This is a genomic window from Laspinema palackyanum D2c (assembly GCF_025370875.1).
GTDB classification, from domain to species: domain Bacteria; phylum Cyanobacteriota; class Cyanobacteriia; order Cyanobacteriales; family Laspinemataceae; genus Laspinema; species Laspinema palackyanum.
Genome location: NZ_JAMXFD010000020.1, coordinates 1 through 48,749, shown reverse-complemented (window position 1 = coordinate 48,749; position 48,749 = coordinate 1). Strand labels below are relative to the sequence as shown.

Annotated in this window: 43 protein-coding genes and 1 other RNA gene; 18 read left to right on the top strand and 26 right to left on the bottom strand. The window is 48.1% G+C overall.

Annotated features, from left to right (window positions below; all coding sequences use genetic code 11):
• Positions 1 to 444 precede the first annotated feature (444 nt).
• Both NG795_RS20160 and NG795_RS20155 read left to right on the top strand, forming a co-directional pair.
• Positions 445 to 1,419 carry an RpnC/YadD family protein gene (locus NG795_RS20160; protein WP_367290439.1) on the top strand — a complete coding sequence of 325 codons (975 nt, stop codon included), beginning with the start codon at positions 445 to 447 and terminating at the stop codon, positions 1,417 to 1,419.
• A 182-nt stretch (positions 1,420 to 1,601) separates the two neighbouring features.
• The gene (locus NG795_RS20155; protein ID WP_367290438.1) at positions 1,602 to 2,069 is read left to right on the top strand and encodes a hypothetical protein; all 468 of its coding nucleotides are present in this window, start codon (positions 1,602 to 1,604) and stop codon (positions 2,067 to 2,069) included.
• A 118-nt stretch (positions 2,070 to 2,187) separates the two neighbouring features.
• On the opposite strand, the gene NG795_RS20150 is transcribed toward NG795_RS20155, so the two are convergent.
• The 10 genes from NG795_RS20150 to uvrB form a co-directional block, all read right to left on the bottom strand.
• A complete protein-coding gene (locus tag NG795_RS20150) occupies positions 2,188 to 3,165 on the bottom strand; it encodes a ferredoxin family protein (protein WP_367290437.1) in 978 nt (325 codons plus the stop codon).
• A gap of 6 nt (positions 3,166 to 3,171) precedes the next feature.
• The gene (locus tag NG795_RS20145; protein WP_367290436.1) at positions 3,172 to 4,002 is read right to left on the bottom strand and encodes an ABC transporter ATP-binding protein; all 831 of its coding nucleotides are present in this window, start codon (positions 4,000 to 4,002) and stop codon (positions 3,172 to 3,174) included.
• A 5-nt stretch (positions 4,003 to 4,007) separates the two neighbouring features.
• Complete coding sequence (locus NG795_RS20140; RefSeq protein ID WP_367290435.1) at positions 4,008 to 5,072, bottom strand: FecCD family ABC transporter permease; 1,065 nt, start codon at positions 5,070 to 5,072, stop codon at positions 4,008 to 4,010.
• Positions 5,072 to 6,100 (bottom strand): FecCD family ABC transporter permease, encoded by a 1,029-nt coding sequence (locus tag NG795_RS20135; protein ID WP_367290434.1) that lies wholly within the window; start codon positions 6,098 to 6,100, stop codon positions 5,072 to 5,074. The genes NG795_RS20140 and NG795_RS20135 overlap by 1 nt, the downstream gene beginning before the upstream one ends.
• Positions 6,097 to 7,095 carry an ABC transporter substrate-binding protein gene (locus NG795_RS20130; RefSeq protein ID WP_367290433.1) on the bottom strand — a complete coding sequence of 333 codons (999 nt, stop codon included), beginning with the start codon at positions 7,093 to 7,095 and terminating at the stop codon, positions 6,097 to 6,099. Before NG795_RS20130 ends, NG795_RS20135 begins: the two co-directional genes overlap by 4 nt.
• 6 nt (positions 7,096 to 7,101) lie before the next feature.
• Positions 7,102 to 9,669, bottom strand: coding sequence for a TonB-dependent receptor domain-containing protein (locus NG795_RS20125; protein WP_367290432.1), 2,568 nt, complete (start codon positions 9,667 to 9,669; stop codon positions 7,102 to 7,104).
• 334 nt (positions 9,670 to 10,003) lie between these two features.
• A complete protein-coding gene (locus NG795_RS20120) occupies positions 10,004 to 11,278 on the bottom strand; it encodes an MFS transporter (protein WP_367290431.1) in 1,275 nt (424 codons plus the stop codon).
• Positions 11,279 to 11,439: 161 nt separating this feature from the next.
• Positions 11,440 to 11,808: a DUF2237 family protein gene (locus NG795_RS20115; protein WP_367290430.1), complete on the bottom strand. Its 369-nt coding sequence runs from the start codon at positions 11,806 to 11,808 to the stop codon at positions 11,440 to 11,442.
• A 94-nt stretch (positions 11,809 to 11,902) separates the two neighbouring features.
• Complete coding sequence (locus tag NG795_RS20110; RefSeq protein ID WP_367290429.1) at positions 11,903 to 12,217, bottom strand: hypothetical protein; 315 nt, start codon at positions 12,215 to 12,217, stop codon at positions 11,903 to 11,905.
• A gap of 9 nt (positions 12,218 to 12,226) precedes the next feature.
• A complete protein-coding gene (gene uvrB / locus NG795_RS20105) occupies positions 12,227 to 14,236 on the bottom strand; it encodes an excinuclease ABC subunit UvrB (protein ID WP_367290428.1) in 2,010 nt (669 codons plus the stop codon).
• Between the two features lie 357 nt (positions 14,237 to 14,593).
• On the opposite strand from uvrB, the gene NG795_RS20100 reads away from it, so the two are divergent.
• The 5 genes from NG795_RS20100 (at position 14,594) to NG795_RS20080 (ending at position 17,366) form a co-directional block, all read left to right on the top strand.
• Entirely contained in the window at positions 14,594 to 14,791 is a 198-nt protein-coding gene (locus tag NG795_RS20100; RefSeq protein ID WP_367290427.1) for a CsbD family protein, read from the top strand.
• A gap of 234 nt (positions 14,792 to 15,025) precedes the next feature.
• Entirely contained in the window at positions 15,026 to 15,208 is a 183-nt protein-coding gene (locus NG795_RS20095) for a CsbD family protein (RefSeq protein ID WP_367290426.1), read from the top strand.
• 266 nt (positions 15,209 to 15,474) lie between these two features.
• Positions 15,475 to 15,921 (top strand): hypothetical protein, encoded by a 447-nt coding sequence (locus tag NG795_RS20090; RefSeq protein WP_367290425.1) that lies wholly within the window; start codon positions 15,475 to 15,477, stop codon positions 15,919 to 15,921.
• Between the two features lie 70 nt (positions 15,922 to 15,991).
• The gene (locus NG795_RS20085) at positions 15,992 to 16,507 is read left to right on the top strand and encodes a hypothetical protein (protein WP_367290424.1); all 516 of its coding nucleotides are present in this window, start codon (positions 15,992 to 15,994) and stop codon (positions 16,505 to 16,507) included.
• A 343-nt stretch (positions 16,508 to 16,850) separates the two neighbouring features.
• Positions 16,851 to 17,366, top strand: coding sequence for a hypothetical protein (locus NG795_RS20080; protein ID WP_367290423.1), 516 nt, complete (start codon positions 16,851 to 16,853; stop codon positions 17,364 to 17,366).
• A gap of 180 nt (positions 17,367 to 17,546) precedes the next feature.
• Here the strand turns inward: NG795_RS20080 and NG795_RS20075 are convergent, their stop codons facing one another.
• Positions 17,547 to 18,464, bottom strand: coding sequence for a WD40 repeat domain-containing protein (locus NG795_RS20075; RefSeq protein WP_367290422.1), 918 nt, complete (start codon positions 18,462 to 18,464; stop codon positions 17,547 to 17,549).
• Between the two features lie 78 nt (positions 18,465 to 18,542).
• Positions 18,543 to 20,990 (bottom strand): urea ABC transporter substrate-binding protein, encoded by a 2,448-nt coding sequence (urtA, locus tag NG795_RS20070; RefSeq protein WP_436836070.1) that lies wholly within the window; start codon positions 20,988 to 20,990, stop codon positions 18,543 to 18,545.
• A 460-nt stretch (positions 20,991 to 21,450) separates the two neighbouring features.
• Here urtA and NG795_RS20065 point away from each other — a divergent pair, with 460 nt between their 5' ends.
• From NG795_RS20065 to NG795_RS20050, 4 genes are all read left to right on the top strand, one after another.
• Positions 21,451 to 22,212, top strand: a complete 762-nt coding sequence (locus tag NG795_RS20065) for a thioredoxin domain-containing protein (protein ID WP_367290420.1) — start codon at positions 21,451 to 21,453, stop codon at positions 22,210 to 22,212.
• Between the two features lie 764 nt (positions 22,213 to 22,976).
• The gene (locus NG795_RS20060; RefSeq protein ID WP_367290419.1) at positions 22,977 to 23,225 is read left to right on the top strand and encodes a hypothetical protein; all 249 of its coding nucleotides are present in this window, start codon (positions 22,977 to 22,979) and stop codon (positions 23,223 to 23,225) included.
• Positions 23,222 to 24,547, top strand: coding sequence for a Sll1247 family protein (locus NG795_RS20055; protein ID WP_367290418.1), 1,326 nt, complete (start codon positions 23,222 to 23,224; stop codon positions 24,545 to 24,547). Before NG795_RS20060 ends, NG795_RS20055 begins: the two co-directional genes overlap by 4 nt.
• Positions 24,548 to 24,608: 61 nt before the next feature.
• Complete coding sequence (locus NG795_RS20050) at positions 24,609 to 26,975, top strand: heavy metal translocating P-type ATPase (protein WP_367290417.1); 2,367 nt, start codon at positions 24,609 to 24,611, stop codon at positions 26,973 to 26,975.
• Between the two features lie 125 nt (positions 26,976 to 27,100).
• On the opposite strand, the gene NG795_RS20045 is transcribed toward NG795_RS20050, so the two are convergent.
• The 3 genes from NG795_RS20045 to NG795_RS20035 form a co-directional block, all read right to left on the bottom strand.
• Complete coding sequence (locus tag NG795_RS20045) at positions 27,101 to 27,448, bottom strand: hypothetical protein (RefSeq protein ID WP_367290416.1); 348 nt, start codon at positions 27,446 to 27,448, stop codon at positions 27,101 to 27,103.
• A gap of 464 nt (positions 27,449 to 27,912) precedes the next feature.
• Positions 27,913 to 28,097: non-coding RNA, 6S RNA (ssrS, locus tag NG795_RS20040), on the bottom strand.
• 52 nt (positions 28,098 to 28,149) lie between these two features.
• Complete coding sequence (locus tag NG795_RS20035; RefSeq protein WP_367290415.1) at positions 28,150 to 29,328, bottom strand: 5-(carboxyamino)imidazole ribonucleotide synthase; 1,179 nt, start codon at positions 29,326 to 29,328, stop codon at positions 28,150 to 28,152.
• Between the two features lie 90 nt (positions 29,329 to 29,418).
• Here NG795_RS20035 and NG795_RS20030 point away from each other — a divergent pair, with 90 nt between their 5' ends.
• From NG795_RS20030 to NG795_RS20020, 3 genes are all read left to right on the top strand, one after another.
• Entirely contained in the window at positions 29,419 to 29,760 is a 342-nt protein-coding gene (locus NG795_RS20030; protein WP_367290414.1) for a 7(1) septoil knot domain-containing protein, read from the top strand.
• A gap of 418 nt (positions 29,761 to 30,178) precedes the next feature.
• Positions 30,179 to 30,721 (top strand): photosystem II reaction center PsbP, encoded by a 543-nt coding sequence (psbP, locus tag NG795_RS20025; protein ID WP_367290413.1) that lies wholly within the window; start codon positions 30,179 to 30,181, stop codon positions 30,719 to 30,721.
• A 113-nt stretch (positions 30,722 to 30,834) separates the two neighbouring features.
• Complete coding sequence (locus tag NG795_RS20020; RefSeq protein WP_367290412.1) at positions 30,835 to 31,497, top strand: nucleoside triphosphate pyrophosphatase; 663 nt, start codon at positions 30,835 to 30,837, stop codon at positions 31,495 to 31,497.
• A gap of 351 nt (positions 31,498 to 31,848) precedes the next feature.
• Here the strand turns inward: NG795_RS20020 and NG795_RS20015 are convergent, their stop codons facing one another.
• From NG795_RS20015 to NG795_RS19975, 9 genes are all read right to left on the bottom strand, one after another.
• A complete protein-coding gene (locus NG795_RS20015) occupies positions 31,849 to 33,078 on the bottom strand; it encodes a DUF4926 domain-containing protein (protein ID WP_367290411.1) in 1,230 nt (409 codons plus the stop codon).
• An 18-nt stretch (positions 33,079 to 33,096) separates the two neighbouring features.
• Entirely contained in the window at positions 33,097 to 33,429 is a 333-nt protein-coding gene (locus tag NG795_RS20010) for a DUF6883 domain-containing protein (RefSeq protein WP_367290410.1), read from the bottom strand.
• Positions 33,430 to 33,654: 225 nt separating this feature from the next.
• Positions 33,655 to 33,792 (bottom strand): helix-turn-helix domain-containing protein, encoded by a 138-nt coding sequence (locus NG795_RS20005; RefSeq protein WP_367290409.1) that lies wholly within the window; start codon positions 33,790 to 33,792, stop codon positions 33,655 to 33,657.
• Positions 33,793 to 33,861: 69 nt separating this feature from the next.
• The gene (locus NG795_RS20000; protein ID WP_367290408.1) at positions 33,862 to 34,437 is read right to left on the bottom strand and encodes a Uma2 family endonuclease; all 576 of its coding nucleotides are present in this window, start codon (positions 34,435 to 34,437) and stop codon (positions 33,862 to 33,864) included.
• 372 nt (positions 34,438 to 34,809) lie between these two features.
• A complete protein-coding gene (locus tag NG795_RS19995; protein WP_367290407.1) occupies positions 34,810 to 35,859 on the bottom strand; it encodes a glycosyltransferase family 2 protein in 1,050 nt (349 codons plus the stop codon).
• Positions 35,860 to 36,264: 405 nt separating this feature from the next.
• Complete coding sequence (locus NG795_RS19990) at positions 36,265 to 37,926, bottom strand: alkaline phosphatase family protein (protein ID WP_367290406.1); 1,662 nt, start codon at positions 37,924 to 37,926, stop codon at positions 36,265 to 36,267.
• 696 nt (positions 37,927 to 38,622) lie between these two features.
• Positions 38,623 to 41,334, bottom strand: a complete 2,712-nt coding sequence (locus tag NG795_RS19985) for a hybrid sensor histidine kinase/response regulator (protein WP_367290405.1) — start codon at positions 41,332 to 41,334, stop codon at positions 38,623 to 38,625.
• Positions 41,331 to 41,879, bottom strand: a complete 549-nt coding sequence (locus tag NG795_RS19980; protein WP_367290404.1) for a chemotaxis protein CheW — start codon at positions 41,877 to 41,879, stop codon at positions 41,331 to 41,333. Before NG795_RS19980 ends, NG795_RS19985 begins: the two co-directional genes overlap by 4 nt.
• Before the next feature lie 92 nt (positions 41,880 to 41,971).
• On the bottom strand, positions 41,972 to 43,150 hold the full coding sequence (locus tag NG795_RS19975) for a response regulator (protein WP_367290403.1): 1,179 nt from the start codon (positions 43,148 to 43,150) through the stop codon (positions 41,972 to 41,974).
• A gap of 1,082 nt (positions 43,151 to 44,232) precedes the next feature.
• Between NG795_RS19975 and gor the strand changes: the two genes are divergently transcribed.
• A complete protein-coding gene (gene gor / locus NG795_RS19970; RefSeq protein WP_367290402.1) occupies positions 44,233 to 45,579 on the top strand; it encodes a glutathione-disulfide reductase in 1,347 nt (448 codons plus the stop codon).
• A 59-nt stretch (positions 45,580 to 45,638) separates the two neighbouring features.
• On the opposite strand, the gene NG795_RS19965 is transcribed toward gor, so the two are convergent.
• On the bottom strand, positions 45,639 to 46,088 hold the full coding sequence (locus NG795_RS19965; protein WP_367290401.1) for a hypothetical protein: 450 nt from the start codon (positions 46,086 to 46,088) through the stop codon (positions 45,639 to 45,641).
• Positions 46,089 to 46,593: 505 nt separating this feature from the next.
• Between NG795_RS19965 and NG795_RS19960 the strand changes: the two genes are divergently transcribed.
• The 3 genes from NG795_RS19960 to NG795_RS19950 all read left to right on the top strand — a co-directional run bounded on the left by NG795_RS19960 (position 46,594) and on the right by NG795_RS19950 (position 48,318).
• Positions 46,594 to 46,833 carry a hypothetical protein gene (locus tag NG795_RS19960; protein WP_436836069.1) on the top strand — a complete coding sequence of 80 codons (240 nt, stop codon included), beginning with the start codon at positions 46,594 to 46,596 and terminating at the stop codon, positions 46,831 to 46,833.
• A gap of 664 nt (positions 46,834 to 47,497) precedes the next feature.
• Complete coding sequence (locus tag NG795_RS19955) at positions 47,498 to 48,007, top strand: photosystem I reaction center protein subunit XI (protein WP_367290400.1); 510 nt, start codon at positions 47,498 to 47,500, stop codon at positions 48,005 to 48,007.
• Between the two features lie 194 nt (positions 48,008 to 48,201).
• Positions 48,202 to 48,318 carry a photosystem I reaction center subunit VIII gene (locus NG795_RS19950; RefSeq protein ID WP_261201763.1) on the top strand — a complete coding sequence of 39 codons (117 nt, stop codon included), beginning with the start codon at positions 48,202 to 48,204 and terminating at the stop codon, positions 48,316 to 48,318.
• A 305-nt stretch (positions 48,319 to 48,623) separates the two neighbouring features.
• Here NG795_RS19950 and NG795_RS19945 read toward each other — a convergent pair.
• On the bottom strand, positions 48,624 to 48,749 hold a 126-nt coding region (locus NG795_RS19945), incomplete at its 5' end, for a hypothetical protein (RefSeq protein ID WP_367290479.1).

Sequence of the window (48,749 nt, the reverse complement as noted above, 5' to 3'; positions counted from 1 at the left end):
AAGAGGGTTTGGAGACCAACCCCCCCCATCGTGAGGGTTTGGAGACCAACCCCCCCCATCGTGAGGGTTTGGAGACCAAACCCCTAGATTAAGAGGGTTTGGAGACCAAACCCCTACATTCCATCACTCTTTTTCGTCATTAATTTACCACCTTGACAGGGCTAGGGTGATAGAGCCTGTCTTGCTCTAGCATTGAAGCTACAGTTGCCAGCATTGACTAGGGATATCGCGCTTGGGAAAGTCTCAGTTTAGGTTTAGAAATTTCTCTCGTGTCATGGCTCTGCCGTGACACGGGCATTTTGCGGCTCTGCCGCCTGTAGCGGGGAGGAGGCAGAGCCTCCAAGAGTGCATTACTTGGCAGAGCCAAGTAACGAGATATACAGGTTTTATATGTTACAATAAACTTAGAAAAATTCCCCAACAGCATCATCAGGAGGAATCAGGGTGAATACCCCCAATGCCAATTATGACCAGCCTTGGAAAGAAGCTATAGAAGACTATCTCGAACCCTTCTTAGCCTTCTTTTTCCCGCAAGTTCATGAAGTAGTAGACTGGAGCCGAGGATACGAATCCCTGGACAAGGAATTGCAACAAATTACTCCCACGGGTAGCAGTGGAGAACGGGAAGGGGATAAACTCTTCAAGGTTTGGCAAAAGAATGGAGAAGAAGCCTATATCTTGATTCATATCGAAGTCCAGAGTCAAGAAGAGAGCCAATTTCCTGAACGGATGTACATCTACCATTATCGGTCTTTTGACATCCATAAAAAAGTGATTAGTCTGGCTATTTTAGGATGCGATCGCCCCTCATGGCGGCCCCACTCCTACAGTTATAACTTCGCTGGCTGTTCCGTCACCTTTGAATTTCCCATCGCCAAACTGCTGGACTATGAAAGTCAGTGGGAGACCCTTAAAACCAGTCTCAATCCGTTAGCATTTTTAGTGATGGCCCATTTAAAAACCCAAGCCAGCACGGGAAATGCCGAAGAACGGGAGCAGTATAAATGGGAGGTAGTCCAGAACCTCTATGAACGAGGTTATACTGAAAATGAGGTCATCAAGTTATTTCGATTACTCGACTGGATGATGACCCTACCCGAGAGCCTGCAACAAAGTTTTGATACCAAACTCAAAAACTATCAGGAGGAACGAAAAATGCCGATTCTTAGTAATATCGAACGTCGCGCAATGGAAGCCGGTCGCGAGGAAGGTCGCCAAGAGGGTATCTTAGAAAATGCCCGGAATGCGTTGCTGTTAGTATTGACAACGCGGTTCAATTCTGTGTCACCGGAACTGAGTGTACGATTGAATCAAATTGCTGATATTGTGACTCTAAATCAACTGTTGCAGCAGGCAAGTGTTATTAGTTCCGTTGCGGAATTTGAGGATTTAATTCCATCGAACGAAGCGGGAAAGTAAAGATTTAATAAACTTTTCGGGACAAGGCAATTCCTTGTCCCCAGGAGAAATGGGCTGGAAATGGGTTGCAACCCGTTGGAGTATCATCGGGTCCTGGTGGCAGCAGAAGTTTAAGAGGGCCTTTTTGTAGTCAGGCTGGAAAAAAGATGTTAAAACTAGGATAGAGGTGAGGATTAATCAATATGAAACTGATTAAAGGTTTATCCATTGCTGTGGCGTGTGTGGTTTTGGTTTGTGGTCCGAGTTTAGCGGTTCCCGCTACGAATGCGGATGGGGATTATCTTTTTCCGGGACGGCGTGGGAATCGTCAGTTTAATTGGGAAGTGAGTGATGCGGATCCGAATGGGTTAAATTGTCGCATGGCAGAACAATTTCAAGGGATTTATCTGGATAGTGTAGATGTACCGGATTCGTTACGGACGAATAACCGCCATGAGATTTCCCAGTGGTCGGTTGTGAGTGTTTTTGAACGGGGGGAACGATTGCAGGCGGTGACAGGAAATTTGGCCAATCAAATTGTGTTGCTGGATAAGCGCGGCAAACCTTGGATTCCTGTCTCTATTGAGGATGGGAATTGTTTTGTTCGCGCTAACCGTCGGTTTATTACTCCAATTCCTGAAGATCCGACGACGTTGCGTCCGTTAAGATAAGATTAGGGGAAATCAGGTGCATCTACTATTTTAAATTTAGCTTAACCGGATAGATAGAGGTTTTAAGGAGTTCTATCTATTTTAATCCACTGGGGGTTTCTATCGGAAATTTACCCATTTAGGAGGCGAGGGATAATTCCCGGGTTTCAATAATTTCTATTCCCTGGACTTGATAATTCATTACGGTTTCTTGGTAGTCACCCACACAAGATTCGGGTAAGTTTATTCGAGTTTTTTCATCTCCTATGATGTCGGCTTGATAAATGACAATCTGTTTATCGGTTTTTACTGCCAATTCAACTCGATAGGAAAAGCTTTTGGGATTTTCAGTTAAAATTCGCCCATTCATGGCAAAATTGAATCCTGTCCACCCCCATTTTGTTAACAGTTCTTTTTCTAAGAGTTGCACAGGTTTGGGTAAGATTCCCCAGCCGCGATAGGCTTTGGTTAAGTCTTGAATGGAACCGGACTGCATGAGTATAGCTTGTAACGCTGAGGAGTCAATTTGACCATAATAGCGGCCATCGGGAAAGCCGATCGCCGTGGGTGCAAAGCGATGACCCCCGATATGACTGGTTTGCCAAATCCGGATATCGGTTAAGGAAAACTCTTCAATTATCTTTAAGGCTTGGCGATATAAAGGATTGCCGTATCGCGCACAACATCGGTCGTTTTGTCCGTGGGTACAGATTAAAATGTCTCTCGTTTTGAGGGAATTTGCTTCTCCTTCTTTTGGGGGGGTGTTAAAGCAGGTTTGGGCAAGGGAGGCGACTTCATTGATATCAGAAACGAAGAATTCTTGACCCACATATCCCAGGGAATATCCTGCGGGTTTCCGAAAGGCTAAGACGCGGATAGTATTTTGTGGGTGATAAAGGGGATTGTAAATTAAAAGGATTCTATTTTTAATCGGTTTATTATCATAAATTTCATCTCCAACGGCCCGCAGATTATCGGGAATTCTGGGCGTTTCTAAATCATACGAACTCCAAGGGGGAGGACATTCAACTAACAGATAATTATCATAGTTTAAGGCCGTGCCGCTTAGGGAATTTCCGGCTTGGCGAGTTAATTCTGAACAAGAAAGATGGCTCATAGGAGGCTAGGATTGAGGTGCATCGATAGGCATGGGAGAGTTTCCGATATAGGCATAGGGAAAACATAAGGGAATGCCGGTTTCGGGTTCGAGGGTGACTCGGGCGCGGACTCCGAAGGCTTCCGCTAACAGTTCCGGGGTTAAGACGCGACGGGGGGTATTATCGGCTATAATTCGTCCCCGTTTGAGGACGACCATACGATCGCTATATCGAGCGGCTTGATTCAAGTCATGGAGGACTAAAATAATCGTCATTGCCCGACTGTGATTGAGTTGTCTGACAATTTCTAGGACTTCAAGCTGATGTCCAATATCTAAAAAGCTGGTCGGTTCATCTAATAATAACAGAGGCGTTTCTTGGGCTAAAGATAGAGAAATCCAGGCCCGTTGTCGTTCCCCTCCGGAGAGATTGTCCAAACGCCGATGGGCAAATTCAGTCATGGCGGTGAGGGTGAGTGCCTCGGCGATCGCCTCCCGGTCCTGGCGACGTAACATTTGCAAGGGTCCGACATGAGGAAACCGCCCTTGTTCGACTAATTCGGCTACAGTTAATCCGGGAGGGGCGACGGGATTTTGAGGTAGAATTGCCAGTTGACGGGCGATATCTCGGGTGGAAAGGCGCTTCAGGGGGACGCCGTTCAAATAAACTTGTCCGCTAGTCGGGGACAACAATCGGGCTAAGGTTTTTAAAAGGGTGGATTTTCCCGAACCGTTGGGTCCGACTAATGCCGTTACTTTCCCATGTTCAATCTCAATGGACAGGTTCTTGAGAATCGTCTGGTTACCGTAACCGACTTGTAAATCTTGGGCGGCGAGAATCGGGGGGTTTATTGACATAATGATTATATTGAACCCATTGAGTTTTTTCTTAAAACTAAATATAAAAAGAAGGGTGCGCCTAACAGTGCGGTTACGGCACCGACTGGGAGGGCGGCTTCATGATTGCCAAAGGTGAGAGTGAGAACTTGGGCGAATAAATCTGCTCCTAACAGTAAAAGGGCGGTGATGGCGGTACTCAGGGGAAACAAGCGACGGGCATCGTTTCCGACCCATTGGCGGGCTAAATGCGGGCCAATTAAGCCGATGAAACCGACGGCACCAACGACGGAAACCGCTGTGGCACTGAGCCAAACGGCGATAAAAAATAAGGCCGCTCTAGCTTGGGTGACGGGGACTCCCACTCCTGCGGCAACGTCATCTCCCAGATGGAGGGCATTGGCAACGCGGGCGCAGGCAAGTCCAGCGGGTAAGGCAATCAGGGCGATCGCCCAAATTCCCTGCCAATGAACCCAGGTGCGTCCGTTCAAGGAGCCAATTAGCCAAAATAAAATGGTGCCTAGGGATTCATCATCCCACAATAAAAGTAAGGAATTGAACGACTGCACGATCGCCCCGACAACGGCCCCATTTAAGACCAATTGTAAAGGGTCACTCGGGCGGTTGGGTTGCCGACTTAAGAAATATACAATACTGCTGGTTATACATCCCCCCACCAAGGCGACTGCGGGGAACCAGACGGGCGGAATGAACCCATGTGGTAAGAAGGTGAGGGAGAGGATTAAGAACAACACGGCACCGGAGGTCACTCCGGTGAGGCTGGGTTCGGCTAAGGGGTTGCGGATAATCGCTTGTAAGATGGCCCCGGAGAGTCCAAATAATGACCCGGCCAGAGTGGCGATCGCAGCCCGGGGAACGCGCAATTCCCAGACAATCCGGCTATGAACGGCTGCGATCGGGTGATTCACCAAAGCGGCAACGGCTTCTCTGGCGGACAGGGTGCCACTGCCCACACAAACGTGCAAGACAAAGACGACCCCAAGGGCAAGGATGACGGCAGTCATGCCCTGAGCAAATGTGAGTTGGGCCGATCGCGGGGTTTTAATTCTCTTTCCCGGTAAGACTGTCATTATCCCCTCCTCCGGATCTGTTGTTGTAGCATCACTAATAAAGCGGGTCCACCGAGGAGGGTGGTCCAGACTCCCACGGGCATTTCCATCGGTGCAAAGGCTTCTCGGGCTAACAAATCCGCACCCACGAGCAAGACTGCGCCGATGGGAATGGCTAAGACTAAAACTTGTCTGGCATCGGTTGTGCCTAAGAGATTGCGGGAGAGGTGAGGGGCGAGTAAGGCGATATAGGCGATCGGGCCACAGGTGGCGATCGCCGGTGCGACCAAAACCACGCTCAATACTCCAATTGCGAAGCGGGCGGGTAGCACTTTTAACCCCAGTCCTTCCGCCATTTCGTCCCCCAATTGCAGGATATTCAGGGGACGGGCGCAGATTAGGGCGAGGGGAATGCCGATGATGGCCCAGGGGAGGAGAATCTCGACCTCATCCCAAGTGCGACCGGAAAGGCTACCCAATAAGTATAAAAATAATAAGCTAACGGTACTACTAGACCCTAGACTAATCAAGGCAATGGTGACCGCGTTTAATAAGGCGGTCATGGCTGCACCAATTAAGACCAGCCGCACCGGGTCTGAGGTGCGTTTGGAGGAGAACAAGACGATCGCACCCCCCAATAAGCCGCCGATTAAAGCGAGTAAGGGGTAGGTAGACAGGGCCAGGGGTAGATGTAAGACAACCACTGCGGCCATGACGGATGCTGCGCCCGATTGGACTCCCAACAATTCTGGCCCTGCGAGGACATTGCGGAGGGCGTTCTGGAGGAGGACTCCGGCTAAGGCTAAAAGTGCGCCGGTGAGACTGCCGAGAATTAGGCGCGGCAAGCGTACTTCCCAGAAGACGAGACGGGGAATCGGTTTGCCGTTGGTGCTGAATGCAATCTCCCAGATTTGGGATAAGTTGAGGGCGGGTTTTCCCAGTTGTAGGGAAAGCAGGGCGAGGGCTAAAAGGGCGAGACTGAGTGCGGTGACTGCTATCCAGAATCGCGAAGGGTTCAGGACGGGAGGACTCGGGTAAGGCGCACTCATGGTAAGGGTTCCGGAAAAACGTCAGGATACATGGTCGTCACGATTTCATCGACTAACTGACCCAGCGATCGCGTGCCGCTCGTAAACCCGCCAATTTTGTCTTCATCCAAAGCATATACTTGATCCCGCTTGACAGCGGTGAGCGTTTGCCAGAGACGATGGGTTTTTAACCCCGAAATTAAATCCGGGGCGCGGGAACTGTTGATAATGAATATAAAATCTGGGTCAATGGAGAGAATTTCCTCCACGGAGTAAGTTGCCCAACTAATGGCGCTGGGAGAGCGATCGCCTAGCTCCCAGGGATAGGGAGTGAGTTCTGCCAGGGTAGAACCCACGAGGGATTCTACCGTGGCGACATGAAAGGCACTTGGGGTCCCTCGCATCACCATCACGCTTTTATTTCGCGGGGATTTGGCTTTGTATGCCTTAAATTTATCCAAAAAGTGCCAAGCAACGGCTTCTGCTTTTTCTGACTCCCCCAAGAGTTTTCCCACGGTTTTGAGATTGGCGATCGCATCTTGATAACTGCCGATTTCGACCAGATACAACGGGGTAATCGCTTCTAGGGTTTGGCGCTGAGTGGATAGCTGCGCCTGATGTCCGATGGTTAAGTCGGGTTCTAGGGCGAGTAACTGTTCTAAGTTGGGTTCCCCTCGACCACTAATTTTGCCAAAGCTTTGGGCGCGATCGCCAAAGTACAGTTCACTGGTGGCAAACGTGGTGAGAACTCCATACATCCCCACAGGTTCGCGCTCTAGTTCCGCCAAAATATCGATACAGCTTAAATGTAAGCAGACGAGGCGACTGGGGGATTCTTTGACCTGCACCGCTGTTCCGGTGGCATCGGTGAGAGTCTGAATCCTCCCTGTAGTTACAGTTGAGGCGATGCCTACTCTATTCTCAATGGAATTGTCAGGGACAAAATTGCCCCGACAAGCCATTAAAACGGTGATTAATAACCCCGAATAAAGTACCTTAGCGATCGCATCCCTCATCTGTACTTAAAACCTCAATGAGTACCCGATTTTTAATGTTCGGCCTGTTCCTGCTGCATTAAAGACTTCATTAAAGCCCCCCAAAACTTGAGATTGCACGGGGAAATACTGCGCATTGAGTAAATTCTCCACCCCAAATTCTAAACGGCCTGCCCCTAATTGAATGCTACCCACATAATCCACCAGGAAATAGGCATCAATTTCGTTGTCATCCACTTCATCATCAAAGGCGCGTCCCCGTTGACCTGAATAGAGGAATTGCAAACGATTGGACCAATTTTCTGTGGTTTGATGAGCCAGGTAAGCCGTTGCTTTAATTGGAGAAATTCGGAAACTCGAAATGGCTAAATAATCCCCAGAATCTTCCGCATCGCTTTCTCCCTCAGTCCAGCTTAGAGTTCCCCCTAATGTAAAATTAGCCCCGGGCTGCCAATCTGCTGTTGCTTCTACGCCGTAAATCCGTTCCGGTGCACGGACGAGTTGGGAAATCCCATCCACAAAGGTATAGTCTTCCCCTAAATCTGAGGTATTGTAAAATCCAGCGAGAGAAACTTGGATTTCGGGCCAAAGTCCACGCACCCCGATTTCATAGTTATTGACCTTAACCGGATCAGTAATGTCCAGGTCATTATCAACACTGGTAAACTCTTCCGGAGGATTGCGAAGAACGCCCCCAAAAGAGGGAATGGAAAAGCCTTGAGCAAAATTAGCAAATAGCGCGAATTCTGGGGTTAAATTGACGGTCGAGCCCACATTAAATACGGTGTCGTTAAAGTCGCGATCGCCCCCTTCGATGGGGTCTCCAAAAAATGTGGTGTAATCATCCACACTCAGGCCAATTCGTTCATGACGGACCCCTCCAGTGAGTCTCAACCACTCCGTTGCATCCCAGTTCCCTTGAGCAAATAAGCCGAGTTGGTTGACATTATACCGGGGAACAAAAGTCCGGTTACCGATTTTTCTAAACACACCCCGCTCGTCAAAAGCTACGGGGTCAAATTCCTCAAACGGCGCTTGGTTTTCCTCGTTGACATAATCCACACCCCACAGCAGACGAGCGCTTCCCGATGAAGTGAGGGGGGTTTCCACTTGGAGTTGTCCCCCCCATTTGTCTCCTTGAGCACGCTGACGGGCAATGTTATCAAAAAATCCACCGCGAAAGTCCGCAGCCCCGACAATTGAGGTATATTCTCGGTAGTAGGTTTGAGCTTGTAATTGACTGCCGAGAATATCGTCATGGTTATAGCGCAAACTGACGATAAAATTTTCGTCTCCGGCATCGTCGGTTCCCTCAAAATTGCCGTTCACTCTTAGGGGACGGGCTTTTTGCTGACCTTCTAAGTCTCGAACAATCGGGTCAGAAATAAAGTTCGTGTCTTGTCGTCCGACAAAATAGCTGCCGGTGAGTTGCAGGCGTTGGGTATCGGTGATATCTAATCCCAATTTACCCAAAGCGCTATATTCTCGGGCATCAATGACGCCACCGCCACTGGTTTCAGGAATGCGATCGCCTCTACCATCAAAAATTCCCGCACTATCTTCGCGCACGACGGATACACTATAGTCAATAATTCCCTCTTTTTGCGAGAGTCCGAAATATTGCCGGTTACCGATACTATCGGAGAACTCGGTCAAAGAACCCGTGAAACTAATTCCGGTATCAATGCTAAACGCATCTTGAGTCGGGCGTCGGGTAATGATATTAATCGATCCCCCAGTTGCCTGACTTCCATAAATCGCCGTCGGTCCGCGCACCACTTCAACGCGCTCAATGGTATTGGGATCAACGGCGCGCAGTTCCCGATCCAGTCCGTAATTGGAGGTTTGGGGAATGCCATCGATTAAAATGGCAACGTTTCTTCCCCGTAAGGTTTGGATGACGGATCTGGGGGTACTGCCACTCGTCGGCGGTCCCAAACCCGGGACGGTTTTTGCCAAAACTTCCCGCAAGTCGGTAGAAATCGTGGTCTGTTCCTCGATATCTTGGCGATCGACCACGGTAACCGATCGCGGCACTTTGATTAACCGTTCGGCAGTTCGGGTGGCGGTAACAATAATTTCTATGATATCCAGTTCCTGATCCGCTTGAGTCTCTGGTGTGGTAGGCGTTTCAGGCTCCGGAACCACCTCCGGGTCACTATCCGGGAAAGGTTCCTCTTCGGCAACATCCGTCGAGGTGATCACCTCAAAGGTGAGGGGGTTGGTCGGGTCCATCGCCTGTACCGTTGGCATCGTGCTAGTTCCGGTGACGGTGAGGCGAACGCTGTTGGAATCTAACATCGTGACGGCGATTGACTGGATGCCCTCGGCCGGATTGTCTTGGCGAAATGAACTCCCCTGAGTCAATCGCAGTTGAGCATTCGTAATGTCAACAATCGTGGTCTCACCAAAACTAGAGGTGAAGACCTGGGGAACGCGATCGCCGGTTGTTTCTAAGACAATTTGTAACCCAGTGGGGGTAGATTCCACTCGCACTCCGGTTACTTCTACGACTTGGGCGAGCACTGGAGCAGCCAGTACCAGGGCAGTTGTACCCGATAGCAAGACTCCAGGTAATAACGATTCAACTCTCAATTTCCTCTCCTTAGACCCCATCTATACAATAAAAGTTTTTGCAATTCATTCCAGTTATTGATATTAATTTGCATTAGTGGAGTCAATCTATCCTAAGTGGTCTGCTACTGTCAAGGGGTAATTGCAAACATTTTTTGGTAAAAAGAGGAAATGGGGCCGGGTTATTTCAACGAAAACCCTCCCTGAGTCGGGATTGAATGGAAGTTTTGCTTGATTTATCAGGAGTTCCTAACCCTGGACTCTGAAGAATTCAGGGCTTCCCAGGGCTGGTGTTATTTCTCAATAATGAATCTTTTGTTAAAAATTCTTAGCAAATAGTTAAGAATTCTTTCAACTAGATTTTGCTTTTTTCTATCTGGCGCACCAGGGGCCAACGGTATCCCAGAATTCCCACCAGAATCAAAACCAGGGAGGCGATCGCATATAACAACGCCATCCCGGAACCGGGACCTGTACCGAAGATGCTCCCAAACCAAGGTGTTAATGCCCCCCCAGGTTGCATGGCGGGTTCAAAGAAGCCGTCGGCTAAGGGACCCGCAATTGCTGTTGCCACAGTTGAAACCACTCCTAGCCCGAAAGATTGAGCGGCAAACACCCGTCCCTGGACTTCTGGGGGGATTTTTTCCAGCCAAATTGCGGTACTGGAACTGGTTAACAGGGGAAAATTCAGAGAGGAGGACAACTGCATCGGGATCCAAATTGACAGGGATTGACCGAGGGCAAATAGGGTTTTACTGATACCCACGGCGATCGCAGACCCTAAAAATCCCTGAATCCGGTGTTTGGGTCCACCCCACCAACTCAACGCAATTGCCCCAATAATTCCGGCAATTCCCGCCGCTGCACTCACCATCCCCAGCACTTCGGCATTCCCATCGGTGCGGGCTAAAATAGTAGACCGATGCATCACTGCGCCGAAATCGTGAGCGAACCAAAACAGCAACTCTAATCCGAAAAATCCGAATAAGGATGCCCGGGCCATAATATAACGACAGCCAAACGTGAGTTCATGCCAAAGTTTTGGCTGTTCAGAAGTCACCTCACTTCGGGGGGGTTGAGGGATTTTGACCAAAAGCACCGTACTCACCCCGACGGCAAAGGTCAATAAGTCAATAGCGGCAATTCCCGCCAATCCGGTGATGGGGTACAGGGCACCGGCAAAGGCGGGGGCTAAAATACTCGGCCCGTAATGCAGCATGGATTTCATGCTGCTGACCCGGACATAGTGCTGTTTCGGGACCATCAAACTCACTGACGCAGAATAGGCTAATTGTTGGATTTCCCCGAAAATGCCATTGATGCCATTAATCAGGAACAGATGCCAGAGTTGCAGTTGACCGACTGCTGCTAACAGCAAAATTGCCAAGGTGGACAGTGCGGCAATGGAATCGCCTACAATGATCGCCACTTTGCGATCGCTGCGATCGATCAGAGCCCCGGCAAATAAGGCGACGGCTAAACTCGGCAGTTGGGTAAACACCGTCACCAACCCTAGGGCCGTGGCTGATCCGGTCACTTCCCAGGTCCAGACAATCAAGGCAAAATTGGTCATTCGACTTCCAAAGGTGGAGACCAACTGACCCAGCCAAACGGTAATAAAAGTACGCATGGGGATCCAGGGTAACAGAATAGGTAAGGGATGAATCGAGGCAGTTTTTTCGGCTGCCTGTATGTATGCCTGAGTCGTCGCCGTCCCTGCCGATCCGAACTCAGCGTAATTCAGCGAGAATTTGGGCTGTATTAGCCGCTGCGTTCGGGTCGGTTATTAATCTATTCTTCTATCGCATATTGTTTGAGTTCCTCTTCCGAGACATACTCTAAAGCGGATATGTGAGTGGCAGACAGGACAACGGGGGGTGCGACTCCGGCATCGAGGGCTTCTTTCCAGCGAGAGGCGCACAAACACCACCGATCGCCTGGTTTTAAGCCGGGAAAATTAAACAAGGGAACCGGGGAGGTCAAATCATTTCCCCGCTGTTTGCTGAAGGTGAGAAACTCTTCGGTGACTTGTGCACAAACGACATGAGCACCGTAGTCTCCGCCTCCGGTGTTACATTTTCCATCTCGATAATATCCCGTCATGGGGGAGGTGCAGCAATTTTCCAGTTTTCCCCCTAGTACATTGGTTGCTTCTGTCACGACTGCCTATTCTCCAGTTGATTTGCATTGCTTCCTAGAATAGCCGGATTAACTTACTCTTGGCAAGGGTTCCGGTTATTCCACTTTGGAAAGTTTACAAGTCTTTCAGGGATTCTTGATAGATACTGTGCAGTAAATTTTCTAGTTTCTCTTCGGGACAGCATTCAATGATGGCTTCATAAACGTCCCATAATTTAGCGGCGGTTTCTCCCAGGGTGGGACTCATTTCCCAGACATCTTGTACCCACTCTCTGGGGGGTTCTTCATCAAAAATTAGCCGTTCTAATAATTGTTTGGCTTCAGTTCTCGTAATTGCCATCGGTTCGAGGGATAAACAACAGGGGATGATAATTTTACCATAGTTTAGGGTGGCGGGATAAGATGGCGGATGGAGTTGTTCACCCGCCAAAGGGTTGATTTAGGAATGACCCACGAGTTTATCCCGCAGTTTCTTGATGCGATCGCGCAATTTGGCTGCCTCCTCAAATTCCAGCTTTTTGGCTGCCTCTTTCATCTGGAGTTCCAGTTTAGAAATGGCTTCTGGAATGTCTTCTAAGGGCAATTCTTGAAGGGCGAGGGTCAGGGAATCCACCCCCTCGGCTTCCGCAGCATTTAAGCGGCGCGAAACGTCTAAAAAGGCCAAAATGGCATTACTGGATTTCTTGATAATGGTTGTGGGGGTAATGCCATGCATCTGATTGTAGGCGGTCTGAATTCCGCGTCGGCGATCGGTTTCTTCGATCGCCAAGGTCATGCTGTTGGTCATGTTATCGGCATAAATGATAGCTTGTCCCCGGATATGACGGGCGGCGCGTCCGATGGTTTGGACGAGGGACCGATGCGATCGCAGAAATCCTTCTTTATCCCCATCTAAAATTGCCACGAGAGACACCTCCGGCAAGTCTAACCCCTCCCGTAACAAGTTGACCCCAATCAACACATCAAATTCCCCTTCCCGCAAGTCCTGGAGAATCTCAATCCGTTGGATGGAATTAATATCCGAGTGCAGATAACGCACCCGAATTCCTCGGTCCTGGAAATACTCCGTGAGGTCTTCCGCCATGCGTTTGGTTAAGGTGGTGATTAGGACTCGTTCATTGCGTTTCACTCGGTCTTTAATCTCACCTAACAAATCATCCACTTGACCCTCCGTGGGACGGACAAAGATTTCGGGGTCTACAACTCCCGTGGGTCGAATAATCTGTTCGATGACTTCCCCGGCAGATTGTTCGATTTCCCAGTCCCCAGGGGTGGCAGAGACGAAGATACATTGATTCATCTTGTCCCAAAATTCCTCGGCTTTTAAAGGTCGGTTGTCCGCAGCAGAGGGGAGGCGAAATCCATGTTCGATTAAGACCAGTTTTCGGGCGCGATCGCCATTGTACATTCCCCGAATTTGCGGGACGGTGACGTGAGATTCATCCACCACCAATAACCAATCTTTGGGGAAATAATCTAGTAAACATTCCGGGGGGTCTCCCGCTTCTCGTCCGGCCATGTGACGGGAATAGTTTTCCACGCCGTTGCAATATCCCACTTCTCGCAGCAGTTCCAGGTCGTAGCGAGTGCGTTGTTCTATCCGTTGTGCTTCGACTAATTTGCCCGCTTTTTCTAGTTCCTGGAGGCGGTCTTCGAGTTCCAGTTCGATCGCCTGACAAGCTGCTTCTAGGCGGTCATCGGGGGTGACAAAGTGACGTGCTGGATAGATACTTAATGTATCGAGACTGGCGAGAATCCCCCCGGTGACGGGATCGATGTAGCGAATGGCCTCGATTTCGTCCCCGAAGAACTCGACGCGAACAATTCGGTCTTCATAAGCGGGTCCGATTTCTAGGACATCCCCTTTGACTCGGAAGCGTCCTCGACCCATTTCTACGTCATTGCGATGATATTGGATACCGGCGAGGTCGCGCAAGAGTTGCCGGGGTTCGAGTTCTTGTCCGACTTGTAAGGGAATGGCGGCGTTGAGGTATTCTGAGGGCATTCCTAACCCGTAAATGCAGCTAATCGAGGCGACGACGATCACATCCCGGCGTTCAAACAGCGATCGCGTGGCCGAATGCCGCAGCATATCGATTTCCTCGTTAATGGCGGAGGTTTTTTCGATATAGGTATCGGTGACGGCGATATACGCTTCGGGTTGATAGTAGTCGTAATAGCTGATAAAGTATTCGACGGCATTATGGGGAAAAAATTGCCGCAATTCGTTACAAAGTTGGGCGGCGAGGGTTTTATTATGGGCGAGAACGAGGGTGGGTTTCCCCACTTGTGCGATCGTCGAGGCAATGGTAAAGGTTTTCCCAGTTCCGGTGGCACCTAAGAGGGTTTGATAGGGTTTTTCCCCTTGGATACCTTGGACCAGTTTGGCGATCGCTTGGGGTTGGTCCCCTGTCGGTTGATAGGGCGCTTCAAGACGAAAGGGTTGCATAGTCGGATGGAGGATGAGTTCTTTCCTATTGTAGAGCGTTGTTGAGGGAAATATCGACTCAAAATAGGAATCCCTGTTGATGCTTTAGAACGGGTGCAGGACTTGCACCCCGTTGGAAATGTCCTCCGCCCCAATGGGTAGGTCCCATTCAGGAACGATACCGCTTTCTGGATCGAGGGGATGGGTGAGACTGCTTCTCTTCTTCCCTTATTTTTTAGTTTTTTTTAAAGAAAGATATGTCGGAGGATAGATGGCATTTTGGGGATGGGATTGCTAGTATGAATTTAAGGCTAAATATTTAAGTCTATGACCCCAATAAGTTAGCCCCTAAAATAAAGATAAAAGGGAGAAATTAAGATGAGTATTGAAAATCGCATGAAAGCCACAGCTAAGAATATCGAAGGAAAAGCCCAAGAAGCCTTGGGTGATTTGACGGGAGACCCCAAGCAAAAAATGGTGGGTAAAGCCAAGCAAATCCAAGCCAATATTGAGCATGGGGCGGAAAATTTAAAAGAAGAACTGGATGTCAAGAGAACTCAAATAGAAGAGTTGTAAGTCCGTTAGCTGAAGAGGGGCAGAGTATTAATACTCTGCCTCTTTTTTATTTGATAAAAGCTGATAACCCCCAAATTAGCTAAAATGGAATAGTAATCTGCTAATATATCAGCGATCCCCGCTTAGAAGTCTTCAGGAGTAGGGCGAGAATATATCCATTGATAGATGCTTTTCCTTCGTTATCCTTGCTAATCTCAATACAGATAAAACGCAGTCAAAAAGACGGAGAATAATATGAGCGCTGAAGATAGAGTTAATGCAACGATGAAGAATGTCGAAGGGAAAGCGCAAGAAGCGTTAGGAAACGTGACCGGCGATCCCAAGGATCAGGCTGAGGGCAAAATGAAGCAAACTGAGGCCGAAGCCAAACACGCCAAAGAAGACATCAAAGATAACATCAAAAAAGCGATCGACTAGAGCTTAATCTTTGAAGAGAGGGAAGGGCGGGGAGCATCCCTGTCCTTCCCTCAACTCTGAACCCTTTTGCGTGAGGGTGAAGGGAAGCTTCCGATGCGCCCTGTTTAAAAGGAGTAATCGGAAGAGTCATCAATCTTTTGTTTAAAGGTTTGTTGACAGGGGTCAGTCCAGAAATTTTACAAGAAATCTATCAATTCACCTTTAAATCAACTGGCATCCCTTGACAACGGATTTGATATTACTATAAAATTTGGAGGAAAATTCAGGTGAGTGTGTTTAAGCGAGTTCAGAAAGGGTTGACTGCTTTGGTCTTGGTATTAGTCCTGAGCTTTGTCACCGCTTGTAGTGTGGGAACCCCAACGGCGCAGCAACCGAACCGCCTCTCCCCATCGGTGACGAGTCCGCACAATTATTCGCAACTCGAACGCGGTAATACTCAAACTGGGGAGAATTTTGGCAACTGGGTGGTCCGAAATGCCAAAGGGCTGGTTCAAGATGCTTATGTGCGAGATAATGATAAGTTAGGCGTGGTGATTACGCCGGAAGTTCGACCGAATGAAGTGCGAGAGTTAGCCCGATCGCTGGCTCAAGGCTTTCATCACAATTTCCCCAATCGGAATTTAAAAGTCTTGGTCTATGCACCGGATAAACAACTGATTCTGACGGCGGATTATGATGTGCAGTCCCAGCAGATTCAGTATAAAGCGGGATAGAGGTTGAGTCAAATCGCAACAGTTTTGACGAGCTATCTTATCTATCGATGGAATAAATTAGGAGAATGATATGGCGACGAGTGATGAATATAAACGGGAAATTATGGGCGATTTGGCAAGAGGCGATCGCGAGATGATGCCGAATGCTCCCCAAACCGAGGATTATCACAGTTTTGATGATTTTGCCCAGCGCTCGACTCGGGAAGAGCGTCAGCGCTTATTTGGCGAGTCTCTGCAACACGATCGCATTCCTCCGGCCCAGATGGAACCGGAACTGCGAAAAGCGATCGCCCAAATTAAGCCCGATGAACGGGATGATGTGGCGCAGGAGTTCTTTAAAGAACTGAAAAAACGCGGACTCAGCGATCGCGATTTAGAAAAACAACTCTCTCTTTCGACTCATCATGCCAAGAAAATGTCGGCCGATGATGTTTCTAAATTAGCCGCATTTGCCTATCACGCTCATCCTGATATTTTCCGGGATGTTTTAGCGGATAAACCCTGGATGATGAAGTTTTTGAGTAATCCGTTAGTCGCGGCGATTATGGGAATTGCTGCTGCCAAATGGCTGAGTAATCGCAAGTAAGGCGAGCATTTGGCGGATTGAATAAATTGGGGGCCAAGGGGCGATGCGTTGCGATCGCCCCTTGGCCCTTTTGTCGGATCCCCCCCTGCCGAATCGGCAAGAATCCGAGGATGACCGAGGAACACCTATCCTCGCTTATCATCCCGATAAGATTTTTTTGGAGGCTTTTACAAAAATTTACAGTAATGTAGAGTGCGATCAACTCGTCTGTAGATCCTTCAACCCGTATAATTAAGGCTTAAGTTAGAACCCTAAAAAAGATCTGACAGCGAAAGCTAGTATCCGACTCATAACATAAGGCCCCCTATCGCCATCGATGAGGTAGAAACTTACCGATTCAACCGTGCTAAAACAGGGCGGAAACGAGACGGATTTTCAGGAGCAAAGGAAAACTAACCGAGTGTTTTTGGAGGAGAATCCCGAGATGGCGGATAGCGCGATCGCTGATGAGACTGAGACAACCAACCCAGAAAACGAACCCCAAGATAGTATGAAGAAAATACAAGATAAATTACCTGAAAAAGCCACCCCGGAAGGCATTCAGCTCTATCGTCAAGGGGGTTTACCCGGAAACCGCCCCATCGGACTGAGCAACTTTGAGATTTCTGACAGTATCAACCTGTCCGGCAATCGTCCCGTTGAGGCCAGTAATTTTATCGTAGCCGATACCTTAAACTCCTCGGGGATTCGTCCAATTGGGGCGAGTATGATTCACGTCGCCCACTCCATGCAGGTGTCTGGAAATCGTCCGATTACAGAAAGCACCATCCTCATGAACTGCGATCATCTCATGGGAAACCGGCCCATTTGCTCCAATGAAGGGGATGACACCGATGGAATGATGGGTTTCCTCGATTAACCTCCAAGGGGGAATCAGGGCATAACTATTGATCGATTCTATAGCAATTTTCACATTGATGAGGTCCGTCTATTCGATCGCCCCTAGCCCTCCTTAAAAAAGGGGGGGGGACCGGGAAAGTCCCCCTTTGTAAGGGGGATTTAGGGGGATCCTTCATGGACTTCACCACTAAGAGAAAGGCTATACCTGCCACAGGGCGATCGTCTGGTCCCAACTCCCCGAAACCAGCACTCGCCCATCGGGACTAAAGGCCAGCGATCGCACGGCATCGGAATGTCCCACCAGGGAGGCAATTTGTTCTCCCGTTTTCCCATTCCACAGGGCCAAAGTTTTATCCCAACTCCCGGAAGCGAGTCTCTCTCCATCGGGATGAAACCTCACCGCATTCACCCCATCGGAATGTCCCACCAGGGAGGTGATTTGCTTTCCCTTCTGGTAATTCCACAGGGCCACGGTTTTATCCCAACTGCTAGAGGCCAAAACCTGTCCATCGGGACTAAATGCGACCTCCGTCACCCCCGCAGAATGCCCCGTGAGGGTCCGTAATTTTTCCCCAGTCTGTAAATTCCACAGGGCAATCTGACTATCGGTACTGCCTCCAGCTAAAATTTTGCCATCAGGACTAATCGCCAGGGACTGAATCTCCCCAAGTTTCTCCCCATTCAAGGTAACCGTCCATTCATTTCTACCTGTCGCCATATTCCAGCCTTTCAGACGGAGATCGCCACTGGTACTCACCAGAGTTTTGCCATCGGGGGCCATTGCCAGGGCTAAAACAGGTTCCTGATGACCGCCAAACCATCGCCCCAACTGGCGAATCGGCTTAAACTTACCCAAATCCCAAACCTGAATCTTTTTATCCGTCCCACAACTGACTAAACTTTGACCATCTGGGGAAAAACTCACCCCCAGAACCGATCCAGAATGTCCGGAAAGGGTATGGAGTTTTTGACCCGACTTCAGATCCCACAGGGCGATCGTCTGGTCTAAACTGCTGCTGGCGAGGGTTTTCCCATCCGGGGAGACTGCCACCGAACTCACCCGGTCTAAGTGGCCCGAGAGGGTTTCAACCCATTGCCATATCTTATGTTCAGGCATTATAATTTTTGGAATCTTAGTGGTTTTGCTGATTATTGTACCGGCAATCGGATAAACTGCCGACAATCAATCTCAACCTTAAGCAGCGCGATTCATCTTAACCTTCTGCAGTGCTGTATTCACCACCAAGGGTAGGGTAATCTCAAAGACCGACCCTCGCCCCAGTTCGCTTTCCACGGCGATCGCCCCTCCCATCATCTCGCAAAATGTTTTCACCAACGCTAAACCCAATCCCGTCCCGCCATACTTGCGCGTGGTCGAATCATCCCCCTGGACAAAGGGTTGAAACAGTTGGGCGATTTGTTCAGCACTCATGCCAATTCCCGTATCCCGGACGTGAAAGACAATCCAGGGCGTTTCCCTCGGGGGCAAAGGAGTAGAATTTAGGGTGACCTGTTCCCCGGGATTCTCTTGCGGATTTTTAATCCTCACCTCTAAAATAATCTTGCCATTTTCTGTAAATTTAGCTGCATTACTCAGCAGGTTTAAGAGGATTTGCCGGACTTTGGTGATATCTGCCGTCATCATCCCCATCTTTTCAGGATAATCTACTCGGATAACATTGCCATTACTCAGCAACAACGGTTCAACGGTAGTGACCACCTCATGAATCAACTGGGGGACATCGAAGGTATCCAGACACAAGTCCATTTTGCCCGCTTCAATTTTAGAAATATCTAAAATATCACTGACGATATTCAAGAGATTTTTGCCCGCAATGTTAATTTTTTGGAGGTCGCTAATTAACTGTTCATCGGCGAGAATCTCCTCCACCTCTTCTTGCAGCAGTTCGCTATAACCCACGATCGCATTCAGTGGCGTTCGCAATTCGTGGCTCATATTGGCTAAAAAGGTGCTTTTCGCTCGACTGGCTGCTTGTGCGGCATAAACCGCTGCCTCTAATTCTAAACTGTGTTCTTCCACCTGGCGAGAACGCACTTCTAACCCTTTGAGTAAACAGTTTACCTGTTGTGCCATTGTATTCAGGGTGGAAGAGAGTACCCCAATTTCATCTCCAGAAACCAGAGGCGATCGCGCGCTTAAATCCCCAGAAGCTAATCGTTGCGCGGTTTTAGTCACTCCATTTAAGGCCCGAGTAATTCGGGAAATCACAAAAAAGGCTACACCCATTGAGACAATGCTCAACAGCAGCAGCATTAGTAATAAATATTGACTCCGTTGCGCTGCCGCCATCACTGCATAGCCCCATTCCAACATTTCCTCCGGGGGTGTAGACATTTGCTCAACCCGCTGAATTAAGGCGGCGATATTCCTCTCAATTTCCGTTGCAGTCCGCCACTCCAGAACCAAAGCAACCCAGGCGATCGCCACTAAAGTGCTAAATAAGCTCATCAGTTTGGCATTAATTCCCCAGCGGAATCCCCGTTGAGAGAGACCTGCGGCCCAAGGATAGCGGGATAAAAAGGGGTCAGGGGCGACTGCCTCTTGAGAGTTCCAAATTTCCCCGATCGCCCCATCGGGCTTGATTTGTCCAATGCGGACGGTGTTCCACAGATGCTGGGTTTTGCCATCCAGTTTGACTAACCCTTTTGGGGTGACCAATTCTATATTTTTGGCCGCTGCCTTCACCTTCAATACTTGGGTAGACTGGGCTTTTTCCACGGCTTTTTTCCATAAATAGACCCCCAGATACCCCGAGGCGATCGGGTCGGAGGTAACGCGATCGCTGCCATATTTGGCTTTATAGGCCCTCACGAATTTCTGGTTTTCCAGAGTATCGATGCTTTGAAAGTAATTCCACGCCACCAGATGTCCGGCGATCGCCGAAGGTCCTATTTCCCGAACCTCCGCCTCGGCAACACTCACGGACATCACCAGCAATTCATCCGGGGTCAACCCCGCTTGATTTAACTCTCGGAAAAAGGCCACATTGGTATCGCCATTGAGGGTATTAAGCACCGCATCCGGTTGTACCGAAAGAATATGGGCGATCGCCGTACTCACCTCCTGGGAACCCAAGGGAATGTATTCTTCCCCCGCTAAAACCGCATCTTGGGCTACTAACTGCGCTTTAATAATTTGATTCGCACTCCGGGGGAAAATATAATCTGACCCGAGTAAATAAATGTGGCGAAAGCCCCGATCCAATAAATATTGCACCGCCGGAACGATTTGTTGATTAGGTGCTGCACCCGTATAGAAAATATTGGGAGACTGTTCTAATCCTTCATATTGCACCGGATAGAATAACAATCCATTTAATTCCTCCAAAATCGGGAGTACCGCTTTGCGTGAGGCAGAGGTCCAGCAGCCAAAAATGACCTCAACTTGCTCCTGAGTGAGTAATTGTTTGGCTTTGTCTGCAAAGGTTTTTAAATTGCTTTCCCCATCGGCAATCACCGCTTCTAAGGGGCGGCCCAGTACCCCACCTGCCGCATTAATTTCTTCAATTGCTAACAAGGTGGCATCTTTGACAGATACTTCCCCGATCGACATCGTACCCGTTAGGGAATGTAACACCCCGACTTTAATGGGTTTATTCAGGGATTTGACGCGATCAGGCACTGGAAAAATCCGCTCATACATAGGGTATTGAGTAACGTTCGTGAGGGGTGGTTAGAGTCTAGTGATAGGTCAGGTCCCAACAACAACAGGTTGTCATCAGCGCAATGCCACCCTGGGGCGATCGCCGTGCAGGGATAACCGGGGACCTCTCAATTTGGCATGGGTGCTTCGGACTGGCTTCAAAGGCAAGCCAAAGCAGATTGGCCAAATCCGTTCAAATCAAATAACCGATGACTCCTTAATCTCCAAACTGTACTGTAGGCTACCGAAATCCACCGCAGTCCAGGGGTGCCAAAGGGCAGGGGATTACTGGACATGATGGTAGCCTTACTCCTCTAATCTAGCAGCGATCGATATCACCAATGAAACCCATCTTCTGCACCCAGGGGCAACTCGTCAAAATACCGGGAAAGCGCCTATAGTAGTGATCTGCTACTAATTTTTATCCCAGAGGTTATTCATGTCCCGGTTTCGCTTTTTTTCGCTGACTTTAGCTTGCTGTTTGATATTCGGTTTTGGATTGTTCGGTTGTACCAGCCCCAATGGCACGAGTGCCAATTCCGACCTCGAAGCACAAGTCTTGGAGATTATTCGGAATAATCCCGAAGTCATTATTGAATCCGTCCAAGCCTATCAGGAGGCCCAACAAAATGATGTTCAGCAAGCAAGGCAGGCTTTCTTACAGCAAATGAGTACCAACCCGGGGGCAATTATCGGGAATTCTCCCGTTAAAGGTGCTTCCCAGAGAAATATCGTGATTGTGGAATTTTCCGACTTTCAATGTCCGTTTTGTGCCAAAGCTCACGAAACGGTGAATCAGTTTATGGCTAAACATCAGTCTGAGGTCACTTTGACTTACAAGCATCTGCCATTGACTCAGATTCATACCCAAGCCCTGCCCGCAGCACAAGCCGCTTGGGCCGCTGGACAACAGGGGAAATTCTGGGAATATCATGATGCATTATTCCAACAGCAACAGCAGTTGGGAGAACCGTTATATGGGACCATCGCCCAAACCTTAAATTTAGATTTGGAGAAATTTAACAGCGATCGCCAGAGTGAAAATGCCCAAGCGGCCATTGAGGAAGACCTCATCCTCGCCCGCAAATTAGGCATTAATGGAACCCCGTTCTTTTTCATGAATGAAGAACCTTTCTCCGGGGCTGTGGAATTGTCGGAAATGGAAACAATTTTAGCTCGAATTAAAAGCGCCGGAAGATAAATTATTCCCCCATCCCCTGACGAGTCCGGGCAGATTTCTCCCCGATTAGGACAACAACAACCCTCCAGGTCGCTTGCCCAATTGAGCCGCCATTTGCGCGACCTGGAACCCCATAAGCCAACAGACAGTCTTTAATAAAATTTTTCCTCAGATAGGCGGTCCAAATCCCTTCTCACCCTCGGTAAAATCCCCCCATCTGTTCCATAAAAGGTCAGCCAATATTTTGAGTTTCCCGCCAGTTGGGGCGATTGTTTACAGTCCCACCCATTACTGAACAGAAGGGGGGTGAGGAAAATCCCAAATGTTTTCTAGGTAGCGTTCTGTGGAGGCAGGAAAGGGGCTGTTCAGGGGAAACCGGGTGGGAATATCTCCGCCCTAGACAACAGGGCATCCCCTTCCAACGGGTCAGTCCGGGCAAACCTGGGCGATGGGCGTCGGGTTTCTCTAGGGCCATCAAATCCCCTCCCCTGTCCTAAAGAGTCCAATCGCCATCGGATATCCACGTTTGGGGGAGTTTTTCGGCTATAATCCCATAACCTGAATTCTCTGTGGAGACTCGGTTAAAGGCTGCATCTTACTGAATCGAGACCCGTCAATTATAATTGGAGATAATTCTCCGGTTGCCAAAAAATTTACGGTGCGATCGCCCATCTTATAACATGGAAAATCGATGAAAGGGCCATTTATTCAGATCAATCCACCCCCTAAAGTTGAGAATTTCCCCCTTGGGCAGTGGCAACTTGTCGTTGATCCGAACACCTCAAGTGTTTAAGAGTAGAGTGTTGGCGATCGCCACCCATAACCCCATCCACTACCTGTCCAGTATCACCGAACGCCAAAGGAATAGTCCGATTGTCTGGGTCCAGTTATTTTGGCAGACTGGAGAAACGGCGATCGGTCGGTTTAATCCCAACTGGAATTATTTCCCCCAATCCTTCCTCATTGAACTCAACTTCAGCCGAGGATTCCACTCTTTGTACCCCTATTCAGATCTCAGACAACATAACTTATGACCAGTGGCGCTTTACCCAATGGGCAGCAGCCAGATTCCCCCAATCTGGACGGGCAGTCCACACCCCTTTATAAAAATGAAGAAATTATTTATAACTTTTTCCTCAACTTGGTGACCACGACTTCTCCGGAAATCGTCACCATCGAGTTTAAAACCTTATTCGTTGAGTTTGTAAATACCGATAAAAACACCGATGCTTGGAATGTCCTGTTTCGGATTATTTATGCGGAAGATGAAGACAAATTTCATAAAATTCTCAATCGCTGTTGTTACATCCTCGTCAACAATTGGCAATCGAATCGCAACAATGCCGCCATTCAGGACCTGATCCAAATGTTTCAGGACAAAACGATTGGGTCCTATACCGCTTCCATGAGTTTGCACCGACTCCGAAGCTGGTTAGCTAATTTTTCCAATAGCGACGATTACAAAGCCCTCGAACTGTTTGCCTCGCGCAGCGAAGACGGTCCGTGGAGTCATCGCTATTCCAGTTACTTATTAGCTCATCAATCGGTCTTTGGCAAGTCCAAAGAACAAAAAGAAGCCGCCAAAGCCCTCTCTCGCCAACTCAAAGAACGGTTTAAATTTGACCTCGCCATGTACACCGCGCGGTCCCAAGCTCAAATCGTGCCTCCAGAAGTCACGAACAAAAATCCGACGGGTTTGGGCAATGATGTCCTCCGACTAATTAAAACGGTGGTTGCTAAACGCGGTCCTTACAATTATGTCAATTTGGCCAATATTTTTCTCAATCAAACTCAAGGAGTTACTTACAAATCGTTCAAAATTGCCCTTAAAAAATATTTAATATTTTCTGTAGAACATCAAACTTTTGTAGATACAATTAACAATAAATTATCTAATAAACTATTGGCACTAGCTCAAAATAAGGACAATGAAATATTAACCCCATTATTGCTAGAAGCAACCTGTAAAAAAACCATTGAATTTTTAACCACTGAAACCGGCAAAGAACCCTCCTTGCTATTTATTCTGTTATTGGCAAACGGCAATCCCATGACCTTAGCGATCGTCCTGTTGAAGCTGGTTTTAATCTGTAAATCCTGTTCCCCTCACTTAGAAGCCTGTTTAGCCAATTTAATCCGCTACTATGAAGAACAGTCTCAAACGGAATGCAAGTGGCTGATCAACTTTTTAGAAGTTGTGCGAATTACCTTCGCCATTTATGCCGATAACGTGGAATATAACGTAGTGAGATGGGATGGAGACTCGACCACCGGCTTCTCCGATAGTGAGAATGAAAGATACCGAATTTTTTCCTCGGTGAAGCGCCCGATCGCAGAACCCGAGGAGGAAGGATAAAGCGCACTCCGGTGGGAAAAGCGTTACACTTTGGCGATAATACCTTGATGATTTGATATTCATGCTTTCATCCGAAACCCAAAGACCCAATCTACCCTCACCTGTTGCCACCACTGCCCTGGATGTGGGCGGCATGAAATGTGCCGGTTGTGTCCAAGCAGTAGAACGTCAACTCACACAACAACCCGGGGTGATTTCCGCCCGGGTCAATTTGGTCACGGAAGTGGCCGCAGTGGAGTATGAACCAGACAAAATTGACCCGGCACAACTGGCCCAAAAGTTGACCTCATCGGGATTCCCCACAGAACTGCGTTCTACCACCCCCGATATCCAAGGGGAGAATGTCCAAACCAATCGCCACCGCCAATCTATTCGCACCGCCATCTGGAATCTGGCAGTCGCCACCCTGTTAATCCTCCTCTCCGGACTCGGACACCTCGGCCAACTCGGACTCCTCAACCAGATCGGATTCCATTGGGCCTTAGCAACAGCGGCGATCGCCATTCCAGGCCGTCCCATCCTAGTTGAAGGGGTCCGCGCCTTATGGCGCAACAGTCCCAACATGAATACCTTAGTGGGATTAGGCGCACTCAGTGCCTATCTCGCCAGTTGCATCGCCTTCCTGTTTCCCCAACTCAAATGGGAATGCTTTTTCGATGAACCCGTGATGTTACTCGGATTTATCCTCCTCGGACGCACCTTAGAACAACTGGCAAGACAGCGCGCCGCCTCCTCCCTCCAGGCCCTAATCTCCCTCAAACCCGCCACCGCCCGCTTAATCACCACCCCCCTCTCTCCCACAACTGATTCCGATTCCCCCCTCTTCACCCTGGAAATCAGCGCCGATCGCGTCAAAGTCGGCGAATTTGTCCAAGTCCTCCCCGGAGAAAAAATCCCCGTAGATGGGGAAATCATCTCCGGCAGTACCACCATTGATGAGTCCATGTTGACCGGCGAATCCCTCCCGGTCCTCAAACAAACCGGCGATCCCGTCGTTGGGGGCACCCTGAATCAGTCCGGCGTCATCGCCATCCGCGCCACCCGCATTGGGGGAGAAACCACCCTCGCGCAAATTGTCGCCCTCGTAGAAGAGGCCCAAACCCGCAAAGCACCGATTCAACACCTCGCCGATACCGTCGCCGGATACTTTACCTACGGCGTCATGGCGATCGCCACGGTGACCTTTGCATTCTGGTACTTCATCGGCACCCACCTCTTCCCCCAAGTCTTACAACCGGCGATGCAGTTGACCCCCCTCTTACATCAGGGAGCTCACCTCCATTCCCTGATGGAACCGACTTCCCCCTTATTACTCAGTTTAAAACTGGCGATCGCCGTCTTAGTCATCGCTTGTCCTTGTTCCCTGGGACTCGCCACCCCCACCGCCCTCCTCGTCGGCACTAGCATGGGTGCAGAACGGGGATTACTGATTCGCGGAGGAGACATTCTCGAAGGGGTCGCCCAAATTAATACCGTGATTTTTGATAAAACCGGCACTCTCACCACCGGGGAACCGGAAGTCACCGATTGTCTCTGCATTGACTCGGTTGATGCCAGCGAAATGCTGCAACTCGCCGCTACAGTGGAAAGCGGAACTAATCATCCCCTCGCCAAAGCGATTTTAATCGAGTCCAAAACCCAGAATCTCCCCCTCCTCCGTGGCGATTGCTTTCAGACGGAACCAGGATGCGGGGTTTCCGCAACGGTGGAGAATGATTCTATCCTGTTGGGAACTGAGGACTGGTTTAGGCAACAGGGGATAGAGATTTCCCCAGACTGGAGTACCCGGATCCGAGGACTGGCCGAAGCGGGTAAAACCGTGGTGTTAGTGGGGAGAGGGGGAGAATTAATTGGGTGTATTGCTGTGCGCGATCGCCTGCGAGAGGATGCTCAATCCACCTTGGATGCTTGTCGGGAAATGGGATTACGGGTGATGATGGTAACTGGCGATCGGCCAGAAGCGGCCCAGGCGATCGGGCAATCCCTGGGACTCAACCCCACGGATATCCTCGCGGGAGTCTCTCCTGCCGGTAAAGCAGAGGCGATCGGGCACCTCCAATCCCAGGGTCAATGCGTCGCAATGGTCGGAGATGGTATTAATGATGCCCCTGCCTTAGCGCAAGCGGATATTGGCATCACTTTAAATGCCGCCACCGACGTTGCTGTAGAAACCGCAGGTATTGTTTTAATGCGCGATTCTCTCCTGGATGTGGTCAGTTCTATCCACCTAAGTCGCGCCACCTTTCGCAAAATTCGGCAAAACTTATTTTGGGCTTTCGCTTACAATATCCTCGGCATTCCCGTCGCTGCCGGTCTGTTACTGCCTCTGTGGGGAATCTTATTAAATCCCGCCACTGCCGGTGCATTCATGGCCTTCAGTTCCGTCAGTGTCGTCACTAATTCCCTACTGTTGCGCCGCACTGATTAGCCTTTTGGCAGAATTACAAAAAGCCCCCCTTCTTAAGGGGGGTTGGGGGGATCTCTCCGGAATGAAAGCAAGAGGTCTACTCTAAATCGGCTCCCATTGCCCCTAATTGGGAACCGATACCCCGATTAACTCACGGCAGTTTCTAAAAGGTCCCAATAGCGATTTTCGGCGATCGCCTCTGATAGCAGATTAAACATTTGCCGACAACGGTTATCTAAATGCAGGGGCAATTCTTCATTTTTCATCACCACATTCATGCGTACTTCATCTTCCACCCCAGCGGTTCTATTGATTAACACTTCCACAGTCACTATCTTAGTAAATGGCACTTCTCCCGGTTGTTCCCGAGCCATAATATAGTCGGCAGTTTCGTAAATAATATTCAAATTCGCAGCCTCTAAAATTTCTCCTAGCAAGGGCCGGAAATTTTCCAGGGGAACTGCAACGATAAATAAGCCAGTGTAGCGAGCCATTATGTAATTAGGGGCGTTCAACGGTTTGATTCTCCTGATCATACTCAATTAAGACTCTTAATTCAGGATGATGAAGAGATGGACATTTTGAGGGGCTGTTTGCTCCCTTGCTTAACCGGACTGACCCCTTCTATCTCTATGAGGTAGGGGCGATTCTCATATCACCTCAACCTTTAGACTTAAATAGGCTTTACTTGGCATCAGTCCGGTCAATTCACCGCAGACAACAATCTCCGGTGCTAATTTTCAGACTAACCCAGAGTTATCACCCGCAGGCTAAACCTGAGCCCGTCTAAAAAATTAGTTATTGGCGATGTTAAGTGCTTTTTCCGATTGGGTCAACTGTACCGGGTCACGGGTCATCATCTTGACGAGGGTAACCGTTTATCCTTCATCTTGGCATCCCGCATCCTTGATGCTGATAAAGCGGGATTTTACTGATAGGATAGGGCTTAAAAAATTGGGGCTGACCGCAACGCCGTCTTACCTCAGCTTCTGACCTGGAAAAACCAGGTGGGCATCGCGGCTCATAGCTTTACGTTTCCGGATACAATGTCCGGTTTACGGCCACTAGAACTCTACGATTCCCTTATAAATTAAGGCATAGATCATAAAACACTATTGGCAGTCACCAACGTTGCAGTTCAGCTATCTCATTGTAATCTATTTCAGGGAAATGACAAGGGGGGCTCGGGAATAATTTAAAAGGACCCAGGATACCAGATGGATTCTATCTGCTGGGCGAGTTCCTGACACTGCTGCTGTAAGGCGTTTCCAGATACCCCCTGGACGATCGCCGTTACATGACCCATTTTGCGCCCGGGACGGGATTGAGTCTTGCCATACCAATACAGATGCGCCCCGGGAACTGCCCGGAGTTGCTGCTGTTTTGCCTCATAGTCGTCCTCAGACGCCTCATATCCCAGCAAATTCACCATGACGGCACCGGCACAGTTGAGGATGGGACTCGGCAAGGGTAAATCACAAACCGCCCTCAGATGCATTTCAAACTGAGAGGTGTTGCAGGCATTGAGGGTTAGGTGGCCGCTGTTGTGGGTCCGAGGAGCAATTTCATTGACTAGGACCTGACCCTGGGGGGTTAAAAATAGTTCGATGCCGAAGATGCCGACAACCTCTAAGGCGGATAATAGACGATGCGCGATCGCCTCCACTTGAGCATTCACCTCTGGAGTGACATCCCCAGGGGCGATCGCTCTCCGGCAAACTTGCGCTTCCTGCTGGGTTTCCACCACCGGATAAATCACCACTTCCCCGGCCTGATTTCGCGCCGCCATCACCGCCAATTCCCGCTCAAAGGGGATAAATTCTTCCAGGAGTACCCCCGGGCGACCCCAACGTTCCCAGGTGGAGAGCAGGGTTTGGCGATCGCCACAGATAGCCGTTCCCTGACCATCATAGCCATGCCGTCGCGCCTTAATCACCACCTTTTCCGTAGGCAGGTCCTGGGTAGGCGGCAGTTCGGTCCCATCAAAGGCCATAAATTTGGGCACCGGCAACCCCAGCGATCGCAAATAACACCGCTGTTCATACTTATCCAAAATTGGCGCTAAAACCGACAATTTCGGGCGGAAGCGGACCCCTTGTCGTTCCAACTCCCCTAACGCCGTTAAATCCACAAACTCATTTTCAAACGTAATCACATCGCAGCGTTCAGCCAGTTGCGCCGTAGCCTGGGCATCATCAATCGGTGCTAAAATCACCTCAGAAGCTCGGGCCGCTGCGGGATCGCTATTTTTGGGGGTCTGAACCACGAGGTCGATCCCGAGTGCCTCCGCCGCATCCGCCATCATCCAGGCCAGTTGACCCCCGCCTATTACTCCAACCCGGTTTATTTTTTCAGTGCGATCGATCTGGCTCATTGTCAAGTGCAGTTGTTCTGTTTCTGTTTATTTCTAGTCTTTCAGAAAAATCCCATCCTAAACCCTTCCCCAGATTAATTTTATCCCCAAATGATAAAACGTTGGTTTTTGTGGATATTCGGCAGCCTTTTTACCCTCGGACTCATCCTCTGGGTGAACCCCGCCCGGTCTGAAAACAAGGTGGATGCGAACTGTACCTACAATGACATTTCCTTGTATGGCAAAGTGCAAGTTGTCGAGAGTTTTCCCGACTTGAAGATTCAGATGGTTGCCTCATTTCCCGACCTCCGGGTAAAAATGGTTAATTCATTTCCCGATGCTTGTGGCAAGTGGCAGGTAGTCGAGTCATTCCCGGACTTTAAAGTTCAGGTGGTTGACTCGTTTCCCGACCTCAAAATTAAATGGGTTGACTCGTTTCCAGGAATTCCTTAAAAACTGCGGCATCAGAGGTTTGGTGTAGCAAAATAGCCGGATTTAAGCCTAAATCTGTAGAGGCGATTCGCGAATCGCCTCTACAGATTTAGGGTTCAATGTTATAAATTCCGTAAGTTGTAGTTGTAGGGTGGGCACTGCCCACCGGACCTACGGTGGGCAGTGCCCACCCTACAACTGAGGGCTGTATCTTTACTGATTTTTAACCCCAAATTTTCACTCCCAAACCCGCTGCGGGGACTACTGCTAAAACTGGGGAAATCCGCGTCCAGTCCTGTCCCCTTCGAGAAAAAATAAACCCCCTATCAGATAAAATTGCCCCCCGCAATGGCAAAATAAGAGCACGCGCAAGCGTAAGGGGGCGCTTCAGCCATTGGTGCTGGTGCAATCCCGGTCATCAACGAAGGAGATTGCAATCATGCTCAAACGAATTGCCACAATTATGGTGGTCATAGTTAGTCTGGTCCTCAGCAGTTGTACGGTTTCCGCTGCCAGTGGACTCAAAAGCCATATCGATAGTACCGATGGATACGAATTCCTGTATCCCAATGGATGGGTGCCAGTCAAGGTGAATAATGGTCCCGATGTGGTCTATCACGATTTGATAGAAACCCGGGAAAATGTGAGCGTAGTGGTTTCTCCGGTGAAAGATGGGAAAACCTTAACCGAATTGGGGACGCCGAGTGAGGTGGGGTATAAACTCTCCAAAAATGCGATCGCACCCCCGGGATCCGGGCGGGAAGCGGAATTAATTAATGCCGAACAGCGAGAAAAGGGTTCAAAGACTTACTATCTGTTAGAATATGCAGTCAAACTTCCCACCCAAGAGCGACATAATTTTGCCAGTGTTGCGATTAGTCGCGGGAAACTTTTTACGTTAAATGTCTCCACCTCGGAAGCGCGTGCCGAAAAAATGAAAGAGCAGTTTCAAACCGTGGTGGATAGTTTCTCGGTTTACTAAATCCGTCAACATCATCAAGCTGAAGATATACCTCCCTCCCCCCATTTATTTTCCCTAGGAGGGGAGGGGGAATGGGTTTAAGTCTTCTACTAATAATAAGCAAAAATAAGGTTATGGGCATTCCTGCATTTGTATTAGCTTCAATTTCTCCGGCGCGTTTGCACCTGTTGCAAAGTGCGGGAATCGAACCGATTGTCTGTCGCAGTGATTTTGATGAATCAACGGTGACATCAACGGACCCGGTGACTCTGGTGAATACCCTGGCGCAATGCAAGGCAGAGGCAGTGGTAGCTAAGTTTAGGAATCCGGGCGATCGCACCGTGAACCCAGAAAAACCCGACAACCCCTCCCGGGTAGTCGTCTTAGGGTGCGATTCAGTCTTGCAAGTGGATGGGGAAATCTATGGCAAACCGGAAACCCCAGCAGAGGCAGTCCAACGATGGCAAAAAATGCGCGGGGGTGTGGGTGAACTTTATACAGGTCATGCCTTGTTTGATTTAAACAGCGATCGCCACGTAGTGCGCTGCCAAATGACGCGGGTGTACTTTGCCAACATCAGCGATCGGCAAATCGAAAACTATGTTGCAACAGAAGAACCCCTGCGCTGTGCCGGTTGCTTTGCGATCGATGGCCGAGGCGGACTCTTCGTGGAAAAATTGGAGGGCTGCCATACCAATGTCATTGGCTTAAGTTTACCCTTATTGCGGAGTCTTCTGGAAGAACTCGGCTATGATGTCACTGACTTCTGGCCGGATTCAATTCATCGGTCTTTGTAATCCAGTGCGCTTAGTTGCAATAACCGCTGGCAGTTTAAATGTCAGTTGCCAACTTATTTGTCTCTGTTAACAGATTAATGTCGTCTTGCCACATTATCTGTCATCTTGCCACATTACTTGTCGTTTTGACAGATTAATGTGGTTGAAATGGTGGTGGCAAGACGACATCTAATTTGGCAACCGACATTTGGGCCCTATTTACGATAGTGTAGCCCAGGTCCTGGAAGTAGTAGTGGCCTGATTTTTCGACTTCTGATTCAGTAACTAAAACCTGATATTTATTTATTTTGAGGAATTGTACACATTAGTCTCCTGAACATTTCAACCCTTATCTTAATTCTAGTTTTTATGTCAACTATTTTGAATGCGAAAGCTGCGTGTTTCTTTTAAAATTAGGCCATCTTTTTCTGGAATTAAAACACCATAACCAGTCACAGGAATCTGATCCACGTTTGCTTGAATAGCAAGTAAATATTCATTCTTTTCAAGTTCCACAGTAACCTCTTTTTCTTCATCTTCTATAGTAGCAACAATTGTAACCTTCGCTTTTTTGTCACCACCTGACCATTCAAGCCTCACTACAAATCCTTCAATTTGAGTAAGAGTTGGCTCTTGCAGTGAATTTGGACTTACTTCTTCCACACTATCGCTAAGGGTTCGATGTTTTCTCTTAGTAATTTTTCGCTCTTTCAACTTTTTACCGAGTTGTTCAATCTTTGGAAGGAGTTCTGCTGGTAATACAATTTCCTTTGGAATGTCACCTGGCAATTCTAAAGAAGGAGAGTTAAGTAGGCAGAAACTAAACCCTAATCTCTTTTGACTTCCACCCATTTCTGCAATAGCTTCACATAAATTTCCACTAATTCCTTGCTCAACAGCGTTCGTTAAGTCTTCTTGCTGTTCCGATGTTGCCGTTAAACTAGATAATGCTCGAAATAATGTTTTTACGACTTTTCTTTCATAAGGGTCGCTCTTAGATTCTTCTCCAGTAATGTTCATCTCATTATTTAATGGAGAAATAATATTAAAAATATAGCTTCCTTGCTCAGTTTGTCCTATCCGTACTTTTTCTAAATACTTGTTAGTTTGAGTAAAGTGCTTACCTGGATAGTACGATCTAGGCTCGATTGCAGACAATGCTGCTGCTTTGACTATTTTTTTAGCCGATTCTAAAATATTTATTCCATCTATCAAAGGAAGGCTTCCATTAGAAATATCTGAATGAACCGCTTTGAGCTGAATAACATCACCCCATTCTCGGTAAGCATTTATTATGTCCCTTTGATATTCACTAAATTGCTCTCTTTGTAGGCTAGAAACAAGGGTTTCTTCGGTTACAATAGAGGATAAAACATCCGGGTCCACATCTGCTTCATTTGACCGAGGAAGCGGTTGATAGTGAACCGGCATTAATTGATTGACCATTAGGGTTTCTAAAGCGTAGGTTTTACCCTGAAGGTCTACGAATTCGACCTCAAATACATCGGGTTCGTAAACTTCAATAATCGTACCGACTTGACCTTTATGAAGGTTTAAGTCAGGTAAATGTTCGGTTAGGGCAACGACATCTAAAAGTTTCATCCGGTGTTCTCCTGGGGACTAGGGAATGTAACAGGTGATGAGCCGTGGGAAGTCTTCATTTGGCTTAATCATCCACATACTTCTAATGATGGCACTTTTCCTTTCCCGCGTCATTTCAAAGTCAATCTGGTATTTCTGCCCGTAATTAGTGCGGTTGGTTGGGATAGCATCTTCCACTTTGAGAGCTTGGAACAGAGCGATCCGTAGTTCTTCAGATTCTTCTAGCCCAATGCCTAGGGCAGATTGAAAGACACGGGCTTTGTGCCCACCTTCAGAGTGATTTGGATTAAGTGAATAGCCCTCCAATTTTTCAAACGGAATCAGTGCTTGATCAGGATTCGGTAGTTTCACACCACCTCCTCGACGACTTTTTCGGAATCTTTGACTCGGACTTCGCCGAATAGGAGTTTAGGGAGTAGGGCATCTCATATTTCCGATAAAGTTCGCGAATTAAGAGTATTCTCTTTTATCTTTTCCATCCTATCATTGTTAATAACGTTAAATTTATGCCAAATTTCTTTGGGGTGTACAACACTTAATTGATTGCCAACCGCCCTCGAATCCTGCACCTAATCGCTAAAATAAGCCGTACATCAAATCAGCACCTCGCTCAGATATCTGCCGCAACTGCAACTCAATCAGCTTTATCGCCATCGGTGAGGGAGTGGCGCGTCCATACTCCCAGCGGTTGACAGTCTGGAAGGACACACCCATGAGGTAAACATCTCATTAGTTCCAGCACATATCGCGTATTTTTGAGCGCTTCATCAAGAGTCAGCCTGTTTATTCTTGAGTAGCCGATCGCAAAAACTCTCCCACTAAAATGATGCAATCAGGAAACGCAAGCGGCGCGATCGCATCTTGCTCAGATAGCTTTTGTTCCGATTGATAGCCGTCTTGCCTTGGTTCTCGAAACACATACAGGCATCGTTCCTGCACATCCAAAATCCAATACTCTTGAATGCCCGATCTGCCATATACTGGAACTTTTAGATCTCGGTCTCGCCGCAGGGTGCTATCTGCGACTTCTATTAACCAATAGATTTCTGTGGGTGTTGGGTGATGATCTTCATAGTCTAATGGGTCAATGTGGGCGATCGCAATATCCGGCTCTGGCTCAGAAAAATCACTCAACTGCACGGAGTCTTGAAACCGCAGCAGCGCTCGTCCCCGCAAGCGTTGCGACAAAGCCCGATCAATTCGGGTAACTGCCGCACTGTGCGCCGTTCCTTTTGCTGCCATTGTGTAAAGTTGCCCTTCAATCAATTCCACCCGCTCAGAAGCAGCCAAAATTCCTACTTCTACCATGCGGTGATAATCCCGCACGCTCAGAGAGCGAAGTTCAGCGGCGATCGTCATAGCCTCAACCTCCTGAAATTTTCCCGAATCGTTACTTCTAGTTTGGCACTAGCGAGCTAACATTCTAAATATTTCCTTACATTCCTAAATGTCCTGTAGTTGCAGCGTTTCCGAGCATTCAGTCGGGTGCAAGTCAGACCAGCGCAGAGGCTCAGATTGCCCTAGGATTGCTGTAGGGGGGTTGGAAGAAACTCCAGCTTTTATGAGGGGGTGGGGTGATGGGGGCAAGGATTACAGGAGTTACGCCATCTTTAACATTAAAACCTAAATGTAGAGGCGATCGCACGAATCATCTCTACATTTAGGTTTAATTTTCAACATCTGCGTAAGAGCGAGGCAGGGATTTAAACCCCCGCTTGATGTGGCTAGAAATTACAAAACTGCTTGATTCAAAAAGTTTTGAATTTGATTGTCAACTTCTAGGATATTTTTCTCGGTTTTCTCTTGATTGAGATTATTCCGACGGGGGTCGTTTTTTGGATTCATTTGTCCAAATTTTTCGAGGAAATATTGGGACACATCTGGAGAACCTAGGCGGAGTAACATCCACTTTCCTAACAGGCGCTGAACTTTTTTATCTAGTAAAATAGCCGGGTGCAAGCGAATCGCTTTTTGCAATTTTTCCCATCCGGTTTGCAGTTTTTCAGCATCTGGGGTATGGGTGACGCAGATTCGGGCTAAATATTGATAGGTATTGGCTAAACTGTGTTTTTTCAGTCCTTGCAGTTCTGCGGGTGCGTTGGCAAAGGCGCGATCGATGACCATGACGCTATATTTTTCCATGACATCAATTTTAGAGGCCATTGATGTCGCCGATTGTCGATACAGGATTTGATGCTGGGGGACGACTACAAACGGCCATTTCGCTGCAACTCGTAACCAATATTCCCAATCTTCGATGGATTTCAGGGTGCGATCAAACGGTCCCACGGATTCAATCGCCGATGCACGCATCATCACATTCGACCCAGAGGTAATGAAATTACCGACTAACAATTGGGGATAAACATTGCCTTCAAGATAACAAGGAAAATCTTTACTAAAGGATTTACCTTCGCTATCCATAAAGCAGGTCCAACTATAAGCGAGTCCTGCTTCCGGATTTTGTTGTAATGCAGCAACCTGGCGCGCTAATTTATCCGGCGTCCACAAATCGTCTGCATCCATAAAGGTAATAAACTCTCCGGTTGCGCGAGCAATTCCCCGATTTCGCGCTTCGGGGAGTCCGCCATTTTCATAAGAGAAGACTTGAAGTCTTGGGTCTCGGACTCCTTCGATAACCTGTAACGTATTATCGGTAGAGCCATCATTAATAATAATCAGTTCAAAATCAGAAAAAGTTTGTTTTAAAATCGAATCGAGGGTATCGCGAATCGTTTTTGAAACATTGTAAGCGGGAACAACAACAGAAACTAATGGCATAATACTTCACCCCTAATTAACAATGAAAGTCTTTTCAATTCATCCGTTTCGGAAACAAGTGGGCAGGATTGATGAGTTTATGATACATCCTGAACCGATCCAGATTTCTCATGTTTTTTACGTTTTTTACAATGGAACCCGATTAAGCACATAACGGGATTTTCAATAATTTATTTTCCCAACAAGAATCGCCCAAGCTTACCGGATTTGTTTCGTTAAGTTTCAAACTAAAAACTCCTGATTAGATTAACTCGGACAAGAAACCCGGTTTCTTAACTTTATCTACTGCTAATTACCAACATTTTTGTGAAGAAACCGGGTTTCTAACCTTTCCTGGACCCCCGGACTAGGGGAGTCGAGGAGATGCAATGCAGCCATTGCCTAGAAGGTTTAAAGGCCAGTTGTTTAGCGAACCACTGCCGGTTGATTGATTAGAGGTTTTCCTTCGCAAGAGTTGGGAATCGGGGCCTCTAATAATGCTAATAAAGTGGGGGCTAAATCTAAAGAATGGCCGAAAGGCAAGGTAGAACCGGGTTCAATATTGGGTCCTGCCAAGGCTAAAAATCCATCGGACCGATGAGAGCCTGTGCGATTAAATGGAACGGGTCCAATCCGGCCAATAGTCGGGCTTTCTACGGTATCACTAGCGCATTTATCCTGCCAGATAATCACCAAATCGGCATCGGGTAGTTTGGGGTCGGAGTCGGTGGCAGTTTGGCGAGTCCGCACTACATCTTGTACCATTGTTTCCCCGGTTCGGGAATCTTTGAGTTGATACAATTGTGCGGTAATTTCATCACAAACGGTATCGTATTCCGAGGGGTCAACGATTCCATTGGGTTCCCGTCCTTTCAAGTTGATTCGGATATATCCTTCGGAGAAACTCGGGAGGGCAAAGGCTTTCATCCGGGGCCATGCGGGTTGATACCAACAGGGGGTTTGGAAAAATAGCCGATCGCCTTTTTTCTGCATTTCAAATGGCGAAATCAAATCCTGTTCCGGTTCGGAACCAAACAGGGGTTCAATCCGGCTAAAGATTTTTGTGGGAAGGGTTCGCCGCAAAAATCCTCGTAATGGATTGCGATCGCCTTTGAGACTCCAGAGGGTTCCCATAAAGCCCCGTTTCGCCCGTTCTCCCACTAGCGGTCCCCCTGGATTTTGACCCATTTTCCCCTCGGCTAATCCCACTTTTCCGGGGAAATTCCACCGATAGAGAAACTCGGGCAAAAATACCATACTGGGTAGATCCATATTGTTAAAGTCCATGCCATGTGCCGCAAAGACGACGACATTGGCATTCTCCGGCGCAGCGGTTAAAATCTCACCAATGGCTGTATCAATGGCTTCAAAAATCGCTAACAACGGGTCTCCCGGGTAGCGATTCCCCATCACGGGATACAGGGGATGATCCGGTTGACTTAAGTGCCAGAAAAAATGTCCGGCAGAGTGGGTTTCTCCAAAAATGGTTAACAAGAAGTCCCAGTTATCTTGTTGGAGTAAATCTTTACAAATCTGACCGCGCCGCTCAATCCCGGTTTCTAATTTCTTCTGAAGTTCCTGGAGGGCGGGAATATCTAAGATACTAGCAAAATCTTTATGTAATGCTGGATGTTCTCCATGTTTGGCGATGATGTCCGCGAGAAATGCTTCCGGTTTGGAATGGGTGGGGGTTTGAGGGGAATGGGCTCCCCAAGCTAATCCTTGGACTCCATTGACCCGATCGCTTAGGGGAGCTTGGGGCATATCAAAGACAGCTACTTTATAATCATCCCCAAGGGCATAGAAGGGTTCATATTCGGCAAAGTCATAGGCTTCTATGGGGTCTACATGATAGCTCCCTTCTCTGAGTTTTACGGGTGCCCAATAGCCAGTTTTTTCGGGAGAAGATCCGGTTAAAAAGGTGGTCCAAGGGGTTTCGGCTCGATAATAATCAAAGGTTTTGAGTCGTCCGTAGGCTCCGCGATCGCGCAATTTTTTTAAGTTCTTTAAATGCCCTTGCGCCATCCATTTTTCCAGCAGATTCGGGTCTCCGGCATCCAATCCAATGGCGATAACAGGATTTCTCATGACTTTACCTTGATAAATACTACATAAATTCACAATACATTTGGCGATTGCCTGAATCGCCGGGTTTAAAAGGAGTTTATCAATCTCCTGAAATTGCATCCCAGGATTTTTTAAAGGTTCTGGGATTTCCTAAATCTGAAATTTTTCAGATTCTACGACAGTTCAATGTCCAATCTTCTGAATCTTTATAATGACTCCAGTTCACCCTGAGTAAATAAACTGGATTTCCGAACTCGGTGATCCTCAATTCAGTGGCGATCGCCAAACGTTCTTGAGTCTAAAAGCCGTGTGGTGAGTCTCAGGTGAGTTTCCCTAAAAACGGCTCCAAATTTGACCGAGACTAGATCTGCGATCGCTCCTGCTTGAATTTAATCAGTCGGAAGGATAGCTGATTTATCCCAAGTTTATCATTGACTAGAGATAATTCCAGGATTTTTATGTAAAGTTCTCTTAAAGATTGTCATCCCCCCTTAATTCATTCCCCAGTAGCTTGATGAGAGTTTTAAAAGCCCTTCATTTCTTCCACTAGAGTAAAACACGCTAGGAATGAGAGTCATATATCTTGAGGAGTACCTTAATCACAAAAAATTAAGGTTCTCTAACTTAAGATACATCTAGCACTATTTATTATTTTTGTCCTGTATCTTAAGGGATAAACCTTAAAATTAGAATCTCTATCTATAGGCATAGTTGGAGTTAAAAAAGAAATTTATCCCCAAAATCTCCCCCAAATCTCCCAAATCTCCCCCATCCCCCCAATCCCGATGGCGGTCCCTCACCCGCGACAAGGATCTCGCGAATAGCGGCAAGCAACCTTGCCGGATCGAAAGGTTTACTCAAATAGGTAGTTGCGCCTAATTCCATCCCTTTCTGAATATCCTCGGGATTGGCGCGGGAGGAGAGCATCACCATCGGAACCTGATGCCATTGGGGGTCCGATCGCACCGTCTGGAGTAATCCTAATCCGTCTAAATGGGGCATTTCCACATCGGAAAGGATCAGGTGGAATTGTCCCTGGGGCGATCGCGCTAGTTGAGTTAATGCCTCCCGTCCATTGGTACAGACTGTAGAGACAAATCCGGCACCCTCGAATAGATCCTGCAACATCCGGCGCATGATGAGGGAATCATCCACAATTAATAGATGAGGAGCAGCATCGGAACTCAACACTGTATCCGGTGAGACATGGGTGACGGGTTTAAGAGGGGAACGGGGAAACAGTAACGGGTGAAAGTGATGGGGGGCGAGGACTGGCACCACTTCACCGCTGCCTAGAACGGTACAACCGGCAACGTAGGGAGGAACGGGGACCGTGAGATCCAAGGGTTTGAGCATGACAGGACGTTCTTCGAGCACCGCATTCACCGCGATCGCCACCTGTTGACCCTTCACCCACAAAATCAGACAAACCGAGGGCGAATTCACTTTTGAAACTGCTTCCCGAACCTGTGTTCGATAGGGCAGCAAATCCCATAATCTAAAAATGGGCAAGGGTTCCGTTTGTCCGGGAATTTCTTCATGGCGATCGCCTATTTCACCCCCTGCGATTTCTGCCTGGGATAACTTCACCACAGCGATCGCCTTATCTGCGGGAATTGCAACAGTGTAGTCTTGACATTGGCACAAGTAAACAGACAACCGGCTCAAAGTCAAAGGAACAGCAATGGTAAACTTAGTACCCTGTCCCAATACTGTCTCGACTTGCAAAGTTCCCCGTAGTCGTGCCACTTGATGTTGGACGATATCTAACCCCACCCCACGTCCCGATAAATCCGTCACTTTCGAGGCAGTAGAAAATCCCGGCGTGAACAGAAATTGTAAAATCTCACTCGGGTTGGAATTCTCCGGAGAAAGGGTTTTAGAAAACCCTTTTTCGGGATCAATCAGTCCCATTGCTAATGCCCGCTTATAAACCTTCTGCGGATCAATCCCTCGTCCATCATCTTCCACGGTAATCACCAGTTGCGACCCTTCAACGGTGGCAGAGAAGGTGATTTTAGCCGTGGGTGACTTACCCAGTGCTTTGCGTTCCGTGGGTAACTCGATCCCATGATCGAAGGCATTGCGAAATAGGTGGGTTAAGGGGGTTTGTAATTGTTCTAAAATCGGTTGATCGACCCGTCTATCTTTTCCCTGGATGACTAATTCGACTTGCTTCCCATACTGTCGTTGCAAGGTTTCCAAGGGGGTGATAAATCGTTCTGCGATCGCCCCAAAGGGAATTAGTCGGGAGTCGGTGAGGTCCCGGTTGAGTTGGTTGAGGGAGGTTTTGAGGCGATCGAGGGTTTGTTGGATGTCGGAGGCGATCGCCGTTAGGTTTGGGGATTGGGAGAGGGTGGCGATCGCGGTTTGGAGTTTTTCTTGTTCTAGGGTGAGGCGATCGGATTCCACGATTAAATTCCCCAGGGTATCACTCATGCGATCTAAGCGCCTGACGGGGACTCGCAGGGTCAGATTTGCTGGTGCGAGATCGGGATTGGGATTGACAATCAGGTATTTTAAAAACCGTTCCGGGATAGAGGAACGGGTTGCCTCGGATTCGGGAGATGGCGGGGATGGGGAGGATGGGGTGAGAGTTTCTGTTCGGAGGGTGCGAATTCGGGCGATCGCAAGTTGTGCTAACTCTTCCGGTAGAGCTTGTTCCTGGGAGAGGGATGCAGAAATTTCCCGACTGATAATGGTTAACCCCTTTAACCCCAAGGTTTCTCCCAGGAGGGTGCATTCTTCTAAAAAAATAGTGAGACTCTGGCGGAGTGAGGGTTCTGCGGAGGTGGGATTGTCAGTAAATTCAGCCAGCGATCGTGTGAGGCGTTGTAGACAGTCTTCTAAATCAACCTCCAAGGCAGTTTTAACAAAGGAGTTCACCGGCGAATCAGTGGCGTGAGGGAACTCCTCCCCTGCGCCTTCTTCTTCTAAATTCTCCTGAAGCGGAGGGGGTAAATCTTGGACAAAGCGATCGAGGGTGACGATCAGATTCTGGAGTCGGCGATCGGAGGTTTGGGAGTCATTGCCATTCCAAGCGCCTACGAGTAAATCCCCGATGGGGTCGAGACTCAGAGATAGGAGTTCGTAGGCGGAAGGTAAGTGAGGGACTCGTCCATCATTGAGGGCGATTAATAACTCTTCAATATAGTGTGACAGGTGGGAGAGTTGCTGTAACCCGACAATTCCGGCACCGCCTTTGAGGGTATGGGCGGCGCGAATCAAGTCAGGGAAGGCAGTGCCGAGGTTCTCCTGAGTGGCGGCGTTGCTGTTTAAGCACTGGATTCCTTGCTCTAAGGCGAGTAAACATTCCGGTGCTTCTTCATGGAGGAAGCAGTGGCGCGCTTCTGGATCTAGGTTGGCGATCGCAAAAGAGTCGAGGCGCAGATTTTCCGGCACAGAGGGTTCGTGATTGGATGAGATCATCGCAATTCTCCGGCAGTGAGGGTACTGTGCCGACTGAGGGCATCAAATAGGGCGCTCACTTGGAGCAATCCCACGGGAAACCGACGCGATGCAGCATCCGTGGGGGGTGAGATCCAGATTAAACCGGAAAACAGGGGACGGAGTAGGGGTCTCCAGGGATCGGGAATGGGGGTAAAGTGGGTGGAGTTGAGGGTGAGGGTGAAAAGGCGATCGCAGACGACACAAGCGAAGGGAGTGATGGTGGATTCTTCCTCCTCCGGGTGCTGTTCCGGGGGTGGGTCCTTGCGAATTACGACCAAAGTTAACTCATCCCCTCGCGAGGGCGATCGGGGCGTCAGTCCCAAAATCTCCGTCAGAAAATCAGCCAAATCAATCACCCAGAGCAACTTACCGGCGATATTCACCACCCCTAAAATCGCCTCGGGAACCCCGGGGATCGGACAAATTTGCCGTCGCGATCGGGCAATTTCTTCTACGACTTGCTCCATCGGGACCACAACTTGTACCTTGGGACTTAATTGCAACCCTGCATACGTTCTCAGCATTTTCCCGGTTATCCTATCGCACTTTGAATGGCTAGTTCCAATCCGCTTGCTATAGATTACGATAGTTCATTCCCCGGGGAAATGAGGTGAAATCACCCAGTTTGCAGAATTGTTTCCCTTTCAGAATCCGCAGTGCCGAGTAACTGCATTTCGATCGCCTTCAAGAGTTGTTGGGCATCAAAGGGTTTGGTGATATAATCATTCGCCCCCACCATCCGCGATCGCATCTTATCGATGATCCCATCCCGTCCCGTCAACATCACAATCGGGATTTCCTGCAACAAACTCGACTGGCGCAACATCCGGCAGAGTTCATAACCATTAATTTCTGGCATATTAATATCCATCAGCACCAACGCCGGTTTATGCCGTGCCAAAGTCGTTAATGCTTTCGCCGGTTCCGTTAACATCAAACAACGGTATCCCGCCGCCTGCAAAATCGCCCGAACGTGCCGCTGAGTTGTTTTACTATCATCAATACAAGCAATAATCGGCCCATCTTCTACCTTTTCCAACTGATAGGGCTTCACCCCAACCGCTTCCGCTTGCACCAACGGTTGCAGTAACAAAGCCAAAGACAGGACATCGATTTTCAACCCTTGGGCCACTTCATACAGACACCCACCCCGATTTAAAACTTCAATCAGCCGTTTAATCCCTTCAACATTTTTAAACGTCGGCCAAAGGAGTTTAGGGATTTGCTCTAAATTCCTAATAAAAACTCTCTGAAACGGCGAGGCAATTTCTGCCCTAATTTTTGCCCACTTTCCAATCGCGTCCCGCATCGGTAAAATCGTCTGCTTCAACGGCAGAGAGAGCAAAATTGGGTCCAGTCCCACCGTCTTTTCAAATTGCAGTCCCGCTTGGGGTAAATTAAGGACCTGCACCAATGCTTCTTGGGTGAGTTTAAGTAAGACTTCTCTAGCCTGTTGTAAGGAAAGTTTTCCGGCTTTCCAGTAATGGCAAATCACCTGATAATCTGACTGGAACCCTTCTAGGGAAAGCTCTTTCAGCTCCGGGCATAACCGAGAAAGGTAATAACTGAGGCGCTCTTGATATCCCGTCAGGCTACTGGCAAAATGCACCTTGCCATTGCCAAAATGGACCCGCCAAAATACAGAAGGATCCGACGTATCTCGAATCGTCAGTCGCCCAGATAGATTATTGGTTACAATTTTTTGTAATGCCTTAGTTGGCGACCCAACAAGCTGCGCGGCTGCACTACAAACCTTCTCTTGTTTCTGCTGCTGAATGGTTGTATTTTCCATCATAACTCCCTCTTTACTTCTCTATATTTAGGCTGCAAACTAACTAAACTTTATTTTTAACTTTTAACGCCCATATCCCAAGTTGGACTTTAATAATAAAAGGCTTGAATTTTATTGAAATAAAGCATTTAATTGTTTTAGTTATTCTGAATTTTATGAATCCCTCTGCTAATTCTCAACCTTAATCGCATCCCTAGTTTATCAAACCGTTCCGATTAAGGGTGTTACCAGTGTAACATTCAAGCCCATCAGCCCCAGAATTTATCATGATTTTTTAACAATGCTCCATAGGTCATCGCGGGAAGGAAGATTGGTATCTAAAATCACTTAATCCATGTCAATCGGCTCAGAGAGTATAGTTATATTATGACCCCCCTACCTAGGGCGATCGCATCAGCCATCTGGCTGATTTTTAAATACTGTTTTTCGGAGTTCCTCACAGCAAGTTTAAAACAATCCCCGCCTAAACCCTCGTTTCAACACAGGGAAGGCAACAGATTTTTTATGATAAAATATCGGTAAATTAGCCGCCAATCACTACAGGGGAAACTAGGGTTTTTCTCCTCTCCCTTAAACTCATAGAAAGGCTGACTTTAGTAATATGCTATAGCTTAACGGTTCCCGTGTTTTAGAACATCCGTATTTGTCATCAATCATTATCTCCGTAACAATACGGAGGGCTTTGTTAGTATTTATACTGAAAGCTTGGGGATGGGGGAGATGGGGGAAATGTTCTTCTTGTTTGTAGTAACGACTTCAGTCGTTGCTCTCGTGTTATGGCTTAAGCCATAACACGAGCAATCCGAGGATCTAGCGCCTGCCTGTTTGGGAACTGGAGGGAGAATCTGATATCGGTGGGTTACTTGGCTCAAGCCAAGTAACGCGGCAACGACTGAAGTCGTTACTACGAACCATTGAGGAGAACGACTGAAGTCGTTACTACAAACAAGAAGAACATCTTCCCCAACCTCCCCAACCTCCCCATCTCCCCCAACCTCCCCAACCTCCCCATCTCCCCCATCCTCCCCATCGCTTTACAAAACCGATTACCCTGGTATTAAAAGAAGACAAACGGAGTGACTTAAATGACGAACTTTGATTATGACCTATTCGTGATAGGTGCAGGTTCTGGCGGATTAGCGGCATCGAAACGGGCTGCCTCTTATGGGGCTAAAGTGGCGATCGCCGAAGGGGATTTAGTCGGAGGTACCTGTGTCATCCGGGGTTGCGTTCCCAAAAAATTAATGGTGTATGCGTCCCAATTTTCTAAACTGTATCAAAATGCCGTAGGTTACGGTTGGGAAAAAGCGGAACCCAATTTTGATTGGAATAAACTGGTGGAAGTGGTTCAGAAAGAAGTGATGCGCCTGAATCAGATCCATATTAATAATCTGGAAAAAGCTGGGGTTGAGTTAATCAATGGGATGGCTACTTTTGTTGATCCCCATACCATTGAAGTAGGCGATCGCAAAATCACAGCAGACAAAATCTTGATTGCCGTGGGAGGAAAGCCGGAGAAACCGAATATTGAGGGCATCGAACATAGCATCACCTCCAATGAAATGTTCCACCTCAGCACATTTCCCAAACGGTTCGCCGTTTGGGGTGGCGGTTATATCGGTGTCGAGTTTGCTTCGATTATGAATGGGTTGGGGGCTGAAGTCACCGAAATTATTCGGCGCGACTATATTTTACATGGCTTTGATCAAGATATTGCCCAGAACATTCAAGAAGGCATGACCAAACATGGGATTCAATTCAAAACTCAGACAACCCTGGAGAAAATTGAGAAGACCGATGACGGCTTAAAATTGATGTTTGCAGGGGAAGAACATGAGCCAATCACCGTTGATGCGTTACTCTGTGCAACCGGGCGCAAACCGAATTTAAGCCGGTTAAACTTAGAGAATGCTGGGGTTGAAGTGCTTCTCGGTGCGATCGCCGTCAGTCCCGATAGTTGCACGAATCAACCCCATATCTATGCCGTGGGAGATTGTACCGATCGCATGAATTTAACCCCGGTGGCGATCGCTGAAGGTCGTGCTTTTGCCGATACCGTCTTTGGTCATCTCCCTCGCCATATTAACCATACCGGCATCCCCACCGCTGTCTTTTCTCAGCCGGAAGCTTCCACAGTCGGCTTAACTGAAGAGGAAGCCCGCGACAAAGTGGGCGACAATGTAACCATCTATCGCGCCAAATTCCGTCCCATGTTTTATAGTCTCACCGATGCCGATGAAAAGGTGATGATTAAATTAATTGTGGACAAAACCACCGACCGCATTTTAGGAGTCCATATCGTCGGAAAAGATGCGGCAGAAATCGTTCAAGGTTTAGCCATTGCTGTCAATATGGGAGCCACGAAAAAAGACTTTGATGCCACCATTGGTATTCATCCTTCCACTGCCGAAGAGGTCGTGACTTTACGTTAATTTCAAAAAAAAGAAACCGGGATGATTTAATTCACCCGGTTTCTTTTAACGCGAAAAATTTAAAGATTATTCTTGCCAGAACTCTCTCGTTCAAGTAGTTCCATTTCTTTAATGTAAACTTCTCCTAACTCTTGTCCCGCAATCGGAATACTTTGATAGGTTACCTGACCTTTCATCACCAGGCGATCGCCCACATTTGGCAGGGTTGAATCGGTCATGACCCAAATTGCTCCCGTGGCATCTTGCAGTTGATAAGCTCCCGATTGCAGAAACGGGGCCCGATTTTCAACGGTTCCTTTTAAATACACCGTATCTTTATTCTGCCAGTTGCTTTCGATCTGCTCAATATCGGTGACACCAACTCCTGACTTAACCAAATTGGTACAGCCCCCAAGTCCAGCAATCATTAAGGATAAAGAGCCAATTTTAACAGCTTTATTTAAGGCCGCAAACATGAAATTGATAGCCATAATCTCAAAAAAATAGCGGTTATATGGGTTAGAATTCACAGTTAGAACGCTTGATAATCCGGAGGAATTGGAGCAGCATTTTCAGGGTTAAACCCGCTAAAAAATCCCCATCATTTGAGGGAATCAATAGCCGGTTTAACTCCGGTGCGATCGCCTCCGCCACAGGAACTGGAGAAGGCGGGTTTCACCCAAGGGCGATCGCACCCACTCAACCCCAGCAACCCCTGGAGAATCCGAACATTCGGGGGCCACTTCTGCGGATAGATTAGTCGTGCTGATAGTCTATCGCAACCGCCCGGTTTTCGGGGAATTCCCGATTACAAGTCTCAGTACCCCAGATGATTGATTGCGGGGGGCTTCTGGGAGGGGACCCAGGCGACTGCGCTTTTCGCTAATCCCTGGCAGTCCAGTCTTTTCTAACGTTCACAGTCCCACGGATATCAATGCCCCTCACCCGTGATGCTACAATAATTATTCAGAACTTAGATTCTTAGTAGACGACTGGGATTTGCTTTCATCAAGCCGGTACAGTCGTCCGGGGTCAATGTCAATTCAGAGGAAGATAAAGAAGAGGTTTGTCGTGACAGAGACTATTAACTGTGCTGTAGCCTGCGTGAATGGCTGTGTATTGGGAGATAAATGCCCCAACCGTGAATATGCAGAACAAACATCCCAGTTTATCGAGGAAACATCCTTAGATAAAATGATAGAAATCGCAGAAGAAGCCATTAGAAAAAAACGGACGCAGCCTCCGAAATGGATTATTCCCGATTTTCCAGAATAACCCCTAGCCCAAGTGAAGGCGATCGCTTCTGTGAACTTAGAAAGAGTCAGGCGATCGCTTTTCAATTGGAGTCTAATTTATAAATTTTATCAATATTTGAATTTCTATAATCAAACCTCCTACCAGTCTCCCTAAATTGGACAATTCTCCACAGGAAAGGAGTCAGCAAAAAGAGGCTAAAAAAACCCGGTTGGTTTTCCCGTTGCTGTATCCCCTTCCCCAGAACACTCTAAAAATCCCCCAACCGTTGTTCGGGGAAACAGTCCGAAATCATGCCGGTGGATGAGTGACCCTGGGTCCTGATTCGCCTGAAATCTGCCTTTTGACCCGGGGCGATCGCCCTTGAGCTGTGGCAAAATCTCTGAAGGGGTAGAAATACCCTGCCTATTCCCTGGAATTGTTAAATTTCTTAACAAAATTTAACAGAAACCGAAGTTAAACCCAGAACCTGCTCTAATCAGAGAATAAAGGCTGGGATCGCGATCGCAAAGGTCACCGAACCGGGGTAAATTAAAATCAGTGGTTACCAGCCCCAGGGGATGTAGGCGATTTTCATGAAGTTTTTTAAAGCTACCCACTAATTCTGAGACTAGGCTACCCCTCCTTGCTTAGAATATGACCTTAAGTTCTTTTACTGATTGTCACACCAAGAGGAAAAACAAATATGGCCGATGCAAGAGATATTGAAATGGTGAAGCCTTACGGTGGAGACCCCTTTGTGGGTCACCTCTCTACCCCGATTAGCGACTCTGCCTTCACCAAAGCATTCATTGGTAACCTGCCTGCCTACCGTAAAGGACTCTCCCCCATCCTGCGTGGAATCGAAATTGGGATGGCCCACGGCTATTGGCTTGTGGGTCCTTGGGTTAAATTCGGTCCCCTGCGCGACTATGCCCCAACTGCCAACTTAGGTGGATTAGTCTCGGCCCTGTCTCTAGTTTTAATCGCCACCGCCTGTATGTCTGTCTACGGGATTGCCTCGTTCCAAGTCACCGGCGATGATGATTACCCCAGCCAAAATCCCCAAGCCCCTATCACCCTCAAAACTGCTGAGGGTTGGAGTCAGCTAACCGCTGGGTTCTTCATTGGTGCAATGGGTGGCGCATTCTTCGCCTATTTCCTCTTGGAAAACCTGGGTGGCGTCGATGCCATTTTCCGGGGTTTAGTCAACTAACTAGACCTTTAGTCCCTTGCTAGGGCTTTAATTTGCTGGTTTTGAACCGTGACCTCCAGTCACCTAAAATTAGTTCATCTGCATCGGCAGATTCTGATTTTTGAAAATTCCCACCTTTTTAGAGGAAAATAAGTGACTAACCGTCGTTAATCGTCCTCTCGTCAACCCAAAACTTGAAATAGGAGAAATTAGATATGACAGGTGCTTATGCAGCTGCTTACTTGCCTTGGATTTTGATTCCCGTCGTTTGCTGGTTAATGCCCGCCGTCGTGATGGGTCTGCTGTTCATCTACGTTGAAAGCGATCGCTAATTCCAGGCGTCATTCCCTGAATTAACCGCAATAGGTCGAAAAAAGAGTGGTCAGGACAACAACGACCGGCTATTCCCAAACCCTCTTTTTAGGCCCTCTGTTCAGTTTTAAATCAACCGGACAAAAAACCGGGTTTCTCATCGGAATCAATGGCTAACTACCAGAAATTTCGTCGAGAAACCCGGTTTTTCAACGTCGGGCAATAAAAATCCCCCGCTTTCATAGCAGGGGATTTTTATTTAAACTCCCCCTAACCTCATGAGGATAGGTAGAGTCTATTCAAATTATTGTTTTTCTGTGGCAGGTTAACCGAACTTACTTGCCGTCGAAGCAATCAAGAACGCCGCATAAGTCAGGATATACCCCACCGTAAAGTGAGCCAAACCAATCAAGCGACCTTGAATAATCGACATCGCCACCGGCTTATCCTT

What these genes read in the sequence shown, in the direction of transcription:
- NG795_RS20000 (WP_367290408.1), bottom strand. Translation starts at nt 34,437, where the DNA reads ATGACGATCGCCGCTGAACTTCGCTCTCTGAGCGTGCGGGATTATCAC.
- NG795_RS19960 (WP_436836069.1), top strand. Translation starts at nt 46,594, where the DNA reads ATGTCAATTCAGAGGAAGATAAAGAAGAGGTTTGTCGTGACAGAGACT.
- NG795_RS20055 (WP_367290418.1), top strand. Translation starts at nt 23,222, where the DNA reads ATGACCAGTGGCGCTTTACCCAATGGGCAGCAGCCAGATTCCCCCAAT.
- NG795_RS20085 (WP_367290424.1), top strand. Translation starts at nt 15,992, where the DNA reads ATGGCGACGAGTGATGAATATAAACGGGAAATTATGGGCGATTTGGCA.
- NG795_RS20050 (WP_367290417.1), top strand. Translation starts at nt 24,609, where the DNA reads ATGCTTTCATCCGAAACCCAAAGACCCAATCTACCCTCACCTGTTGCC.
- NG795_RS20075 (WP_367290422.1), bottom strand. Translation starts at nt 18,464, where the DNA reads ATGCCTGAACATAAGATATGGCAATGGGTTGAAACCCTCTCGGGCCAC.
- NG795_RS19975 (WP_367290403.1), bottom strand. Translation starts at nt 43,150, where the DNA reads ATGATGGAAAATACAACCATTCAGCAGCAGAAACAAGAGAAGGTTTGT.
- NG795_RS19995 (WP_367290407.1), bottom strand. Translation starts at nt 35,859, where the DNA reads ATGCCATTAGTTTCTGTTGTTGTTCCCGCTTACAATGTTTCAAAAACG.
- gor (WP_367290402.1), top strand. Translation starts at nt 44,233, where the DNA reads ATGACGAACTTTGATTATGACCTATTCGTGATAGGTGCAGGTTCTGGC.
- NG795_RS19980 (WP_367290404.1), bottom strand. Translation starts at nt 41,879, where the DNA reads ATGCTGAGAACGTATGCAGGGTTGCAATTAAGTCCCAAGGTACAAGTT.
- NG795_RS19985 (WP_367290405.1), bottom strand. Translation starts at nt 41,334, where the DNA reads ATGATCTCATCCAATCACGAACCCTCTGTGCCGGAAAATCTGCGCCTC.
- NG795_RS19955 (WP_367290400.1), top strand. Translation starts at nt 47,498, where the DNA reads ATGGCCGATGCAAGAGATATTGAAATGGTGAAGCCTTACGGTGGAGAC.
- NG795_RS20015 (WP_367290411.1), bottom strand. Translation starts at nt 33,078, where the DNA reads ATGAAACTTTTAGATGTCGTTGCCCTAACCGAACATTTACCTGACTTA.
- NG795_RS20065 (WP_367290420.1), top strand. Translation starts at nt 21,451, where the DNA reads ATGTCCCGGTTTCGCTTTTTTTCGCTGACTTTAGCTTGCTGTTTGATA.
- psbP (WP_367290413.1), top strand. Translation starts at nt 30,179, where the DNA reads ATGCTCAAACGAATTGCCACAATTATGGTGGTCATAGTTAGTCTGGTC.
- NG795_RS20035 (WP_367290415.1), bottom strand. Translation starts at nt 29,328, where the DNA reads ATGAGCCAGATCGATCGCACTGAAAAAATAAACCGGGTTGGAGTAATA.
- NG795_RS20140 (WP_367290435.1), bottom strand. Translation starts at nt 5,072, where the DNA reads ATGACAGTCTTACCGGGAAAGAGAATTAAAACCCCGCGATCGGCCCAA.
- uvrB (WP_367290428.1), bottom strand. Translation starts at nt 14,236, where the DNA reads ATGCAACCCTTTCGTCTTGAAGCGCCCTATCAACCGACAGGGGACCAA.
- NG795_RS20005 (WP_367290409.1), bottom strand. Translation starts at nt 33,792, where the DNA reads ATGGGTGTGTCCTTCCAGACTGTCAACCGCTGGGAGTATGGACGCGCC.
- NG795_RS19990 (WP_367290406.1), bottom strand. Translation starts at nt 37,926, where the DNA reads ATGAGAAATCCTGTTATCGCCATTGGATTGGATGCCGGAGACCCGAAT.
- NG795_RS20020 (WP_367290412.1), top strand. Translation starts at nt 30,835, where the DNA reads ATGGGCATTCCTGCATTTGTATTAGCTTCAATTTCTCCGGCGCGTTTG.
- NG795_RS19950 (WP_261201763.1), top strand. Translation starts at nt 48,202, where the DNA reads ATGACAGGTGCTTATGCAGCTGCTTACTTGCCTTGGATTTTGATTCCC.
- NG795_RS20145 (WP_367290436.1), bottom strand. Translation starts at nt 4,002, where the DNA reads ATGTCAATAAACCCCCCGATTCTCGCCGCCCAAGATTTACAAGTCGGT.
- NG795_RS20030 (WP_367290414.1), top strand. Translation starts at nt 29,419, where the DNA reads ATGATAAAACGTTGGTTTTTGTGGATATTCGGCAGCCTTTTTACCCTC.
- NG795_RS20135 (WP_367290434.1), bottom strand. Translation starts at nt 6,100, where the DNA reads ATGAGTGCGCCTTACCCGAGTCCTCCCGTCCTGAACCCTTCGCGATTC.
- NG795_RS20130 (WP_367290433.1), bottom strand. Translation starts at nt 7,095, where the DNA reads ATGAGGGATGCGATCGCTAAGGTACTTTATTCGGGGTTATTAATCACC.
- NG795_RS20045 (WP_367290416.1), bottom strand. Translation starts at nt 27,448, where the DNA reads ATGGCTCGCTACACTGGCTTATTTATCGTTGCAGTTCCCCTGGAAAAT.
- NG795_RS20100 (WP_367290427.1), top strand. Translation starts at nt 14,594, where the DNA reads ATGAGTATTGAAAATCGCATGAAAGCCACAGCTAAGAATATCGAAGGA.
- NG795_RS20120 (WP_367290431.1), bottom strand. Translation starts at nt 11,278, where the DNA reads ATGCGTACTTTTATTACCGTTTGGCTGGGTCAGTTGGTCTCCACCTTT.
- NG795_RS20095 (WP_367290426.1), top strand. Translation starts at nt 15,026, where the DNA reads ATGAGCGCTGAAGATAGAGTTAATGCAACGATGAAGAATGTCGAAGGG.
- NG795_RS20150 (WP_367290437.1), bottom strand. Translation starts at nt 3,165, where the DNA reads ATGAGCCATCTTTCTTGTTCAGAATTAACTCGCCAAGCCGGAAATTCC.
- NG795_RS20155 (WP_367290438.1), top strand. Translation starts at nt 1,602, where the DNA reads ATGAAACTGATTAAAGGTTTATCCATTGCTGTGGCGTGTGTGGTTTTG.